This window comes from uncultured Allobosea sp. (assembly GCF_945956895.1).
Classification (GTDB): domain Bacteria; phylum Pseudomonadota; class Alphaproteobacteria; order Rhizobiales; family Beijerinckiaceae; genus Allobosea.
The window spans coordinates 1-56,537 of record NZ_CAMFJF010000018.1; the positions used below are offsets into that span (position 1 = coordinate 1).

Sequence of the window (56,537 nt, forward strand, 5' to 3'; positions counted from 1 at the left end):
CGCCGAAGTGCCGATGGTGATGCTCTATAACGGCATCGTCGGCGGCGCGATGGGCAACAAGACCCAGGGCTATGTCTCGACGCTGAGCTCGCTCCCCCGCGCCTGGGAAGTCAGCCTCGGCCAGTAGCGGCCGCAACCTCGCCTTCGCGACTTCCGCCAGCGCGGCATGCCCTACGGGGCATGCCCTGACGACACGATAACGAGGGAACGGGAATGATCCGTATTTCGACCGCCACCCTGGCGCTCGTACTGCTGGGCGGCGCGGCACAGGCACAGACCATCAATGTCGCGCTGAATGCCGACATCCGCTCGACCAATCCGGGCGTCAAGCTGCCCTCCAAGGTCTGGGACAATCGCGAGGCCGAAGCTCTCATCGAGAAGGCGACGCTGGTCAGTGACGAAGCCGAGCGCCGCAAGATCTTCGACCGGCTCCATGTGATGATGCTGGCCGATGCGCCGCTGATCTTCCTCTACAATCAGGTCGATACGGCCGTCGTCTCGAAGCGCCTTCAGGGTTTCGCGCCCTGGGTTGCCTCGAAGCCCCGCCTCTGGGAGGTCTCCGTCGCCAAGTGAGGCGGTAGCCTTCAGCTCGGCTCGACCGGAGCCGGGCCGACGGGCGCGCCCTTGATGATATGGGTCGCGATCAGGGTCGCCAGCCGCTCCGCGTCGCGCGCCTTCAGGGCCGCCATCATCTCGTAATGCTCGCGATCGCTCTTCTGGAGCAGTTCATGCGAGCTCCACACCGTGATCTGCGAGCCGCGCCCGCGGTCCCGCAGGCCCCAGATCATCTCCTCCAGCACGGCATTGCCGCAGAAGGAGTACATGAATTGATGGAAGGCGCGGTTGATCTCGCTCTGCTCGGTCCGGCTGCCGGTCGTGACCGCGGCGGAGAATTGCGCCGCCAGCGCATCCAGCCGCGCGATCGCAGCGTCGTCGATTTGCGCGACGATGCCTTCGGCCGTGGCCCGCTCCAGAATGATGCGCGTCGCGAGGATCTCCTCATAGGTCTTCAGATCGACCTCGGCGACACGGTAACCCCGGTTCGGGACATGCTCGATCGTCTTGCGCACGGCGAGTTCGTCGAGCGCACTGCGCACGTCGAACCGCGTCGCCTGAAAACGCTCCTCGAGGTCGATCTGGCGCAGCCATTCGCCCGGCCGGAATGCGCGCAAACGGATCGCCTGGGCGATCTCGTTGGCGAGCACGGCACGCCGCGTGTTCGTGTTCTTGCGTTTCCGCTCCGTCATGAGGGGCTCTCTAGCAGGATTCGCGCGTCGCGACAGAAGTTGGTTGCGAAGCGAACCATAACATGCAACAAAATTGGCGCCAATAATTTCGCCAGAGGAGACGGGCAGTGAGCGCCGTGGCAGAACAGACCGGCAAGCCGGAGAACGAAGCGGCCGCGCGCGCCAAGGCGCTCTACGAATACGGCCCGACCTCGATCTATTCGTCGAAGCACGATCCGCGCTTCCCCTATTGCCTCTATGTCCCGCCGACTCTGGGCCAGGGCGGCGAGAAGCCGGAACTGATCGTCGCGATGCACGGCACCGGCCGCGGCTTCACCGGCTATCGCGACGCCTTCTCGGCCTTCGCCCGCTGGAACAACTGCATCATCCTGGCACCGCTCTTCCCGATCGGCGTGATGGGCGACGGCTATCGCGACGGTTTCAAGTACATGCGCGAGGGCAATCTCCGTTACGACCACATCCTGCTCGCCATCGTCGAGGAGGTCTCCGAGCGCTACGGCATCGCCTTCGACCGCTTCGGCCTGTTCGGCTATTCCGGCGGCGGGCACTTCGCCCATCGCTTCCTGATGCTCCAGCCGCAAAAGCTCTGGGGCGTCTCGATCGGCGCGCCGGGCTCGGTCACCCTGCTCGACCCCAGCCGGGACTGGTGGGTCGGCACGCGCAACTTCGCCGAGCTCTTCGGCCAGGAGCTCGACATCCCCGCGATGCAGAAGGTCTCCGTGCAGATGGTCGTCGGCGCCGCCGATCTTGAGACCTGGGAGATCACCCACAAGCCGGGCGGCCGCAACTGGATGCCGGACGCCAACCATGCCGGCACCAATCGGCCGGAGCGGCTGGCCAGCCTGCGCGACAATTTCGCCGCGCGCGGCATCGCCGCCCGCTTCGACCTCGTGCCGAACACGCCGCATGACGGCGTCAAGGTCGTGCCGGTCGTCGAGGATTTCTTCGCCGGCGAGATCAGCCGGATTCGCGCCGCCCGCAAGGCCGGCTGAACGGTCAAGAACAACAGGGGAAACACGATGAAGCGCTTCCTTGTCTCCGCAGCCGCGCTCGCCCTTTCGGCTGGCGCCTTGCAGGCCCAGACGCTGACGGCGGTGCTCAACGCCGATATCCGCTCGACCAATCCCGGCGTGAACCGCGACGGCAACACCGATGCCGTCGTGATGCACATGGTCGAGGGCCTCGTCGGCTATGCCGAGGACGGCTCGGTCGGCCCGCTACTGGCCGAGAAGGTCGAGATCTCGCCCGACGGCAAGGCCTACACCTTCCGCCTGCGCAAGGGCGTGAAGTTCCACAACGGTGCGGCCATGACCTCGGCCGACGTGCTGTGGAGCTGGAACCGCTACATGGACCCGAAGACCGACTGGCGTTGCCTGTCCGATTTCGACGGGCGCAACGGCCTCAAGGTCGTCACGGCCACGGCCCCGGATGCCGATAGCTTCGTCATGGAGATCAATGAGCCGAACGGGCTCTTCCTCGACTCGCTCGCCCGCGCCGATTGCGGCGGCACCGCCGTCATCCACAAGGACTCGGTCAAGGCCGATGGCAGCTGGGACAAGCCGATCGGCACCGGCCCCTTCATGCTCGGCGACTGGAAGCGTAGCCAATCGGTCCAGCTCCTCGCCTTCGACCAGTATGTCTCGCCCAAGGGCGACAAGCGCGACGGCTATATCGGCTCGAAGCGTCCGCTGGTGAAGGAAGTGCGCTTCATGGTCATCCCCGATGCGGCGACGGTGAAGGCCGGCCTTCTCGCGGGCTCGCTCGACATGGCGCTGATGCCGGAATCGGACGTTCCCGACCTGAAGAACGCGCCTAACCTCGCGCTGGCCATCGCGCCGAACCCGGTCCGGCACAGCCTGATCATCCAGACGCGCGATCCGGTGATGAAGAACCAGGCCCTGCGCCAGGCGATCGCCGCCGCGATCGATTTCCCCGAGCTCGTGGCCAATGTCTCGAACGGCCTCGGCAAGCCCAACAACTCGCCGGTCTACACGACCTCGAAATATTACGGCGAGGCCGAGAAGCAGGGCTTCAAATACGACCCCGCCGCGGCCAAGGCGCTGCTGCAAAAGGCTGGCTACAAGGGCGAGAAGATCACGATCCTCGCCAACAAGCGCTCCTCGGTGCCGAGCTTCAACACCGCCGTCATCGCCCAGGCGATGATGCAGGCGGCCGGCATCAATGCCGAGATCGAGGTGCTGGAATGGGCGACGCAGCTCGATCGCTACAACAAGGGCAATTACCAGATGCAGGCCTTCTCCTATTCGAGCCGCTTCGACCCTGCGCTCGGCTATGAGCAGATCTCCGGCCCGAAGGACAAGCAGCCCCGCAAGATCTGGGAGGATTCCGAGGCGCTGGCCCTGATCCAGAAGTCGATGGTGATCACCGACACGGCCGAGCGCCAGAAGATCTTCGACGACCTGAACAAGCGCTTCATCGAGCAGGTCCCGACCATCTTCACCCATAACGACCTCGATATCATCGCCCACAACAAGCGCGTGAGTGGTGTGACCCCGTGGGCCTCGCAGCTGCGGGTCTGGGAAGTGAGCGTCTCGAAGTAAGGCGGTTGCCGGCCCTGCTGTGAAGCGGGGCCGGTTTTGAGGCTTGGGAGGGCCTTCGATGTTTCGCTTTGCGCTGACGCGGATCGTCATGGCGCTGCCGACGCTGCTGATCGTGGCGGTGTCGGTCTTCGTGCTGATCCGCCTGATTCCCGGTGACCCCGCCCAGTTGATGCTGGGGGATCTCGCGACGCCGGCGAGCCTCGCCGACCTCAGGGCGCGGCTGGGGCTCGACCAGTCGCTACCGGTTCAGTTCGGCATCTGGATCGGCAATGTCGTGAGTGGCGATTTCGGCCAGTCGATCTCGTCGCAGCAGGCGGTTCTGCCCTTGATCCTGCAGCGCTTCTGGGTCTCCGCCCAGATCGTTCTGGTCGCGGTGCTGCTGGCGAGCTGCGTCGCGGTACCGGCCGGCGTCATCGCCGCCTGGAAACAGGATTCGGCGCTGGATCTTGGCCTCGTCGCCACCGCGACGCTGCTGCTCTCGATCCCGACTTTCTGGCTGGGTCTCCTGCTCCTGCTGTTCTTCGGGCTCAAGCTCGAATGGCTGCCGGTGGTCGGCTATGTCTCGATCGCGGAGAACCCGTGGGCCGGCATCCTCTATCTGGTCATGCCGATCATGACGCTGTTCCTGCACGAGATCGGCGTGATCCTGCGCATGGCGCGCGCCTCGACGCTGGAGGTGCTCCGGCTCGACTACATCACCCATGCCCGCGCCAAGGGCCTGTCGGAAGGCGCGGTGCTCTGGCGCCATGCCTTCAAGAACGCCTTCGGCCCGACCTGGACCCTGATCGGCCTCGTGCTCGGCAACCTGCTCGGCGGCATCGCGGTGGTCGAAACGGTCTTCACCATCCCCGGTCTCGGACGCCTGCTCGTCGATGCGATCTTCGCGCGCGACTACCCGGTCATCCAGGGCTGCATGCTCTTCGTCGCCTTCACCTATGTGCTGGTGAACCTCGTCATCGACCTCTGCTACCCGGTCTTCGATCCAAGGGTGACGGCCCAATGAACGGTGACGGCGCAATGAGCAGCGACAGCACCCTGAGCACCGGCGGCACCGTGAAGAAGGCCCGCCGCATGAAGCTCCCCGCCCCCAATGCGATCGTCGGCGGCACGCTGATCGGCATCCTGCTCGCGACAGCCTGCATCGGCGCGCTCTGGACGCCCTATGATCCGCTCAAACTCTCCTTCCGCGAGAAGCTTGCGGCACCCTCGGCACTGCACTGGCTCGGCACCGACGAGTTCGGCCGCGACGTGCTTTCGCGCCTGATGGCAGGCGCCGCGACCTCGGTCTGGATCTCGATCCTGACGGTGACGCTCGCCGTCGTCATGGGCACCACGATCGGCCTGTTCTCCGGCTATATGCGCGGCTGGACCGACCGCATCATCATGGCCTTCAACGATGCGCTGCTGGCCTTCCCCGGCATCCTGCTGGCGCTCGGCCTGCTCGCGGTGGTCGGCGCCAACAAATACGGCATCATCGTCGCGCTGGGCATCGCCTATACGCCGTCGGTCGCCCGCGTCGTGCGCGGCACGGTGCTCTCGCTGCGCGAGCGCGAGTTCATCGCCGCCTCGCGCGTGATGGGCAACTCCGAGAGCTTCACCATGGCCCGCCACATCCTGCCGAACTGCATCGCGCCATTGACCGTGCTGGCGACCTCGATGTTCGGCTATGTGCTGCTGGCCGAGAGCGCGCTCTCCTTCCTCGGCCTCGGCGTGCCGCCGCCGGCCCCGACCTGGGGCAACATGCTGGCGGGTTCCAGGCCCTATATCGGCCAGGCCGTCTGGCTCGGCATCTTCCCGGGCCTGTGCATCTCGCTGACGCTGCTCGGCATCAACCTGCTCGGCGACGCCGTGCGCGACCGGCTCGACCCGCGGATGAGGGGCTCGCGATGACCAAAACAGCGCCTCTTCTCGATGTCTCCGGCCTGACGCTGAAGATCGGCGGCTCCGGCCGGACCGTGGTCAACGACGTCTCCTTCCAGGTCTTCCCGGGCGAGATCGTCGGCATCGTCGGCGAGTCGGGCTCGGGCAAGACGCTCGCGGCCCGCGCCGTGATGGGCTTCATCCCGCCAGCGGTCAGGCAGGACGGCGGCACGATCCGCTTCGACGGCCAGGACGTGATGGCGATGTCGGGCAAGGACCTGCGCACCATGCGTGGCTCCAAGGTCGGCATGGTCTTCCAGGAGCCGATGACCTCGCTCAACCCCTCGATGCTGATCGGGCGCCAGCTCGACGAGGGACTGGCGCTGCACCGCAAGCTCGACGCTCCCGCCCGGCGGGCGCTGATCCTCGACATGCTGAAAAGCGTGGGCTTGCGCGATCCGGAAGGCGCGCTCACCGCCTATCCGCACCAGTTCTCCGGCGGCATGCGCCAGCGCATCATGCTGGCCTCGGTGATGCTGCTGAAGCCGGCCCTGCTGCTCGCCGACGAGCCGACCACCGCGCTCGACGCCGTCGTCCAGCGCGACGTCATGGAGCTGATGGTCGAGCTGACGAAGGCCAACGACACCGCGGTGCTGCTGATCTCGCATGATCTCGGCATGGTCGCGCGCTATTGCAGCCGCATCGTCGTGATGTGCCAGGGCGACGTGGTCGAGCAGGGCCAAAGCGAGGACATCCTCGCCCGGCCGCGGCACCCCTATACCCGCAAGCTGCTCTCGGCGATGCCGCATCGCCTGCCGGCGCGGCTCGTGCCGGAGGCAAAGACGCCGATCGTCGCGGTGCGCGACCTCGTCGTCGAATACCCCGGCCGGCAGGGCTTCTTCCGCAAGGGTGAGGCGAAGCGCGCCCTGCACGGCATCAGCCTCGACGTTCAGCCCGGCGAGGTCGTCGCGGTGGTCGGTGGCTCGGGCTCGGGCAAGACCACGCTCGGCCAGTCGATCGCGGGCCTTGTCAAGCCGGCCGGCGGCGAGATCCGCTTCAACGGCAAGCCGATCGCCAGGAGCGAGACGGCCTATTGGGACTACCGCCTGAACTGCCAGATGGTCTTCCAGGACCCCTACTCCTCGCTCGACCCGCGCATGACGGTTCAGCAGCTCGTGGCCGAGCCGCTCAGACTCGTCCCCGACATGAGCCCAGCGGACCGTAAGGCGCGCGTCGCCGAGGTACTGACCGAGGTGGGCTTAGGCGACGGCTTCGCCGAGCGCTATCCGCACGAGCTCTCGGGCGGCCAGCGCCAGCGCATCGCGATTGCGCGCGCCATCGTGCGCCGGCCGAGCTTCGTCATCGCCGACGAGCCGGTCTCGGCACTCGACGTCACGGTCCGGGCGCAGGTGCTCGAGCTCTTCGACGAACTGCAGAAGAAGCACGGCTTCTCCTGCCTGTTCATCAGCCACGATCTCGGCGTGGTCGAGCAGGTCGCCGACCGCGTCATCGTCATGCAAGACGGCAAGATCGTCGAGGAAGGCCACCGCGACGACATCTTCGACAACCCGCAACACCCCTACACCCAGAAGCTCCTCGCCGCCGTCCCAGGCCTCGAAAGCACTGGAGAAGGTGGGGTGAGATTGTTCTGGAGACGCGCCGAAAACGACAAGGCCATCACCGGCTGAAGGCCGGAGGATTTTGCACGGAACCACCGCGTCATCCCGGACAAGCTGCGTAGCAGCGTCGATCCGGGATCCATCGCAGAGCTCAGGAGCCTTACGATGGATCCCGGGTCAAGCCCGGGATGACGGCGCGTTTCAGCATAAAATCAGCGCGAACTGAGCCCGAAGCAAATCGGCCCGGAGCCCATCCTCGGTGGCAGCACCGTCGACGGTTTCCGGGCCTTTCCTTCGCTCCGCCGTGGGGGCGGAACGAAGGAAGCGAGGACGCTACGCGTCAGCGCTTGCGCTTGGCGCCGACCAGTTCGTCCCATTTGCGGAAGGCGACGACCATCTTGTCGGGCTTGAGCGGCAGCTCGATCGGGTTCTTGGCGATGAGATCGGCATATTCCGGCCGGCCGAACTCCGCGATCACCTCCTGGCTGCGCTTCGGCGCCAGCGAGAGCGGCACGTCCTTCACCGCCGGGCCCGGATAGAGATAGCCCTCGTCATAGGAATAGGCCTGCATCTTCGGCGTCAGCACATGCGCCATGATGTCGAGCACGACGGCGAGGCGATCGTTCGGGATGCCCTTCGGCACGCACATGAAGAACGCGTCCGAGACCCAGTGGAAGCCCTTCAAGGTCTGGATCTTGGCTTCCTTCGGCACGATGCCGAGCGCGCGCGGATTGATGTCCCAGCCCGTGGTCGAGATGATGATGTCGCGCGAACCGTCGCCAAATTCCTTCATCGTCGCACCGGTGCCGGCCGGGTAATACTCGATATACTCGCCGATCGCCTGCAGATAGGCCCAGGTCTTGTCCCAGCCATTGACCGGATCCTGCGGGTCCTTGTCGCCGAGGAGATAGGGCAGGCCCATCATGAAGGTGCGGCCCGGACCGGAATTGGTCGGGCGCGCATACATGAACTTGTTGGGATTGGCCTTGGCCCAGGCGAGCAGTTCCTCGGCCGTGGTCGGCACCTGCTTGACGCGCGCCGGCATGTATTCGAGCAGCGGGCCGGACGGGTAGTAGTTCACCACCGTACCGAAGCCGGCGCCCTGAACCTTATGCAGGTTGAGCGCCGCCGGCTCGTAATTCTCCTCGATCTTCGGGAATTTCTCAGCGAAATCCGGGAAGATCTTGAGCCAGAGATTCTGCTCCAGGCCAGCGGCGAGCCCGTCCGAGCCGGTCAGAACGAGGTCGAGATCGGCGCGGCCGGCATCCTGCTGCGCTTTGATCTTGCTCGCCAATTCCGGCGCCGGCGCCTTCACATAGGTGATGCGCGAGACGAGCTTGGGATTGTTCGCGCGGTAGTCGTCGAAGGCCTGCTGCATCAGGGCGAGCGCACCGCCGACATCGATGATGTTGATGCCGACCGGCGCCGAAGGCAGCGCCGGCACGGCGGCCAGCGCGCTGCCCCCGCCAAGTGTCAGTGCGCCGAGCCCGCCCAGGACGGTGCGGCGGTCCACGCCTTTCGAAAATTCGCTCATGCTTCTCCCCTTTTCGTTGGTTGATGACGTCTTCTGGCTGCCGCGCCAGCGGCGAAATCGCGGCTTTCATTGCCGATGCTGACGCTGCGAACTCGCAGCTCCGGCGACCACTCGATCGCGCTCTCCGGCAAGGTGATGCCGGCTCGGGCCAGCGCATCGGCGATGCAGGCAAGCGCATGGCTCGAGGCCATCGCGACCGCTTCGGCAGGCGTGGCGATGCCCCAGGCCACGACATTGCGCACGGCATCGTCGAGCTTCAGCGCCGAACCCGCCAGCGAGACGCCGCCGGGCTGGCGCACCGAGCCGTCGGCAGCGAGATCGACCGGCATGCCGGCGAAGCTGTAGCGGCCAAGCTGAGCCCCCGCGGCAACCACCGCGTCGGTGACAAGGATCGAGCGCGCAAAGCCCTTGGCCCGGATCAGGCTCTTCAAGGCCTTCGGATGGATATGGATGCCGTCGGCGATGAAGCCCGCCATCAGCCTGTCTTCGGCGAGCTGCGCGAAGAGCGGGTTGACCAGCTTGTGCAATTGCTGCGGCAGGCCGTTGCCGAGATGGGTCGAGAGCGTCGCCCCGGCATCGGCAGCCGCCTCGACGACCGCGAAATCGGCGGCAGAGTGGCCGATGGCGACGACCTTGCCCATGCGGGCAAGCTGGCCCGCAAGCGCGACGCCCCCTTCGACCTCCGGCGCCAGCGTCACCATCAGGATCGGCCGCGACAGCAATGTTTCCAGATGCGTCACGAGATCGGCCGTTGCCGCCGTCATCGCTTCCGGCGGATGGCAGCCGGCATAGCCGCTCGAGGGGTTCAGGAACGGCCCTTCGAGATGATAGCCCGGGCACATCAATGGCCCGAGCCGGCTGCCGCTCACAGCGGCGTCCAGCGCCCGGAACCGCGCTTCCAGCTCATGCGGATGGGCGGTGATGATCGTCGGCAGGCAGGTGGTCACGCCCGTCGCCAGCATCGCCTCCAGCGCCCGGTCGAGCTCGGCTGCAGTGATCGTACCGGAGTTGAAATCCACCCCGGCGAAGCCGTTCACCTGCAGGTCGACGAGGCCGGGCGTGCGCATCCTCAAGCTTTCCGGCTCAGCAGGGAGGCTGCCGGCGGATCGATGAACAGCACGGTCCGCTTGTGCGTCTGCAGGATCGAGGCGGGGCTGAGATTGCTGACCGGCCCTTCCAGCGCGGCCTTGGTCGCCGCAGCCTTGCGCGTGTCGGAGACGGAAAGGACGATCAGTTCGCTCTTCAGGATCTGGCGGATGCTCATCGAGATCGCCTGCTTCGGCACGGCGTCGAAGCTCGGGAACCAGCCCTCGCCGAACTGCTGCTGGCGGCAAGCATCATCGAGATTGACGACGAGATAAGGCTCCTCGGTCTCGAAATCGGCCGGAGGATCGTTGAAGGCGAGATGGCAGTTCTCGCCGAAGCCTGCGAAGCAGACCGCGATGCGCTTGCCGGCGATCTGCTGGTTGAGCTGCTTCACCGTCGCCATCGGATCGCCCTCACCATCGACCGGAATGAAGGTCGGCGCATTCTTCAGCGGCGCCATGAAGCGCTCGCGCAGATAGCGGCGGAAGCTCGCCGGATGGCTCTCGGACAGGCCGACATATTCGTCGAGATGGAAAGCCGTGACCTTCGACCAGTCGATGCCCTCGGTCGCCACGAGATGATTCAGCATCTCGAACTGGCTGGCACCGGTCGCCACGATGATCGTCGCGGTGCCGTTGCGGGCGATCTCGTCGCGGATCGCCTGCGCACCGAGCGCCGCCGCCTGCCGGCCGAGTTCGTCCTTGTCGGAGGCGACATGCATCTCGATCATCGAATTTTGAACCTTTTACGCCAGAAATTTTCCGATATTCTGGAACCGAGCTTATGAAGCTTCGCCTGAAACGCAATGATTAATTTTGAACGCAACTGTTCCGAATAGAGCCCGCCTTGTCCCTGCTGACGCTCGACGAAACCCGCCTCGCGCTCGCTCATGAGCGCGACAGCGCCCGGATCTACCGGCTGATCCTCAATGGCGAGGTCCATTCCCGCACCGATATCGGCCGCATCCTGCAATTGCGCTCGACCAGCGTCTCCCGCGTGGTCGGCGATCTCATCGCGCGACGCCTCGTCATCGAAGCGGTTGGCGAGGCGAGCGGACGCGGGCGGCCGCCGGCGATCCTGATCGCCCATACCCGCCGCATCGGCGCCTCCGTGATCTATGTCTCCAGCCAGTCGCTCTCCGGCGCATTGGTCGATCTCAACGGCCATCTCGTCGCCGAGCGCCGCCGCGCCATCGCGGCCGATGCCGACAATGCCGCAATCGCCGCCGCGATGGCCGAATTGGCGCGCGATCTCCTCGACGCGATGCCGCCGGGCATGAGCCATGCCGGCACCGCCGTCTCACTCTCCGGCCTGATCGACCTGAAGCGAGGCCAGTGGCTGCTGGCCTCGCGCTGGCCGCGCATGCGCGGGCTCGACATCGCCTCGGTACTCGAGCCCGTGGCAGGGCCGGTCACGATCTGCCGCAATCTCGATGCCGAATTGCGCGCCCGTGCCGCCCGCGAGCCCGAGAACTTTGCAGGCGGGACGATCCTGCTGCACTGGGGCTGGGGCGTCGGCCTGGCCTATGCGGTCGATGGCGAGCCCTTCGCGCCGACCGGCTCCTTCGGCGAGATCGGCCATTGGCGGCTCGCGGCGCTGAACGGGCGCCGCTGCGGCTGCGGCAACACCGCCTGCCTCGAAACCGGCGCCGCGCTCTGGTCTCTGCTGCCGGCCCTGCGCCGGCACTGGCCCGATCTCGACCAGGACGAGGTGCGCCTTGCCTGGCAGCTCGCCGGCCTCGACCTCTTGGCCCTGCCTGACATTGAGATGGCGGCGAGAGTGCTAGCCCGTGCACTGGCCAATGCCTGCCGCATGCTCTTTCCCGCCCGCATAGCGGTGAGCGGGCCTTTCTCCGCCAATCCGCAGCTATGGGCCCGGTTCAATACGCTGTTCCGGGCAGAGGGGACCATGGACGGCTTCGCCGTGCCCGACCTTGCCGGCGTGCCCGCCAGTCACCTCTATGAAATCCATGGTGCAGCGGCGCCTTTGCTCAGCCGCGCGACCGAGGCGCTGCTGCTTGGGCAGGCCTGATCCCGCCCGCCTTCCATGCCGCGGCGCGGTGCCCGCCATGCCCTTGAATACGCTGGCGCACCGAAAAGTGGTGCACTAGTATCCCAGGTAAATGCTCCGGATGCCGTCCACGACATCGCAAATAGAGAGCTCAACCCAGGGAGAGATCATGAACCACCCGACACGTCGCACCGTCATGGCCGGAGCGGCCGGCCTCGCCGCGTTGAATGCCGGCGGAGCGCTGGCCCAGAGCGCGCCCGTCGCGCTCAACATCATCGATGTCGCCGGCAATCTTCAGCTGACCCAGGCGGCAATCGAGAAATTCGCCAGGGACAATCCGAAGCTGATCTCGCGCCTGAATTTCTCGCGCGCGCCCTCGCCGGAACTGCCGGCCAAGCTCAAGGCCCAGCAGCAGGCCAACCGCGTCGATATCGACCTCGTGCTGACCGGCCCCGGCGCCATGTCGGACGGCATCCAGCAGGGGCTCTGGGTCGATGTCTGGAAGTCCCATGCCAGGGACCTGCCGAAGCCGGAGGAGGTCTATCACGAGCAGGCGCTGATGATGCAGCGCAATTTCGGCCAGAACGAAGGCGTCGCGGTGGTCTATTCGCCGTCCGGCCCGCTCTTCGAATATGCGCCCGAGCGGCTCAAGACCGTGCCGAAGACCGCCGCGGAGCTGCTCGCCTATGTCAAGCAGAACCCGAAGCGCTTCACCTATGCGCGGCCCGTCAATTCCGGCCCCGGCTGGACCTGGCTGCAGGGCCTGCCCTACATCCTCGGCGATGCCGACCCGACCGACCCGATGAAGGGCTGGGACAAGACCTGGGCCTATCTCAAGGAGCTCGGCACCGGCGTCGACTACTATCCGGGCGGCACCGCCGCGACGATGAAGGAGCTCGGCGAAGGCACCCGCGACGTCATCGTCTCGACGCTCGGCTGGGACATCAACCCGCGCGTCCTCGGCATCGTCCCGAAGAAAGCCAAGGTCTTCGTCCTCGCGAACACGCACTGGATTCCCGACACCCAGTTCATGTGCATTCCCAAGGGCGTCCCGGCCGACAAGCTGCCGGCGCTGGTTGCACTGATGGCTTATATGCTGAAGCCGGAAGCCCAGGCCGTGACCTATGACAAGGGCTATTTCTATCCGGGCCCGGCGATCAAGGGCGTGACGCTGGCCATGGCGCCGCAGGAAAGCCGCGACGTGCTCGCCGAATACGGCCGGCCGGAATATGACGGGCTGATCACCAGCCTGCCGACCCGCCCGCCGCTGACGCCCGAACGTCTCGTCGCCGCCTTCCGGCGCTGGGATCAGGAAATCGGCGTCGGCCACGGGGCGCCGCAATAGCCATGCGCTTCGCCGCCATCGGCCTCGAACACCGCCATATCCATCATATGGTCGGTGGTCTCCTCGAAGCCGGCGCGACCTGCGTCGGCTTCGATCCCACAACCAGCGACGAGCGCGTTCTCGCCGGCTTCCGCGAACGCTTCCCCGCTCTGCCGGAAAGCACCGCCGACCGGTTGATCGACGATCCCGCGATCGACCTGATCGTCTGCGCCGCGATACCGGCGGAACGCGCCGCCATCGCCATTCGCGCCATGCGGTCCGGCAAGGACGTGATGGTCGACAAGCCCGGCGTCATCGATTTCGACCAGCTCGCCGCCGTCGAGCAGACGGTCGCCGAGACCGGGCGCATCTTCTCGATCTGCTTCTCCGAACGCTTCACCGTGCCGGCAACGATCATAGCCGGCAAACTGATCGCAGACGGCGCCATCGGCCGCGTCGTGCAGACGCTCGGCATGGGGCCGCACCGGCTCAATCGCGCCATCCGGCCGGACTGGTTCTTCGACAAGCGCCATTATGGCGGCATCCTCACCGATATCGCCTCGCACCAGATCGATCAGTTCCTGCATTTCACCGGCTCCGACGATGCGGAAATCGTCGCCTCGGGCGTCGGTCATTTCGGCGGGGCGGACCTGTCCGATTTCGAGGATTTCGGCGAGGTCCTGCTGCGCAGCGACAAGGCCGGCGGCTATATCCGCGTCGACTGGTTCACCGCCGACGGCCTGCCGACCTGGGGCGACGGACGCCTGACCATCCTCGGCACCGAAGGCACGATCGAGTTGCGCAAATATGTCGACATCGCCGGCCGCCCCGGCACCGACCATGTCTTCCTGGTCGACAAGGCCGGCACCCGCCATATCGATGCTTCCAACGAACCGCTGACCTATTTCCAAAATCTGGTCGCCGATATCGGCGCCCGTAGCGAAATCGCGATGAGCCAGCGCCACGCCTTCACCGTCTGCCGGCTCGCGCTGGCAGCGCAGGCGAAAGCGGCGTGGCTGCCGCTACGGTCACAAGGAACCTGAACGATGTCATCCCGGGCGACCGAAGGGAGACCCGGGATCCATTCCGGAGCGCCGCCAATGGAGGTTCAGGCATGGATCCCGGATCAGCGCGGCTTCGCCGCTTGTCCGGGATGACGACCGTGGGACGAGTTGAAGAAGGGGATCGCCCGTCATGATACGCAAGCTCGGCATCGCCGTGATCGGGCTCGGCCCCGCTTCCCTGCCGCATTCGAAAAGCCTGCTCGACCTCGCCGATCGCGCCGAAACGCGCTGGGCCGTGAGCCGCACGCCCGATCGCGCCAGGGCCTATGCCGCGCAATTCCCCTTCCCGACCACGACCGATCTCGACGCCGTACTGAGCGATCCCGCAGTGGATGCCTGCATCGTGCTGACGCCGCCGTCGAGCCATTTCGACGTCTCGGCGCGCTGCCTTCAAGCCGGCAAACATGTTCTCGTCGAGAAGCCATTGGAACTGACCAGCGAGCGCGGCCAGCGCCTCGTCGATACTGCTCGCCGGACTGGCAAGACCTTCGGTGTGACCCTGCAGCACCGCTTCCGTCCGGCGAGCCTGCGCCTGAAAGCCGCCCTGCAATCGGGCGAGCTCGGCACGATCGAAGCCGCCTTCCTCTCCGTGCCCTGGTGGCGCCCGCAGAGCTATTACGACGAGCCCGGCCGCGGCACGCTCGCTCGCGACGGCGGCGGCGTGCTGCTGACGCAGGCGATCCATTCGCTCGACCTCTTCCGATCGCTCGTCGGGGTTTCCAAGGTCGTGGCGGCACAGGCCCGCACCACCGCACTCCATCGCATGGAGACTGAGGATTACGTCTCCGCTCTGCTGGAGACCGGCACTGGCGCCCCCGCCACGCTGGTGACGACCACCGCCGCCTATCCCGGCTATCCCGAACGCATCGAGATCACCGGCACGAAAGGGTTCGCCGCGCTGATCGGCGGGCGGCTGCGGCTCGCCTTCCTCGACGGGCGCGAGGAGATCGTCGAGGCCGAGGGCTCGACCGGCAGCGGCGCCAATATCATGGACTTCCCGCATGACGCCCACCGCGCCGTCATCGCCGATTTCCTCGATGCGATCGCTGAGGGCCGCGACCCCGTCGTCACCGGCGAGGAGGCGCTCGCCTCGCAACGGCTGGTCGACGACATCCTGGAGGCTGCGCGGCCGACATGACGCCATCGGTTTCTTGACTTGGTGACGATTTGCGGTGTGTTTCCGATGATGAAACGCCGTCATTCCGGGCTTGACCCGGAACCCATCCCAGAGCGCCCAGCCCTGTGATGGATTCCGGATCGGCGCCGCGAGTTTATCCTTGGGCCGACCGAAGGTCGGACCCGAGGGCGGCTTGCCCGGAATGACGCGTATGTTGCGATCCAGATGTCCCCGATAAACGTCGTCCTCGCCTGCGATCTCGGCGGCAGCAGCTTCCGCGCCGCGCTGATCGACAATCGCGGAACGACATTGGCCGAGCATGCCGTTCCCGGCCCTGCCCTGCACGACCATCTCGACCGCTCGGAAGTGACGGCGCTGGCCTGGTGGACGCAGTTGCTCGAAGCCGCCGCCAGGCTCGCCGAACAGGCGCCGGAGCTGTTCGCGAGCATCCAGGGCATCGCGATCTGCGGCGTCACACGCACGCAGGTCTTCCTCGGCCGGGACGGTCAGGAACTGCGCCCCGCGATGACCTGGAAAGATGCGCGCTCGGATGGCATCGCCTCTCGCCTGCGCGAGACGCTGGCCGATCATTCCGAGGCCTCCCGCATCAACGCCTTCCACCCGCTCGCGCGTCTCGCCTGGCTGGCCGATACCGAACCGGAGAACGCCCGCGCGCTGGCCTGCGTGCTGGAACCCAAGGATTACCTGAACTTCCGCCTGACCGGCCGGCAGGCGAGCGATCCCGTCTCCCTCGCGCGATTGATCGCGTGCACTGAAAACGTCGGCGGCCGCTCGGGATTTGATGCCATCGGCCTGCCGCCAAGCGTGATCCCCGCGATCATCGAACCCGCCGAGATCGTCGCCCCCGTCCGCGCCAGCCTGCCCGCGCCCTTCGACCAGTTCGCCGGCATCCCCGTCTTCTGCGGCTGCAACGATACCTGGGCGGCTGTCGCAGGGCTCGGCGCCCTTCGACCGGGCTATGCCTACAACATCTCCGGCACGACCGAGGTGCTCGGCGTGCTCGGCCCCGATCAGGCGGAAGCCGAAGGGCTCATCTCCGTCGATTGGCGCGGCCTCTGGCATCTCGGCGGCCCCAGCCAGAACGGCGCCGACACCGCCGCCTGGCTCGCCGGCCTGCTCGGCGGCAACGGTCCCATCGGCGAGACGATCGAGCGCCTTCTTGCCGGCCCGCGCCATCCGCAGCCGGTGCTCTTCCTGCCCTATCTGCAGGGCGAGCGCGTGCCCTATTGGGACCCGAACCTGCGCGGCGCCTTCATCGGGCTCGGCCGCCAACATGGCCCGACCGACCTCGCCTATGCCGTGCTCGAAGGCGTCGCCTGCCAGAACCGCCTTGTGCTGGAGCGCGCGGAAGGCGCGCTCGGCACTCGCGTCGACGAAATCCGCTTCGGCGGCGGCGCCGCGGCCAATCCGGTCTGGGCACAGGTGAAGGCCGATATCTGCGGCCGCCCGATCGCGGTTGGCACAGCCAAGGAGCCCGGCCTGCTCGGCGCGGCGATCATCGCCTGGACGGGCCTTGGCCGCTTCGCCTCGCTCGCAGCCGCGCAGGACGCCCTTGTGAGCATCGCCAGCCGCTACGAGCCCGACCCGGCGCGGCGCCCCGCCTATAACGCGCTCTATGCCCTCTATCGGCAGAGCGAGGCAGCCCTCGCCCCCATCTCGGCCGATCTCGTCGCGCTGGCGCAGAACACGGGCGCGTGGCCCGGCCTCGCCAACCCGGCAAGCGCAACGTAAAGGACTGATCATGCCGACGATTCGAAGCAGAGCGCCGGCGCGCATGATCGTGAAGAAGGGAAGTTGAGCTTGGGCCGCATCGACCCGCGCGAATTGATCGGACGCTACGGCACGGCGCTCGCCGGCCTCGCACTGATCCTGTTCTTCCTGATCTTCGCGCCAAACTTCGCCAGCACGATGAACATCATCAACGTGCTCAAGGACACGAGCTTCCTCGCCATCCTCGCGCTCGGCTTCGCGCTCGCCTTCACCGTCTCAGAGCTCGATCTCTCCGTCGCGGAGATGGCGAGCCTCGCGGCGGTCGTCTGCGGCTGGCTGGTCCATGCGCAATATCCGCCGGCCGTCGCGGTATCGGCTGCGATTGGCGTCGGCATCGTGCTGGGCACGCTGAATGGCTATGGCGTCACCGTACTGCGCATCCCCTCGCTGATCATGACGCTCGGCACCGCCGCGATCGCCAAGGGCTTCGCCTTCATGATCACGCAGGGCGTCGCCTTCGTCGGGCGCTGGCCGGTCGGCTTCACCGGGCTCGCCCGCGGCTATTCGTTCGGCATCCCCAATCTCGTGCTCTGGATGGCGGGCGCCACGCTCTTCGCTTACGGGCTCGTCAAATGGACGCGAACCGGCGCGCATATGGTCGCGACCGGCGAGGCGGATGAGGCGGCGCGGCTTGCCGGCATCGCCACCGCCCGGATGAAGCGCATCGGCCTCCTGCTTTCGGGCGTCTTCGCCGGCCTCATGGCCATGCTGCTCGCCGCCAACCTGTCCTCGGCCGCACCGAACATGGCGGGCGACTACCTGCTCTATGCCATCGCCGCCGTGCTGCTCGGCATGACCATGTTCGAGCCCGGCAAGCCCAACATCCCCGGCACGGTCTTTGCTGCGTTGGTGCTCAAGGTGCTCGGCAACGGCTTGGTGCTGATGGGCGCGCCCTATTACATCCAGGACATCGTGCTCGGCGCGATCATCATCGGCTCGGTCGCCTTCTCGGCCAGCGCGATGAAGAAGGCGGCGTTCAAGGTCTGATTTCGACAACGACAAGCAGAATGAGGGGAGTGGGTTTCATGTTCGGTTTCAGGAAAATGCTGGTCGCTGCTGCGGCGCTCGTCGCGCTCGGTCAGTCGGCCGGCGCGTTCGAGGTCGGCATCATCGGCTTCCAGTTCACCTCGGAGACGCATGCGCGTGTCGCCAATGCCGCTGCTGCCGCCGCCAAGGCCAAGGGCTGGAACGTCACGCTGCTGAATTCGGAAGGCGCGCTGCCGAAGCATGCCGAGCAGTTCGACGCGCTGATCGCCAAGAAGGTCGATGCCATCATCATCGCCATGGGCAAGCCGGTCGAGGCCGACGCCCAGTTCAAGGCGGCGAAGGACGCCAAGATCCCCGTGGTCACCGTGCAGTCGGGTTCGAGCCCGCATGCGCTCTTCGACATCCAGACCAACGAGTACAAGGTCGGCGCCGATGCCGCGCTCTACCTGCTCGGCCAGCTCGGCTACCAGGGCAACATCGTCTCGGCCCGCTTCGACCTCAACGTCGCCTCGCGCATCCGTGGCCGCCTGCTCGACGCCGTCCTCGCCGAGAACCAGGCAGTGAAGGAGCTCGGCAAGTTCTCGATGGCCCGCACCCAGAGCTGGCGCGACGATGTCCGCGCCGGCATGCAGGCGCTGCTGCTGCAGAACCAGGGCAAGATCAACGGCATCTGGGCCTCCTTCGACGGCCAGGCCTATATCATCGACGACCTGCTGCAGGCGCAGGGCGTGAAGAAGGGTCAGATCCCGCTGGTCTCGGTCGATGGCGGCAAGGAGAGCTACGAGCGCATCGCCGACCCGAACTCGACCTTCATGGCGACCGTCGCCGTGCCCTTCGACGAGATGGGCAAGCAGGCGGTCGATGCCATCCAGGCGATCGTCGTCGACAAGAAGCCGAAGGAGAGCATCACGTCGGGCCCCTATCTCTTCACGGAAGCCGAGCTGGTCGACAAGAACAACGTCCAGCAGTTCCTGAAGAAGTGAGGCTCTTTCCCTTCTCCCCTTGCGGGAGAAGGTGGCTCGGCGAAGCCGAGACGGATGAGGGGACGCGCTGCAATTTCCGGTTTGCGCCTTGCAAAGGCTGCATCGGAAACGTCGAGAGACCCCTCACCCCAGCCCTCTCCCGCAAGGGGAGAGGGGGCAGGTCGCGCCAAGCTGGCCCACTGAGAAGCCTTGAACCATGACCTCTTCCACCCCCCTCCTCTCGCTGCGCGGCATCGGCAAGGCCTATGGCCCGGTCGTCGCCGTGCGCGATGTCGATCTCGACATCTTCAAGGGCGAGGTCGTGGCGCTCTGCGGCGACAACGGCGCCGGCAAGTCGAGCCTGATCAAGGTGATCTCCGGCGCCGAGGAAGCGACGAGCGGCACGATCAGCCTGCGCGGCAAGCCGGTCACCTTCGCCTCGCCGCATGACGCGCTGGCGAACGGCGTCGCGACGATCTACCAGGACCTCGCGCTGGCGCCGCGCCTCTCCATCGCCCAGAATGTCTTCATGGGCTCGGAATTGACCAAGCCCGTGCTGCTGCCCTTCCTGCGTATCCTCGACAAGAAGAAGATGATCGCGGAATCGCAGCGCTATCTCTCTCAGCTCTCCGCCGCGGTCACCGACATGACGCGGCCCGTCGAGCGCCTCTCCGGCGGCCAGCGTCAGGCGGTCGCGATCTCGCGCGCACTGCGCTGGAACGCCGAGATCATCATCATGGACGAACCCACCGCCGCGCTCGGCGTCAAGGAAAGCGCGCTCGTCCTCGATCTCATCCGCAAGCTCAAGGCGGACGGACGCACCGTCATCCTGATCAGCCACAACATGCGCGACGTGGTGGCGCTGGCCGACCGTGTCGTGATCATGGGCGCCGGCCGCAAATATGTGGACCGGCCGCTTGGAAACCTCACCGCCGACGACATCGCCCACATGATCATGGCCGGCAACGCCAAGGCGGCCTGAGATGCGCTTTCTCCCATTTTCAGCCCTCATCCTGAGGAGCGGGCATGGCCCGCGTCTCGAAGGATGCTTCAGCAGGCTCCGGAGCGATCTGGAACATCCTTCGAGACGCCGCTACGCGGCTCCTCAGGATGAGGGCTGAGGGTATGGAAACGAAGATGCGCGAAGCCACCATCATCGATACCGATCCCGGCCAGGACGACGCCGTCGCCCTGCTCCTCGCCTTCGCCAGCGCCGAGCGGATCGATCTCAGGGCGATCACCACGGTCGCCGGCAATGTCCCGGTCGCGCAGACCACCGCGAATGCCTTGCGCATCCGCGATCTCGCCGGCCGTGACGATATTCCCGTCCATCGCGGTGCCGAGGGTCCGCTGGTCTTCGCTCTCGAAACCGCGGAATTCGTCTGCGGTCCCGATGGACTCGCCGGCGCAGAACTGCCCCAGCCGAGGGGCGAGGCTGCACCGGGTCATGCCGTGCAGGCGGTCATCGATATCTGCCGGGCAGCGCCTGCGGACGGCATCACGCTTTGCCCGCTCGGGCCTCTGACCAATCTCGCCCTCGCCTTCCGGCTGGCGCCCGACATCCTGCCGAAGGTCAGGCGCATCGTGCTGATGGGCGGGGCCATCGGCCTCGGCAACATCACGCCTGCGGCGGAGTTCAACACCTATGTCGACCCGCATGCCGCAGCGGTCGTGTTCGGTTGCGGCCGGCCGATCGTCATGTTCGGCCTCGGCGTCACGCTCCAGGCCATCGCCAGCCACGATCAGGTCGCCCGCATCGGCGCGCTCGGCAACGCGGCGGGCAAGGCCGTGCACGGCATGCTGACGCGCCCGCGTCCCGGCGGGCTCGGCTCGAACGGCCATCCGATGCACGACCCTTGCGTCATTGCCTTCCTGCTCTGGCCGGAGCTGTTCGAAGGCCGCGACTGCTTCGTCGCAGTCGAGACCGGCGACGGCCCCTTGCGCGGGCGCACCACAATCGACTGGAACGGCCGCCTCAAGCGCGTGCCCAACGCCCATGTCGTTTCATCCGTGAAGGCCCACGACCTGTTCGAGCGGATGATCGAACGCCTCGCCACGCTGCCCTGAGAGACCAGATCATGCCGCATTTCGTCGAAGCGCTGCAGCAGGAAGCGGCGGAAGCCATCGCGCAGATGCAGGAGGTTGCCTTGCGCGCCCGCCACGCCCATGCCCGTGCCGAACTGATGCGCCACATGCTGACCACGGCCCGCAAGGTCAAGGACAAGCCGAAGGCCGAGGCTGTCGAAACCGTCGTGCGCGAATGGATGGATGCCTGGAATCTGGGTCGCAGCGACTGGCCGCATATCGCGCGCGAGATGGAGAGCTTCACCGAAACCTTCCACGACTACGCCAATGATCCGAGCGATGCCCATGATGAGCGTCTACGCGAAGCCTGCGCGGCGCTCGACGCCGTCCTGGAGCAGGAGGGAACCTCGATCTCCGACCAGATGGCCTTCCGCTCGCAATGCGCCCATGGCTGGTGGGAACAGGTGAAACCCGTCCCGGCCGACCTGCCCGGCCGCAAGCCGCGCCCGTCCGTGCCGGCGCTTGAATCCGGCAAAGCATTCTGGGAAGCCGGCTGCGCCGACTTCTGCCGCTGAGGCGCCTTTTCCCGCCATCCCACAATCGCGAGCGTCATCCCGGGCTTGCCCCGGGATCCATCGCAGAACGCAGCGCCCTCCGATGGATTCCGGATCGGCGCCGCTTCGCGACTTGTCCGGAATGACGACGCGGTTCAGCGGTAGCGCGGCAAGCCGCTACGGCAGCTGCTGGTTCTCGAAAAAGCCGTCCAGCGGGATCTGGGTCGTCTTCTCGAAATCGTCCATCGCATCGAGCAGGCGCCGGCGGTAGTTCAACAGCGCCAGCAGCAATTGCGCGGCGTCGCGCGACAGCCCGTAGCGCGCCCAGCTCTCGGAAGTCACTCGTTCCAGCCCGATCTGGTCGCCGAAAGCCTCGACCGTGGCGAAGCCGAGGCCTTGCACCACCTCAAGCAACTCTTCAGCCGACATGCGCGGCTTCACGACATGGGAATGCACCCGCTCCAGCATGAGGCGGATGTCGGAGGGCCGGAACTGCAGGGAGTTGCGCGCGAACTGCTCGAAATTATTGGCCATGGCGTGTCTCCCCTTCGGCTCCCTTTGTCGCCGGTTTTGCGCCGCCGGCCAGCAAGGCCTCGGCAGCGCCTTCATCCGTGATCAGCACCTTCGCTGCGCTCGCCCGCAAGGCGGCGCGGATCGCATGTTCCTTATGGGCGCCGCCGGCCGCGATCGCGACGAGGCCGATGCCCCTGAGATCGGCCGGGCTCACCGCCATGATACGCCGGTTGACCGGATGGTCCACCAGCTCGCCCTCGGCATCGATGAAATGGCAGACGAGGTCGCCGACCGCTCCGGCCTTCTTGAGGCCCGCCAGATCCGATTGCGGCAGCAAGCCCTCGCGGAACAGCGTTGAATCCGGCACGATATCGCCGACGCTGACCAGCGCGATATCGGCCGCACGCGCCCGGTCTAGCAGGTCCCGCAAGCTCGGCTCGCGCCAGAGCGCGTCGCGGATCTCGGCATTCGAGACGAAGACCGGCGCGGTCAACTGGAAGCAGTCGGCCCCGAACATGTCGGCGACGCGGCGCGCCACCGCCGAGGGGTTGATGCTGCGCGAGTGGGTGAGGCCGCCGAGCAGCGAGACGACGGACATCGCCTCGACCTGGCGCGGCTGCATGCCCCGCAGCGCCAGATGCAGGGTCTGCCCCCAGCCGACGGCCAGTGACATGTTGTCGGTGAGCTTGTCCGAGAGCCAGAGGCCGGCGGCATAGCCGACGAGCGCCGAGACGCTGGCCGCATCGCGCGCCGCCGGCACCACCACCGCCTCCTTCAGGCCGAAGGCGGTGACAAGCCCGCGTTCAAGCCCCGCCTGCCGGGCCGAGCGCGCATCGATCCTGATCTTGACCAGCCCTTCGGAACGCGCTGCCGCCAGCATGCGGATCACCTTGATCCGGCTCAGCCCCAGCGCCTCGGCGATCTGTTCCTGGGTCAAGCCCTCGACGTAATAGAGCCAGGCGGCGCGGACCTTCGCCTCCGCCACCGGCATCTCGCCCTGGATCAGTCCTGCTCCGAATGCGTCTTCCACGAGCGCTCCCTGTCGCGCCGTCTCGGGCGCTTGCGCCAGCATCACCGCATCGCGCCGTCCAAGGCAACCCGTTTGAACATCTGTGCGCTTGACAGGACGAATGACATGTTCTTTTGTTCCTATATAAGAACATATGTCCTAGGGAGAGAGTGACGATGGCCGCGATCCAGCCGCAGCCGCCTTTGGGCGCGCCCGTCGCCGGCCTGTCCCTGGCCGAGGCCCTCGAATTGCGCGCCAAGGCCGGCAGGCCGGTCCGCGTCGGCCTGATCGGCGCCGGCCAGATGGGCACCGATATCGTCGTCCAGATCTCGCAGATGACCGGCATCGAGATCGCCGCCGTCGCCGATATCGCGCCGGATCGCGTTTCGGAGGCCGCCGCGCTCGCCGGGCGCAAGGGCGAGGTCGACAATGTCTCTGACGAGGCCGGGCTCGACGCCAGCAGGCGCAAGGGCCGCATTGCCGCCACGACCTCGCTCGACCTGATCTGCCGCTCGTCCCATGTCGACGTCATCATCGACGCCACCGGCAACCCGGAAGCCGGCTCGCGCGTCGCGCTGACCGCCATCGCCGCGCGCAAGCATATCGTGATGATGAATGTCGAGGCCGACATCACCATTGGCTCCTATCTCGCGGTCGAGGCCGCCAAGGCCGGCGTGGTCTACACGCTCGGCGCCGGCGACGAACCCGCCGCCGCGATGGAGCTGATCAATTTCGTCCGCGCCATGGGCTATCCCGTTGTCGCCGCCGGCAAGGGCAAGAACAACCCGTTCCGGATCGACGCCGTGCCGGCCGACTATGTCGAAGAAGCCACGCGCCGGAACATGAACCCGCGCATGCTCGTCGAGTTCGTCGACGGGTCGAAGACGATGGTCGAGATGGTCGCCATCGCCAATGCCTGCGGCTTCGTGCCCGATATCCCCGGCATGCACGGCCCCGCCGCGCCGAAGGACGAGTTGCAGACCTATTTCTGCCCGAAGGAAGAGGGCGGCCTGCTCTCCCGGACGGGCGTCGTCGACTTCTCCGTTGCCAAGGGCGTCGCGCCCGGTGTCTTCGCCATCGCGGAGATGCGCCATCCCCGCGTCCGTGAGCGCATGAGCGACCTGCATCTCGGCCCCGGCCCCTATTATTCCTTCTTCCGGCCCTATCATCTGACCAGTCTGGAAGTACCGCTCTCGGCCGCCGCCGCCGTGATCTTCAACCAGAGCCATATGCGCCCGCTGCCGGTGCCGACCTCCGAGGTCGGCTGCGTCGCCAAGCGCGATCTCGCGGCCGGCGAGACGCTCGATGCCATCGGCGAATACGGCTATCGCGGCTTCGCCCTTTCCCGCGCCGATGCGCAGGCGCGCAAGGCCCTGCCGATCGGCCTCGCCCAGGGCGCGACCATGACGCAGCCCGTCCGCAAGGGCGAACTCATCACGCTGGCCGACGCCACGCCCGACGAGCGGCTGAAGATCGTCGAGGTGCGCCGCGCGCAGGACGCGATGATCGCCGCGCTGACCTCCGGAGCCCAGGCATGAGTGCCGATCAGAAGCCGAACCAGCGGCCGGAACTCGCCGCGCTCGACGATGCGACGGTGGCGCAGGCGCTGACCCGCATGCACCTGATCCGCAAGTTCGAGGAGGCGGCCGAGGCGAGCTACATGCGCGGCCTGATCCACGGCACGATGCATCTCTCGATCGGGCAGGAAGCCAGCGCCGTCGGCACGACGCTGCCGCTCGAAGCCCATGACTACATCCTCTCGACCCATCGCGGCCATGGCCACTGCATCGCGCGCGGCGCCGAGCCGAAGCTGATGTTCGCCGAGTTCTTCGGCAAGGAGACCGGCTATTGCAAGGGCCGCGGCGGCTCGATGCATATCGCCGATGTCGAAGGCGGCAATCTCGGCGCCAACGGCATCGTCGGCGGCGGCCTGCCGATCGCGGTCGGCGTCGGCATGAGCATCAAGGCGCAGAAGAACGGCCGGGTCTGCATGGTCTTCTTCGGCGACGGCGCCTCGAACGAGGGCGCCTTCCACGAGGCGCTGAACATGGCCTCGATCTGGAAGCTGCCGGTCGTCTTCGTCTGCGAGAACAACAAATACGGCATGTCGATGGATATCGGCCGCGCCATGGCGGTGCCGAACGTCGCCGACCGCGCGGCGGCCTACGGCATGCCCGGCCATAGCCTCGACGGCAACGACCTCGCCGGCGTCGCAGCCGTGGCGAAGGTCGCGATCGCGCGGGCCCGCTCCGGGGAAGGCCCCTCGCTGATCGAGTGCAAGACCTATCGCTGGCGCGGCCATTCCAAGAGCGACCGCAATCTCTACCGCTCCAAGGAGGAGATCGAGGAATGGCGCAACCAGGACCCGATCCGGCGGCTCGAGGACGAGCTCAAGGCGCATGACCGCTTCGATGCGGCCGCGCTGATGAAGCTCGAAGAGGACGCCCAGCGCGACATCGACGCCGCCGTCGAATTCGCCCGCGCCTGCCCGGACCCCGATCCGAAAGACCTGACCCGTGACGTCTATGCCCTCTGACACGCTCGAAGCCGTGAGCGAGATCCGCGAGCTGTCCTATGCCGAGGCCGTGCGCGAGGCACTCGGTCAGGCGATGGAAGCCGACGAGCGCGTCTTCCTCTTCGGCGAGGATGTCGGCGTCTATGGCGGCGCCTTTGGCGTCTCCGGCGATCTCGTCCATCGCTTCGGCACGGACCGCGTGATCGACACCCCGATCAGCGAGCTCGGCATCGCCGGTGCGGCAGTCGGTGCCGCGATCACCGGCATGCGTCCGGTGCTGGAAATCCAGTTCTCGGATTTCGTTACGCTCGCGATGGAGCAGCTCGTTAATCAGGCGGCCAAGATCCGCTTCATGTTCGGCGGCAAGGCGAGCGTGCCGATGGTCGTGCGTCTGCCCGGCGGCTCCGGTACGGGTGCCGCCGCCCAGCACAGCCAGAGCCTCGAAGCCTGGTTCGCCCATGTCCCGGGGCTGAAAGTCCTGCAGCCGAGCACACCGCATGACGCCAAGGGCATGCTGCTCGCGGCGATCGACGATCCCAACCCCGTCCTGATCTTCGAGCACAAGCTGCTCTACAAGACCAAGGGCCATGTCCCGGCGGAAGCCTACCGCGTCCCGATCGGCAAGGCCGCGATCCGCCGCGAAGGCACGGATGTCACCATCGTCGGCTCCTCGATCATGGCCCGCAAGGCGGAAGCGGCGGCCGAGCGTCTGGCCGCAGACGGCATCTCGGCCGAGGTGATCGACCTGCGCTCGATCCGCCCGATCGACTTCACCACCATCGCCGAGAGCGTGCGCAGGACGCATCGCCTGCTGGTCGTCTACGAAGGCGTGAAGACCATGGGCATCGGCGCCGAGATTTCGGCGATGATCGCCGAGAGCGAGGTCTTCGACTTCCTGGATGCGCCGATCATCCGGCTCGGCGGCGCCGATGCGCCGATCCCCTACAACCCGGTTCTGGAGAAGGCGGCCGTCCCGCAGGAGGACGACATCGTCACCGCCGCCGCCAATCTCGTCCGCCGCGGGGAAGCCTGATGCCTGTCGAGGTCATCCTTCCCAAGGTCGACATGGACATGGAGACGGGCACGATCGAGGCCTGGCATGTCAAGGAAGGCGACCAGGTCCGCCAGGGCGACACCATCTTCGAGATCGGCACCAACAAGGCCGTGATGGAGGTCGAGGCGCCCGCCACCGGGGCGATCCGGAACATCAAGGCCGAGACCGGCGTGCCGATCTCGGTTGGCACAGCCGTTGCGTGGATCTACCTCGACGGCGAGGCCGCCACCGCGCCGTCGAAGCCGGCAGCCGCTGCGGCTACCGTGGCGGCTGCCACATCCCTTCCCAAAGCCGAGGCGCCGATCGCTCTGGCGATTGCGGTGCCGCCCACGGCAGCGGGCCTGCGCGCGACCCCACTTGCCCGCCGCATCGCCCGCCAGAACGCGCTCGACCTCAAGACCGTGATCGGGACCGGCCCACGCGGGCGCATCGGCGAAGCCGACGTGAAGCGCCATCTGGAGCAGCGGCCGCGCTGCGCCCCGGCGCAGGAGACGCGCCCTGCGCCGGCCGCATCAGCAAATGCGTCCGAAGGCCGGCTGCAGCCCTTCTCGGCGATCCGCCGCATCGTCGCGAGCCGGCTCTCCGAGAGCATGCGTACCGCCCCGCATTTCTATCTGACATCCGAGATCGAAATGAGCGCCGCACGCGATCTGCTCGGCCGCCTCGCCAAGCGTCACGAGCGCATCGGCGCGCCCAAGCCCAGCCTGACCGTGCTGATCGCCCGCGTCGCCGCCCGCATCCTGCGCGACCACCCGGTCATCAACGCCTCGGCCGAGGGCGAGGCGACGCGCTTCCACGAGCGCATCGATATCGGCATCGCCATGGAGCGCGATGGCGACCTCGTGGTGCCCGTGCTGCGCGATGCCGGCGGCATGGACATGCCCGCCATGACACGCGAATTCGCCCGGTTGCGCGATGGGATGGCGAAGCGCACGTTGACCCCGGCCGAGCTTGGCGGCGGCACCTTCACCATCTCCAATCTCGGCATGTACGGCGTCGACTCATTCACCGCGATCATCAACCCGCCACAAGGCGCGATCCTTGCGGTCGGCCGCACCGTCGACAAGCCGGTCGGGCGCGACGGCCAGATCGTGCTCAGGCCGATGGCGAACTTCACGCTGTCCTCGGATCACCGCATCGTCGACGGTGTTGCGGCGGCTCGTTTCATGGCCGATCTGCGCGAGGCTCTTGAAAATCCCGAGCTGCTTCTGTGAAGGAAGGTGCTGCCGGTCGACGCATCGCGGATGGCCGGCACAAGCTGATCTGACATCACGATCTGACACGAAGATCGACCGGCGCATTTGGCGTAAAGGTCGACATCGCGACAACGGAGGAGACGAAACCATGACCCTGACACGACGCCGCTTCGCCGGACGCGGATTGATGATGACCGCAGCGGCCACCCTGCTTGCCGCTGCCCCCGCCTTCGCGCAGGCGCCCTCGGGCAAGCTCGTGCTCTACACCTCGCAGCCCGAGAAGGACGCGGCCCAGACCACGGCCGCCTTCAAGAAGGCCTATCCCAATATCGAGGTCGACATCTTCCGCTCCGGCACGACCGAGGTGATGGGCAAGCTCGCCGCCGAGATTTCGGCCGGCCAGCCCGGCGCCGATGTCCTCCTGATCGCCGACGCCGCGAGCATGGAGATCCTGAAAGGCCAGAAGCAGCTCCTCGCCTATCCCGGCGCCAAGACCGATGGCTTCCAGCCCGGCTCCTTCGACACCGACAAGACCTATTTCGGCTCGAAGCTGATCACCACCGGCATCGCCTACAACACCGGCGCCAAGGAGAAGCCGACCTCCTGGACCGATCTCGACAAGCCCGCCTACAAGGGCCAGATCTCGATGCCGAGCCCGCTCTATTCGGGCGCAGCCGCGATCATGCTCTCGACCATGACGGCGCGTCCCGATCTCGGCTGGAAGCTGTTCGAGGGGCTCAAGGCCAACGAGGCCGTCGCGGTGCGTGGCAATGGCGCCGTCCTGAAGTCCGTCGCAAGCGGCGAGAAGTCCTACGGCGTTCTGGTCGACTTCATGGCCTACAACGCCAAGAAGCAGGGCTCACCGATCGATTTCGTCTTCCCGAAGGAAGGCGCGCCGGCCGTGACCGAACCCGTCGCGATCGTGAAGACCACGAAGAACGAGGCGGCCGCCAAGGCCTTCGTCGACTTCATTCTCTCCGATGACGGCCAGAAGCTCGCGCTCGCCATGGGCTATATCCCGGCGAAGCCCAGCATCGGCTCGCCGTCCTGGTTGCCGGCAGGCACCAAGATCAACGTCATGACCTCCGATATCGCGGCCGTGGTCAAGGCGACCGAGGCCGACAAGGCCCGCTTCGCCACGATGTTCGGCAACTGAGCCAGGGCCGCGTGCGCATGTCCCTCGCCGATCCCGCGACGCTGCGCACGCGCGTCGAGGAGACGGGCCTCCTCTGGGGGCTCGTCGGCCTCGTCGCGCTCTTGTCGCTATTGCCGATCGGGCGCCTGATTGTCGAGGGCCTTGCCCCCGGCGGCCAGCTCTCGGCGACGGCACTCGGCAAGGTCATGGCGAGTCCGGCGACCTGGACGGCGACCTGGAACAGCCTCACCACCGCCATCGCCGGCACGATCCTCGCCACGCTGATCGGCGGCACGGTCGCGCTATTGGCGACACTGACCGACATCCGCGCCCGTAACGCCTTCACCTTCTGCTTCGTCCTGCCGCTGATGATCGCGCCGCAGGTCACCGCCCTCGCCTGGCTCCAGCTCTTCGGCCCGTCCAGCACGCTGCTCAAGCTGATCGGCATGGCGCCGCCGCTCGGCAGCCGCAACCCGCTCTATTCGCGCGAAGGCATCATCCTGCTGCTCGGCCTGCAATATGCCCCGCTGGTCTTCCTGACCCTGCGCGCAGGCCTGCGCGCCCTGCCGAAGGAGCTGATCGAGGCCGGCCTCGCCGCAGGCGCGAGCCCGCTCACCGTTCTGCGCACCGTCGTCCTGCCGCTGATGACGCCGCCGCTCGTCGCCGGCATCGCGCTCTGCTTCGTCTCCAGCCTGGGCAATTTCGGCATTCCCGCCTTCCTCGGCATTCCCGGCAATTTCCTCGTCCTGCCGACGCTGATCTACCAGCGCCTCGCGGGTCTCGGCCCCGGCGTGCTCTCCGAGGTCGCGATCCTCTCCCTGCTGATCGGCCTGATCGCGATGGCCGGCATCCTCCTGCAGGACCTGATGCTGCGCCGGCGCGACTTCCGGATCACCACGACCTCGAGCGCAGCGCGCCCTTTCGAACTCGGCCGCTGGCGTCGCCCGGTCGAGCTCGGGCTGTGGGCCTTCGCGATCCTCGTGCTCGCCATGCCCTTCCTCGGCTTGCTCTCGACCTCGCTGATCCCCGCCTTCGGTGTGCCGCTCAACGCCAGGACCGCAACGCTCGCCAACTACGCCTATGTGTTGTTCGAGCACGCCGCCTCGAAGCGCGCCTTCGTCAATTCCTTCCTGATGTCGGCGGGCGCAGCGACCCTGATCGTCCTGATCTGCGTGCCGCTCGGCTATTTTATCGTCTGGAAGAAGTCGCGCGCCCTGCGCCTGCTCAACCTTGCCGCCGAACTGCCCTATGCGATGCCCGGCGTCGTGCTCGCCATCGCCGCGATCCTGCTCTTCCTCAAGCCGCTGCCGGTGCTGAACGTCTCGCTCTACAACACGATCTGGATCATCGTCTTCGCCTATCTCGCCCGCTTCCTCGTATTGGGCCTGCGCCCCGTCATCAGCGGCTATCTCCAGATCGACCGCACGCTGGAGGAGGCCGCCCAGATCGCGGGCGCCGGCCTGCCGCGACGGCTCGTCACGATCATCTTCCCGCTGGTCGCGCCGGCTGCCGTCGCGGGCGCGCTCCTGGTCTTCCTCACGGCCTTCAACGAGCTCACAGTCTCGGCCCTGCTCTGGTCTTCCGGGGCCGAGACGCTCGGCGTCGTCGTCTTCTCCTTCGAGCAGGGCGGCGATTCCACCTATGCCTCGGCGCTGGCCGCCGTGACCGTCGTCGTCACCGTCGGCCTGATGGCGTCCACCACCCTCTTCGCCCAGAGATTGCCCCAGGGAGTCCTGCCGTGGCGCGACTGACCATCGACCGGGCGCAGAAGCGCTTCGGCTCCTATCTCGCGCTCGACGACGTCTCGATCGCTGTCGAGGACGGCGAATTCCTGGCCGTGCTCGGCCCCTCCGGCTGCGGCAAGACCACGCTGCTGCGCCAGATCGCCGGCTTCGACAAGCTCGACGGCGGCCAGATCCGCATCGGCGACCGGCTGGTCTCCTCGGCGCAGACCCATATCCCGCCGGAGCATCGCAAGCTCGGCATCGTCTTCCAGTCCTATGCGCTCTGGCCGCATATGACCGTGGCGGAGAACGTCGCCTATGGCCTGACCGTCGCCGGCGTGCGCGACCCCGAACGGGGCAAGCGCGTCGCCGCCGCGCTCGACCTCGTCGGACTGAACGGCTTCGCCGAGCGGAGGCCGGGCCTGCTCTCCGGCGGCCAGCGCCAGCGCGTCGCGCTCGCCCGCTGCCTCGTCACCGAGCCCTCTCTCGTGCTGCTCGACGAGCCGCTCGCCAATCTCGACGTCCATCTGCGCGCCTCGATGGAGGAGGAATTCGCTCGCTTCCACGAGCGCACCGGCACGACCATGGTCTACATCACCCATGACCAGGCCGAGGCCATGGCGCTGGCCGACCGCATCGCCGTCATGGATCGCGGCCGCCTGCTCCAGCTCGCCACGCCCTCGCTGCTCTATCGCGAGCCCGCCAACGTGACCGTCGCCGGCTTCATCGGCGAAGGCATGGTGCTGCCGGCGACGGTCCTGTCCGCCCCGCAGGCGGGCCATTGCAAGGTCAGCGTGCTCGGTGTCGAGGCCGTCGTGCGCTGCCGGCCCGATCAAGCCGTCACCGGGCAGGCAAAGCTCTGCCTGCGCGCTCGCGACATCGGCATCGCCGCAACCGGGCAGGACGGCCTCTCCGCCACGGTCGAGCGCCTGTCCTATCAAGGCGGCTTCTTCCGCATGGAGGCTCGCCCCGCCAACAATCAGGACGTCGTCCTGCATCTCGACGCGGCCGAGCCGGCTCCGGCCCAGGCCGGCGAAGCCATCCGCATCGCCATCACCGACGGCTGGATCATCCCGGAGAGCATCTCCCTGGACAAGGCTGCGTGAGACCGGCGGCATGAGACTGAGAATTCACGGCGGGATCGGCGAGAAGGGCCGGACCTGCATCGCCGTCGAGCATGACCGGACACGGCTCCTGCTCGATGTCGGAGTCGACACCAGCGCCTCCGGAGCCGGCTATCATCCGGCGATCACGCGGACCGAACTCGAACGCATCGACGCGATCATCGTCACGCACGCGCATGAAGACCATGTCGCGGCGCTGGGCTGGTGCCTCGCCAACGGCTTCTCCGGCCGCATCCTGATGACCGCTGAATCCGCGGGCGAAACCGACGCGACGCTGGCCGCCTACGCAACGCCGGAGGAACGGAAACTCGCCAGGCAAGCCTCGGTCGAGATCATCACGCACGGCACGGATTTCGCCATCGGCCCGATCGCGATCCGCACCGGCCGCAGCGGCCATGTCGTCGGCGGCATCTGGTGCCATCTGAGCGCAGGCGGCCGCAAGCTCGGCTATTGCGGCGATGTGGTGCCGGATAGCCCGGTCTTCGCCATGGACCCGCTGCCGCCCTGCGACCTGTTGCTGGTCGATGCCTCCTATGGCCCAGACCGCATCCCTGCCGTCGAGCGCGGCACCGCGATCAAGCGCTGGCTCGCGGCCCATCCGCGGGGTGCCGTCCTGCCGACGCCGCTCTCCGGCCGCTCGGTCGAGCTGATCGGGTTGATCGACACGCCGATCGCCATTCACCCCTCGATGCGCGAGGCGCTGGCCCAGCAGATCGCGGCCACCACCTGGCTGAAGCCCGGCGTCGCCGATATCCTCTCGGCCCGCTTCGCCGAGGCGCTGCTCTGGGAGGAGGGACAACCACTCCCCGCCGCAGCCCTGCTCGTCGATGACGGCATGGGGCTCGCCGGCCCTTCCAGGGCCACGCTCGCCCAAGCCCGCCACGAACGTCATCCGGTCCTGCTGACCGGCGGCATCCCCAAGGGCAGCCCGGCCGATCACATGCTGACCGCAGGCGAAGCCGAATGGCTGCGCTTCCCGACTCATCCGACGCTGCCTGAGAATATCGCGATCGCGGCAGCGAGTGGTGCCAGCCGCATCCTCGCCCATTCCTGCGATGCCACGACCGCAGCCTTGCTGGCCAACGACATCCCCGGACTGATTACCGGCCTCAAACCGGGCGACACCATCGAGATCTGAAGCATTTTCAAGCGAAGTGGGTACCGGTTCGCGTGAAGAAATGCGGGAAAGCAGAAGTCTGACCATGCGCATCCTCATCGCCAATGACGACGGCATCGACGCTCCCGGCATCGCCCTTCTGCGCCGCGCGGCTGCCCTTGTCGCCTCCGATATCTGGATCGTCGCGCCCGAGCGGAAATGGACGGCCGCCAGCCACCACCTCTCCTTCGACAAGGAGCTGACGCTCAGCCGGCGCGAGAAACAGGTCTATGCGCTGAACGGCACGCCGGCCGATTGCGTCGTCGCGGCTATGACCGTGTTGTTCCGCGACGGCAGGCAGCCCGACCTCGTGCTCTCCGGCGTCAATGACGGGCGCAATGCCGCCGAGGACGCCGCCTATTCCGGCACGCTCTCGATCGCCCGCGAGGCGAGCTTCTGGAACCTGCCCGCCATCGGCTTCTCGCGCACCAAGGGCGGGACTTCCGAGGAGCACGACGTGGCAGCGCTCGCCGCCCTGATCGAAAATCTCTGGCGGGCACGCACGCGATGGACCCGCGAGGGCACATTCCTGAGCATCAATCTGCCGACGGAATTGCCGGCCGAAGCGGGTCTTGCTGGCATCGGCCGCGACAAGATCGCGGGCGCGGCGGATATCGTGTCGGAAGATAATGAACGCATCGTCTGGCGCATCCGGCGCGGGCGTCCGCATACCAGCCGTCCCGGCGACGAGAACAGCCTGATCGATTCAGGCCGCATCGCCATCGTCCGCCATTGCTGGAGCGATGGTGCGCCGCTGGATGCGGGATTTGCCGGGGAGTTGAATGCAGCGCTGAAGCAGCCGGCCGGATAGAGCGTATTCATTTTGCTCTGAACCACACCGTCATCCTGGGCTCGCCCCGGGATCCATCGGAGGGCTCCGGCGCTTTACGATGGATCCCGGATCTACGCGGCTTCGCCGCTTGTCCGGGATGACGGCTTGGTTCCACGGCCAAGTCGGCATGCTCAGCCTTCCAGAAACTGCATCCGGTGCAAACGGGCATAAGCGCCGTCGCGCGCCAACAATTCGTCGTGACTGCCGGTCTCGACGACCTTGCCCTCGTCCATGACCACGATCAGATCGGCCTCGCGGATGGTCGAGAGCCGGTGCGCGATGACGATGGTCGTGCGCCCCTTCATCAGCGTCGCCAGCGCCTGCTGGACCAGCCTCTCGGACTCGGTGTCGAGCGCACTGGTCGCCTCGTCGAGCAGCAGGATCGGCGCGTTCTTCAGGATGGCGCGCGCAATCGCGATGCGCTGGCGCTCGCCGCCGGAGAGCTTGTGGCCGCGCTCGCCGACCGAGGCATCGTAGCCACCCGGCATCGCCATGATGAAATCATGCGCGGCAGCCGCCTTCGCCGCCGCGACGATCTCCTCCTCCGCGGCGTCAGGCCGGCCGAAGGCAATATTCGCGCGCACGCTGTCGTCGAACAGCACGACATCCTGGCTGACGACGCCGACCTGTCGGCGCAGGCTCGTCAGCGTGACATGGCGCAGGTCCTGCCCGTCGATCTCGATGCGGCCCTCGTTCGGGTCGTAGAGGCGCGGCACGAGCGCGAGCAGCGTCGATTTGCCCGAGCCTGAACGCCCGACCAGCGCCATGGTCTTCCCGCCCTGCGCGACGAGGTCGATGCCTTCCAGCGCGCGCTGGTCCTCGCGATAGCGGAAGCGCAGATGGCGGAAGGCGACCTCGCCGGCCGTGACCGCAAGGGGCTTCGCCTCCGGCCGGTCAAGCACCTTCGGCTTCTCGTCCATCAGCGCGTAGTAGCGTTTCAATGACGCGCCGGCCTCCTGGACGATGGCGTTGAGATTGCCGAGCGAACGCATCGGCTGGGCCGCGAGCAGCAGCGCCGAGACATAGCCGGTGAAATCGCCGACCGTCGAATTGCCGGCGGTGATGCGCACGCCGATGGCGGCGAGCACGCCCGCTACCGCGATGCCGCCGCCGACCTCGAGCAGCGGGTCGAGCCGCCCGCGCGCATTGGCCGCCTTCATCTTCAGCGCCCGGATCGCCTCGAAGGCGTTGGCGGCGCGGCCCTTCAGATAGGGTTCGAGCCGATCGGTCTTGGCGACGCGGGCGCCCTGCAGGCTCTCGGTGACGAGATTGGCCATCAGGCCGGTCTGCTCCTGCTGGGAACTGGCCATCCGCCTGAGCTTGCGGCCGATTTTGCCGATCGGGTGTGCGATCACCGGCGCGATCAGCAGCACCACCAGCGTCATCTGCCAGTCGATCCAGATCAGCGCGCCCACCAAAGCGATGGCGGTGACCACGTCGCGGATGGCGATATTGACGATGCGGGTCAGCGCTTCCTTGACGAAGGTGAAGTCTGTGGTGAAGCGCTGTGTGAGCGAGGCTGGGTTCTCACGCTGAAGCTGGGCGAGGTCCGCATCGATCAGATGGCCGTAGAGCGCCGTCTGCATGTCCGCCTCGATGCGGCTGACGACATTGTTGGTCATCACCGTCTGGGCGAGCAGCGAGAAGCCCTTGATCGCGGTCACGATCACGACGACGGTCGCGACCGCGTTGATGACGCCGATCTCATAGCCGATCGATTTCGAGACCAGCCGCTCCATGCGCCGGACGAAGCCGGTTGATTCGGCCGCCAACGGGTCGGCGAAGGCGTCGAACGCCGCCTTGATCAGCAGCGGATAAAAACTCGTCGTCGCCGCGATGACCACGACGAGGCCGAGAATCATCAGCATCTGCGGGAGATAGGACCTGATCTGCTCGCGCCAGACACGGGCAAAGAGCGCAAGTGTATCGTCGGTGACGCGGCCGATCTTCATGCCGGGGGCCTATCATGGCCGCCCCGCAAGCGCCACTGGCGCATGCCCGGGCTCGAAAGGGGGGCCTTGCTACGGACACGAAGCTGTCTTCCCATGGCCACAACCGACTCAGGAGACTTCATGCCGCTTTCCCCGCCGGCCCAGCCCGGCCAGAGCTTCGCCGAGATTGAAACCCCCGCCCTCGTGCTCGATCTCGACGCGTTCGAGCGCAATCTCGTCGCCATGGCTGCCTTCAGCCAGGCCCATGGCATCCGGCTCCGGCCCCATGCCAAGTCGCATAAGAGCCCGGAGATCGCGCTGCGCCAGATCGCCCATGGCGCGGTCGGGCAATGCTGCCAGAAGGTGGGCGAAGCAGAAGTTCTGGTGGCCGGCGGCGTCGGCGATGTGCTGGTCACCAACGAGATCGTCGGCGCGGCCAAGCTCGATCGTCTCGCCCGCCTTGCCCGTTCGGCGAAGATCGGTCTCTGCGTCGACCATCCCGACGGCGTGCACGAGGCAGCGGAGGCCGCAGCCCGCAACGACGTGACGCTTGATGTCTATGTCGAGATCGATGTCGGCGGCCGGCGCTGCGGCGTAGCGCCCGGAGAGGGCGCCGTCCGATTGGCCGAGGCCATCGCACGCTCGAACACGCTGCGTTTCGCTGGAATCCACGCCTATCACGGCTCCGCCCAGCACATGCGCTCGATCGACGAGCGCCGCGAGGCGATCGAGCGTGCAGGCCTCGCCGCCCGCAACACGGTCGAGCGCCTCGCCCATGCCGGTTTGAAATGTGAAGTCGTCACTGGCGCCGGCACCGGCACCCACGAGCTGGAGACCCAGTCCGGCATCTGGAACGAGATCCAGCCCGGCTCCTACATCTTCATGGACGCCGACTACGCCCGCAACCGCCAGGCGGACGGCACGCCCTTCCGCAGCTTCGAGCACGCGCTCTTCGTCCTCGCCGGCGTGATGAGCAAGCCGGTGCCGGACCGCGCCATCGTCGATGCCGGCCACAAGGCGGCTGCGGTCGATTCCGGCATGCCCGTGCCCTTCCGCCGCGAGGGTGTGATCTACACGAAACCCTCGGACGAGCACGGCGTCCTGACCGGCGACCCGGTTGCGGTGCCGCATCGCGGCGACCGCCTGCTGCTGATCCCCGGCCATTGCGACCCGACGGTCAATCTGCACGACTGGTATGTCTGCGTCCGCGGCCTGCACGGGCCGGACGCCCATGTCGAGGCGCTCTGGCCGGTCGCCGCCCGCGGTGCACTGACCTGAACAGGGCACGCTCGCTGAGCTCTTCCTGAGACTGGCTGGATTTCCGCTGAGGCGACTTTGCCTCAGGCGTTTCGGAAAAGAGCTGGAAAACGCGCGGTCATCCCGGGCGTAGCGAAGCACAGACCCGGGGTCCATTCCGGAACGGTCAGGCGTGAATCCCGGATCGGCGCCGCTGACGCGGCTTGTCCGGGACGACGCAGTGGTTCCGAGCAGAAGCTGGAAGCCTCAGGGCCGCCAGCCGGTCTCCTGGACCGGAGCGTTCTCGCGCTCCTCCTCGCGGCGGGCTTCCTCGACCACCGCGAAAAGCGCGCGCAGCGCCGCATCGACGCCCTCGCCCGAGGCAGACGAGAGAATGATCGGCATGCGCTTGGCCGCCCGCTTCAGGCGCGCGACCTGCTCCTTGAGCACCTCCGGCGTCAGTGCATCGACCTTGGAGAGCGCAACGATCTCAGGCTTCTCGGCCAGCCCCTCGCCATAGGCCTCCAGCTCCTCGCGCACGGTCTTGTAGGCTTTGCCGGCATGCTCGCTGGTGCCCTCGACCAGATGCAGCAGGACGCGGCAGCGCTCGATATGGCCGAGGAAACGGTCGCCGAGGCCGTGGCCTTCATGCGCGCCCTCGATCAGGCCGGGGATATCGGCGAGCACCATCTCGCGCCCGTCGACGCGCACGACGCCGAGGCCGGGATGCAGGGTCGTGAAGGGATAATCCGCGATCTTGGGCTTCGCCGCCGTGACGGTGGCGAGGAAGGTCGACTTGCCGGCATTGGGCAGGCCGACAAGGCCGGCATCGGCGATCAGCTTCAGCCTGAGCCAGACCCAGCGCTCCTCGCCCGGCAGGCCGGGATTGGCATGGCGCGGCGCCTGGTTGGTCGCGGTCTTGAAATAGGCGTTGCCGAAGCCGCCATTGCCGCCCTTGCACAGCACGAAGCGCTGGCCGGGCTCGGTCAGGTCGGCGACCTTGGTCTCGCCGTCCTCGTCGAGGATCTCGGTGCCCGGCGGCACCTTCAGCACGATCGCCGGCGAATTCGCGCCATGGCGGTCCTTGCCCATGCCGTGCTCGCCGGTCTTCGCCTTGAAATGCTGCTGGAAGCGGAAATCGATCAGCGTGTTCAGGCCCTGCACGCATTCGACGACGATATCGCCGCCGCGCCCGCCGTCGCCGCCATTGGGCCCGCCGAACTCGATGAATTTTTCGCGGCGGAAGGAGACGCAGCCGGCGCCACCGTCACCCGCCTTCACATAGATCTTGGCCTGGTCGAGGAATTTCATGCTGTTTCACTAGTGATGAGCGGAGGAAAGGGCAATGGACCGGATCACGCCGCCTGCCGGAAAGCGCTCATCTCCTCGCGGAGCGCATCGGCGAAACGCTGCGCCGCCAGCCCCGGCCGCGGCGCCATGATCAGCCCGACCGTCAATTCGAACAGCGGCGGCAGCCCCTCGGCCGCACCGAGCCGGCGCAGCGAGGGCGGCACGGCGCTTTCGGTGATCGCGGTGACGCAGAAGCCGCCTCCCACCGCCGAGAGTACGCCGGAGGTATGCGAGCAGGAGAAGACCAGCCGATACGCCTTGCCGGCGCTGTTCAGCGCCCCGAGGACGCGCGAGCGCGCCCGGCAGCCCTCGGAGAACAGGGCGAGCGGCAGCGTCTCCTGCAATTCCGGACGATGGCCGCGCGCCGCGACCCAGATCATCGGCTCGCGCCTGAGCACCTCGCCCATCGGCCGGCTCGGGTCCTGCGAGACCACGGCGAGATCGAGATCGCCGGCCTTGAGCGCAGGCTCGATCCGCTTCGAGAGATCGCAATGCACCTCGAGCTCGACCTTGGGATGCTCCACCGCGAAGCGCGCGATCAGAGGCCTGAGATAGGCGTCCATATAGTCGTCGGGCACGCCGATGCGCAGGCGCCCCGTCGGCGTCTCGCCAGCAAGATCGGCCAGCGCCTCGCGCTCGACCGCGAGCAGGCGCCGCGCATGCGCGATCAGGCGCTCGCCCGCATCCGTCGGCGTCACGCCGCGGCGCGAGCGCTCCAGCAGCTTGTGGCCGAGCTGGTTCTCCAGATCCTGGATACGCACCGAGATCGCCGATTGGGTCCGACCGAGCCGGGCGCTCGCCGCGGTGAAGCCGCCGGTTTCCGCAACGGCCACCAGCATGCCGAGCGCGGCGAGGTCGAAATGAGCGGTCATGCCGTGCCTCCTTGGGGCGTGCTCGATCGATTTTAAGAATAGTTAAGTCAGAATAATCCGTTTTTCCGATTGAAGGAAGCGGCCTATATCACCGACCGAACGAAGCCGGGCAGACCGCGCCGTCGCGGCCGAAGCTGGCCTCACCATTTATCAGAAGACCCCATATCTGCTCCTGCCATTCCTCTCCGGCCCGCATCGCCCGCGCTGGCGATGTTCATCGCGCTGCTCACCGGCGCGACCTGCACCGGCTTTTCCGGCATCTTCGTGCGCCTCGCCGATGTCGGCCCCGCCGCAGCCGGTTTCTGGCGCATGCTCTTCGCCGTGCCGGTGCTGGTCGCCTGGACCGCGCTGGAGCAGCGCAAGCTCACGACCGGCAAGATCGGTTCGGCAATCTCTCGGCGGCTGGCTTCTGCTCGGCGACAAGCCCTCGCTGCGCATTCTCGGCGCGCTGATGCTGGCGGTCGCGGGCGCCATCCTGCTGGTTCTCCCGAAGTTCATTGGCGCCGGACAGATCACCGGCAATCTCTTCGGCGACGGCCTCGCCTTCGGTGCCGCCCTGTCCTATGCCGCCTATATCCTGGCGGTGCGCCGCGCCCGCGACCGCTCCGGTGCCGGCTATGTCAGCCTCGTCTCCAGCGTCATCAGATTCCAGACGATCACCTTGGCCATCGCATCCTCCTGATAGGTCCGGTCAAAACCAGTTTTGATTTGCAATCAGTTGCTGGTTAACGAAACCGATCCTATATTGCAATCGGTTTTGGAGACGAGCATGCGCGAGACCGGCCGTTCGGGCTGTCCGATCAATCTGACGCTGGAAATCCTGGGCGATCGCTGGAGCCTGATCGTGCTCCGCGACATCATGTTCGGCAACCGCCGGCATTTTCGCGAATTGCTGGCGAAATCGGACGAGGGCATCGCCTCGAACATCCTCGCCGACCGCCTGAAGCGCCTCGTGGAGAAGGGCCTGCTCTCGCGCCGCGACGACGCCAGCCACAAGCAGAAGGCGATCTACAGCCTGACCGAGATGGGCATCGCGCTCGTCCCGGTCTTCGCCGCAATGGGCGAATGGGGCCGAAACTTCCTGCCGGTGACCGAGGAACTCTCGATCCGCGCCGAACTCTTGAGCGAAGGCGGCCCGGCGCTCTGGGAGCGCTTCATGCAGGAGCTGAGGCATCTCCATCTCGACGCAGCCCGGCCCGAGCAATCCGTGCTCGACGAGCTGACGCAAGCCTATCGGGACGCGCTGGCGCGGCGGGAAGCTGCGGCTGGGTGAGGGCCCGGTTAGCGACTATCCGTCGCCAGCAGTCTATGGAACCTATATCCATCGGCGCTTGAAAGAGCAGATCGATTCAGCAGGGTATCCCAATCTTCGCGCCGAGATTTCTGCATACAAGACAGCCATGGAAACTGGTCTCCAACCAATTCCGTATGGCTATGCCGCAAGGCTCAGAATCGATGCCGTCGAGTATCGTTCCGACGGTACGATGTGCATCTATGACTTCAAAACCGGTAAGGCAGGTCTGTCGGCGCCGCGCTCCTACGATCTCGGCGTGGCAGGCTATCTTTCGAAGCCGGGCTTCAACCGAGCAATCGTGATCGAAGTCAGACCGAGGCGGCAATGACGACGAAAAAGCAGATCCGGGGTCTTTTTCAGGCAATTGTAGAGCGGCATCCCGATCTGACGATCATCAAGGCCGAATACGGCGACAAGATCGTGCTGTGCCCGATCAATCACCTGATACGAGGCTTCTATATCCTCAGGAGCGCCTATGCCGATTACCCCGACCACTTTTGGTCTATCGGCTACACTTTCTACCCTCGTGGCTCTGCCCAAGGGGGAATTTGCGGCACGAATTTCGTCACGCCGAACATCAAGGAAATCTACTGGTCGCATCCGCGTCACCAAGAGGCCGTCATCGAGGTTGTCGAGGCTGAAATCCTGCCAATCCTGCGTTCTGTCGACGCGATCGAAAAACTACTCTCCTTGCACCACCCAATGGAAGAGAGATGGAATGCCTGGCTCAACTCGCCGCTTCACAAACTCCGACTTCATGCTGCTCTCGGAGATTTCCGAACAGCCGCCGAAGCTATTATGGAAATGAAAGCAAAAGGGCCGCATTATTTGCCGGCCTGGAGCGAGGAAAGCTTCAAGGAGTCGATCGAACAGCTCTGGCCTCTGATCGAAGCCGAGGACCGCGCTGGCATCGCCGCCCTCCTCCGCCAGTGGGAAGAGGAGTTCATCATTCGCAACGGCCTCGAAGCGATCTACGAACGCACGCCCTTCCCGCTCGAACTCCAGCCCTGATGCCTCACTCCGCCGCCATGCGCGGCGGAGCGGGCTTCGACATCGCTTCCGCCGTCGCGATCGCGGGTGCCGCGTGCTCCTCGATCGGCTCCCACTGGCTTTCGTCCTCGGCCTTGCCGAAGAAGCGGCCGAAGAGCCAGCCGGTCGCCCGCGAGAGATCGTCCATCACCATGTAGAAGGACGGCACGAAGACCAGCGAGAGCACGGTCGAGACGATCAGGCCGCCGATCACCGCGATCGCCATCGGCGCGCGGAACTCGCCGCCGTCGCCGACGCCATAGGCCGAGGGGAGCATGCCCGCCGCCATCGCGATCGTGGTCATCAGGATCGGCCGCGCGCGCTTGCGGCCGGCCTCGATCAGCGCCGTAAAGCGGTCCTTGCCGCGCCCGACCTCCTCGACCGCGAAATCGACCAGCATGATCGCGTTCTTGGTGACGATGCCCATCAGCATCAGCAGGCCGATATAGACCGGCATCGAGACGGCGTTATTGGTCGCGAGCAGCGCGATCACCACGCCGCCGAAGGAGAGCGGCAGCGAGAGCAGGATCGTGATCGGCTGGAAAACCGAGCCGAACAGCAGGATCAGCACCGCCAGCACCAGCATCAGGCCGGTGGTCATCGCGGTGATGAAGCCCTGCACGACCTCGCCCTGGATCTCGGCATCGCCGGTCGCGGCGATCCAGACGCCCGGAGGCAAGCCGACTTGCCTGACGATCTCCTGGAATGTGTCCTGGGCCGTGCCGAGCTCGAAGCCGCGCTTCAGGTCGGCGCCGATCTGCGCCCGGCGGACGCGGTCATAACGATCGATCGAACTCGGCCCCTCGCCGAAGCCGATATCGGCCACCGCCGTCATCGGGATCGAGACGCCGGTCGCATTGGTCACGCGGAGCGCCGCGATATTGCGCATGTCGGTGCGGGCGGTCTCGTCGAGCTGGACGCGGATCGGCACCAGCCGGTCGCCCGCGTTGAACTTGGCAAGGTTCGGCCCGACATCGCCGATCGTGGCGACGCGCACGGCTTCCGAGATCGCCTCGGGCGTGACGCCGAGATTGGCAGCCTCCTCCAGCTTCGGCGTGACCCGCAGCTCCGGGCGGCTCAGCGAGCCCGCGGTCGCGACATTGAGATAGCCGTCGACCCGGCGCATCCGCGCCTCGATCTTGGCGACGGCAGCATCGAGCGCCTCGCCGTCCTTGGACAGGATCGAGAAGGCCATCTCGCGCTCGCCGCGCTCGTTGACATACCAGGCGCGCACGTCCGGTACGCTCGCGAGCTTCTCGGCGATGGTGACCTTCAGTTCCTTCTGCCTGATGTCGCGCTCGGCCTTGGGCTTGAGCAGGATGAAGACCGCGGCGCGGCGCACCTCGCGCTGACCGGTCGGCGATGCACCGCCGAGCACGAAGACGTCGCGCACCTCGGGAATGGTCTTCAGGACATCGACGAGCTTGTCGGTGGTGACGCGGGTATCTTCCAGCGTCGAGCCGGGCGGCAGTTCCACCGAGGCGACGACGCGCGAGGTATCCTCGTCCGGGATGAAGCCGGTCGGCAGCATCTGCGTCGCCTGGATCGAACCGACCAGGAACATGAAGCCGACGATCAGCGTCGCATAGGCCGTATTGAACGGCATGGTGCGCCAGCGCCCGGTGCCATCGAAGCGCGGGAAGAACGGGATGCGGCGCTTCTTCAGCGTGCCCTTGAGCAGGCCGACATAGCCGCGCATGACGAGCCCGTCCTTGGGATCGGCATGATGGACCGGCTTCATCAGATAGGCCGCCATCATCGGCGTGATCAGGCGCGCCACGAGCAACGAGAATAGCACGGCGACCGCGACCGTCAGGCCGAACTGCCGGAAATACTGGCCGGCGACACCGCCCATGAAGGAGACCGGCGCGAAGATCGCGACGATGGTCAGCGTGATCGCGATGACCGCGAGCCCGATCTCGTCGGCAGCTTCCATTGCCGCGCGATAGGGCGATTTGCCCATCTTCATGTGCCGGACGATGTTCTCGATTTCGACGATGGCGTCGTCGACGAGGATGCCCGTCACCAGCGTGATGCCGAGCAGGCTGACGAGGTTGAGCGAGAAGCCCATCAGCTCCATCGCCCAGAAGGTGGGGATGGCGGAAAGCGGCAACGCGATTGCGGTGATCAACGTCGCCCGCCAGTTGCGCAGGAACAGGAAGACGACGATGACGGCGAGCGCCGCGCCCTCCAGCAGCGTCTCCATCGCCGCCTTGTAGTTGCCGTAGGTATAGGCGACGGCGTCGTCGATCGGCGTGAGCTTGATGTCCGGAAAGCGCTTGTTCAGCTCTCCCACGCGCTGCGACACGACATCCTTGACCGAGAGCTCGCTCGAGCCCTTCGAGCGGAACACCGCGAAGGTCACGACGGGGCTCTTGTTCAGCCGGCCGAAGGCGCGCGGCTCGGAATTGGAATCCTCGACACGGCCGAGTTCCTTCAGGCGCACCTCGCGCCCGCCGGACAGCGTGATCTTGGTCTCGGCCAAGTCCGCGACGGTCCGTGCGCCGGCGAGCGTGCGGATCGCCTGCTCCTGCCCGCCGACCTCGCCGCGCCCGCCGGCGAGATCGACATTGGTGGCGCGGATCTGGCGGTTGACTTCGCCGGCGGTGATGCCGAGCGCGAGCAGCCGGTCGGGATCGAGCGAGATGCGGATCTCGCGGTCGACGCCACCATAGCGCTCGACCCGGCCGACACCCTTCAGGCCCTGCAATTCGCGCGCGACGACATCGTCGACATGCCAGGAGAGCTGTTCCAGCGTCATGCCGGCCGAAGCCGCGCCATAGGTCAGGATCGACTGACCCTCGACATCGATGCGCTGGATGATCGGCTCGTCGATGGTGCGCGGCAGGTCGGCGCGGATCTTGGCGATCGCGTCCTTGACGTCGTTGACGGCCCGGTCGGTGTTCGTCTCCAGCCGGAACTCGATCAGCGTCAGCGACTGGCCGTCGGTCAGCGTCGAGGTGACGTGCTTGACGCCGGTGATATTGGCGACCGTGTCCTCGACGCGCTTGCTGACCTGGCTTTCGAGCTCGGCCGGCGCAGCGCCGGACTGCGTCACGGTGACCGAGACCAGCGGCACGTCGATATTCGGGAAGCGCGTCACCGGCAGCTTCGAGAAGGCAAGCAGCCCGAGCACGCAGAGCACGACGAAGAGCAGGATGGCCGGAACCGGCTTTCGGATCGACCAGGCTGAGAAATTGACGTTCATCGCCGCCGCCCGTCAGTTCGTCGCGACCGGCGTGATCACGTCGCCGTCGCGCACGAATGTGCCGGCGCGCGCCACCACCGTCTCGCCCGCGGAGATGCCGCTCGCGATCTCCGCGCGGCCATCGCCGACCAGCCCGAGCGTCACCGGCTTGGTCGTGACCTTGCCGTCCTTGACCGACTGAACCGTCGCGCCCGAGCGGCTATAGGTGATGGCCGAAAGCGGCAGGGTGACAGTGCGCTTGCGGCCGGTCTCGATGACGCCGCGCGCGAAGGAGCCGATGGCGACTGGCGGATTGCCGTCGAGCGCCACGAGGACGCGGCCGAGCCGCGACGCCTTGTCAACCTCCGGCATGATCAGGCGGATGCTACCGGCCAAGGCCTCCTTGGCGCCGGCTGGCGTGACCGCGACGGCCTGCCCGAGCTTGAGCCGAGGAAGCTCGACCTCCGCGACCTGCGTCTCCAGTTCGACCGCGCCATCGGCGATGATCCGGAACAACGGATCGCTCTGCGGCAACATGCTCGCCATCGCGCCGAGCCGGGCCGTGCGTCGGCTGATGGTGCCGGCGCGCGGCGCCTTGATCTCGGTGCGCGCCAGCTTGACGGCGATGTCCTTGCCTTGCGCCTGTGCCAGGGCGAGATCGGCACTGGCGATCGCCAGCGCCTGCCGGGCCGAATTCGCGCGCGCCTGTCCGGAGCGAGCAGCGGCGGCGCGCTGGTCGAACATCTCGACACTGGCATTGCCACTCTCGCGCAGCGCCTTGGTGCGGTCGAAAGCGTTGTTGGCCTGGACGAGATTGGCGTCGGCCTCGGCGATCTGGGCATTGGCCTGGGCGACCAACGCCTCAGCGCGGGCGATCTGCGCGTCGTTCTGCACCTTCTGGACATCGAGCGTCATGCGGTTCAGCCGGGCGAGAACCTGTCCGCGCGCGACCTTGTCGCCTTCCTGTGCCAGCAATTCGACGATCGAGAGCCCGTCGACCTCCGGCGCGACCAGGATCTCGTCGCGCGCGACGATCGAGCCGGAGACGACCACGCTCTGGACGATCTCGGTGGTCTGCGCCTGCGTCACCGTGACGGAAGGGCCAGCGGCCGCAGCCTGCTGCTTGGCCGTCTCGGCCCGCGCAGGCAGGGGCGCGGCCATCAGGCCGAGGGCGATCATCGCGGTAAGCGGAACGATCGAACGAAGAGGCATCGGAGAGGATCCTGTTGCGGCCATCAGGCCGGACGGCAACGGAAAAAACCTGGCGGAGGCAGAGATCACGGCTGCGTCTCCATTTCGGGCAGGAGCATGGTCTGCGCGAGCTGGCGCATGCCGGCGAAAAGCGTGTCGGCGGCGGCGGTGGTATCGAAATTCGGGTCCATCGCCCGCCGGCAGAAGAAGCCGTCCGCCATCATCGAGACCGCCATCAGGAAGCGGCCCTCGTCGAGCCGCGGCGGCAATTCACCATTGCTCTTGGCTTCGCTGATCGCGGCCGCCAGGCCTTGGATCACGGTGCCCTCGATATCCGCGCACATCCGCGCCATGCCGGGATTGCGCGCGGCTTCCGCCCAGATCTGCAGGGCGATGACAGCCTTTTCGCGCGGCTGCTGCACGAGATGCTTGCGGCCGAGCTCCTCGAGCTGGTCGAGCAACGAACCGTTCTTCGGACAGAGCTTGCCGAAATCCTCGGCGATCAGGCTGCGGTCGCGCTCGGTCATGCCCTCGATGATCGCGTCCTTCGACGAGAAATAGCGATAGAGATTGCCCGGGCTCATGCCGGCTTCAGCCGCGACATCCTGCATTGTCGCGGCATGGAAGCCGGCGCGCGCGAAGACGCGCTCGGCCGCATCGAGGATGCGGATATGACGCTCCGAGAGGGCGGATTCGGACGACGATGCGGGAACCACGGGCGGCATCGAAACTCGATATCATGAGAATGAACGTTCATTCTCATCTCAGATACGGCGACCGACGTCAAGCAAAACGCCTCTCGCAGCTATGGGCGGGGCGAGGATTGCCGGACCATTGCCGCATTCCGGCGCACAAATTGCTTGCTTCGTTCCGTCTGGAACCGCATGCTCGGAAGCGATCTGGCATGGCTTCGCGCGCCGTCTCTCCCAAACGTCCCGCGCGAGCGACCTTGAAGTCCGTGATGAACGACCACGCCTTCCCTTTGCGTCCGGCCCGCCGCACCCGCTCTCCCCTTACCACCCGCAAGCGGAGCACCGTACCCAAGCCGGTGCTGATCGTGCTGCATCAGGAGCATTCGACGCCTGGCCGCGTCGGCCGGCTGCTGCAGGCCCGCGGCCACGCGCTCGACATCCGCAAGCCGCGCTTCGGCGATGCTCTGCCCACGACCATGCGCGAGCATGCCGGCGCCGTGATCTTCGGCGGCCCGATGGGCGCCAACGATCCCGAGGATTTCATCAAGGTCGAGATCGACTGGATCGGGACCTGCCTGAAGGAGGATGCCGCCTTCCTCGGCATCTGCCTGGGCGCGCAGATGCTGGCGAAGCATATGGGCGCGCGCGTCTATACCCATGGCGAGGGCCGTGCCGAAGTCGGTTATTATCCGCTCGCGGTCACCGATGCCGGCCATTCCCATGCCGCCACAGTCGGCTTCAGCTGGCCCGGCACGGTCTATCAATGGCATCGCGACGGCTTCGACTGCCCGAACGGGGCGGAATGCCTTGCGACCGGCGGGGATTTTCCGGTCCAGGCCATCCGCACCGGTTCGAAGGCCTATGGCATCCAGTTTCACCCCGAAGTGACGCCGGCGATGATGTATCGCTGGTCGGTGCGCGGCTATGAGCGCACGTTGATGCCGGGCGCCCAGCTCGGCCACACCCATATCCCTGGCTGGTTCCAGCACGATCCGGCGATCCGGCTCTGGCTGGACGCCTTCCTCGACCATTGGCTGAAGGAGCCGGCTGAAGCCGGAAAGACATACCCTTGACCCGCACAGCTCTCGTTCTCGGCGCCGGCATGGTCGGCGTCTCCTGCGCGCTTGCGCTCCAGAAGCGCGGCATCGCGGTCACGCTGATCGACCGCAAGGAACCGGGCCGCGAAACCTCCTACGGCAATGCCGGCGTGCTCGCGACGTCCTCGCTCCTCCCGCTCAACAACCCCTCGCTCTACGCCAAGATCACAGGCTATCTCGGCAACCGCCATCCCGCGCTCAACCTGAGCTGGCACCGCGCCTTCAGCCGGCCAGGTTGGCTGCTGCGCTTCCTTTGGGAGGCCCGGCCCTCGCAGGCCAAGGCCCGCATCACCGCCTTGCAGGCGCTGACGGCGAGCACGGTCGAGCGCCACCGCGCCCTGATGGCCGAGGCCGGCGTCTCGCACCGCCTGCGCGAGACCGGCACGCTCAAGCTCTGGCGCAGCGAGGCCGGCCATGACGCCGCCCGCGCCGAGCATGATTTCCTGAAGAGCCACGGCATCGAGTCCCAAATTCTCGACCGACAAGGTATTTCCGGCATCGAGCCCAGCCTGAACCCGATCTTTCCGGCCGGGCTCCTGATCCCCTGCGTCGGCTCGGTCGATTCCCCCGGCGCCGTCACCGAAGCTTATGCCGCGCTCTTCGCTCAACGCGGCGGCAGGATCGAGCAGGAAGCGATCACCGGGCTTGCCCGCAACGGCAATGGCTGGCGCGCGAGCACCGCGTCGGGCAGCTTCGAGGCCGATCTCGCGGTCGTCGCGCTCGGCCCCTGGAGCGGCGACCTGCTAAAGCCGCTCGGAATCGATCCCAAGCTCGATGTCGAGCGCGGCTACCACCGCCATCTCAAGCCGGAATCCGGCACCGGCCTGTCGCGGCCGATCTACGATGTCGACGGCGCCTATTACATGGCGCCGATGGAGCAGGGTTTTCGCGTCACCAGCGGCGTCGACCTGTCCTTCCGCGACGCCCCCGACGAACACCGTCAGATCGACGGCGCCACCGCTGCGGCCCGCGAAGCCTTCCCGCTCGGCGAGGCCGTCGGCGAAACCTGGCGCGGCGCCCGGCCGACCTTGCCGGATTCCTTGCCGATGATCGGCGAGGCGCCCCGCAATCCCGGCCTCTGGCTCGCCTTCGGCAACCAGCATATCGGCTTCTCGACCGGCCCGATCACCGGCGAGATGATCGCCGCGATGGTCTGCGGCGAGAAGCCGCCGATCGACCCGACGCCCTTCAGGCCGGGGCGCTATATCCGCTGATGGAGCGTGTCTTCCCGCACGCGCTGCGGCACGAAGTGCTGCTGCGCAGATGCGGGACCGTCCTCAGGAGAGGGCGCCCTTCAACGAAAAAGGCGCGCCCCAAACGAGAACGCGCCCTTATCGGAAAACGGTCCCGTGTCTGCGCAGCGGCATTGCATGCCGCAGCGCGCACGGGATGACGCGCGTCATCAGACCTGACGGGCGACCATCATCTTCTTGACCTCGGCGATCGCCTTGGCCGGGTTCAGGCCCTTCGGGCAGGCATTCGCGCAGTTCATGATGGTGTGGCAGCGATAGAGTCGGAAGGGATCTTCCAGATTGTCGAGCCGGTCGCCGGTCGCCTCGTCGCGGCTATCGATCAGCCAGCGATAGGCCTGCAGCAGCGCGGCCGGGCCGAGGTAGCGGTCGCCGTTCCACCAGTAGCTCGGGCAGGAAGTCGAGCAGCAGGCGCAGAGAATGCACTCGTAGAGCCCGTCGAGCTTCTCGCGGTCGTCCTTGGCCTGGCGCCATTCCTTCTCGGGAGCCGGCGTCGTGGTCTTCAGCCAGGGTTCGATCGAGGCATGCTGGGCGTAGAAGCGCGTCAGGTCCGGCACGAGGTCCTTGACCACGGGCATATGCGGCAGCGGGTAGATCGCGACCTTGCCCGCATTCTTGCCGGTGCCGCCGCACTCGTCGATGCCGGTGGTGCAGGCCAGACCGTTCTTGCCGTCCATGTTCATGGCGCAGGAACCGCAGATGCCTTCGCGGCAGGAACGGCGGAAGGTCAGCGTCGGGTCGACCTTGTTCTTGATCCAGATCAGCGCGTCGAGAACCATCGGCCCGCAATCGTCGCGATCGACATAATAGGTGTCGGTGCGCGGATTCTCGGTGTCGTCCGGGCTCCAGCGATAGACCTTGAACTCGGTCAGCTTCTTGGCGCCGGCCGGCTTCGGCCAGGCCTTGCCCTCGACGAGGCGGGAGTTCTTCGGAAGATTGAATTCAGCCATCGGAGTCCCTCAGTACACCCGTGCCTTGGGCTTGATGTACTCGATGTCGTTGGACATCGTGTAAGTGTGCACCGGCCGGTCATCGAGCGTGATCGTGCGCTTCTCGTCGTCGATCCAGGCGAGCGTGTGCTTCATCCAGTCCTTGTCGTCCCGGTTCGGATAGTCCTCGCGGGCATGGGCGCCGCGGCTTTCCGGACGGTTCAGCGCCGAGTCCATGGTGACGACCGCCTGGGTGATCAGGTTGTCGAATTCCAGGGTCTCGATCAGGTCGGAGTTCCAGATCAGCGAGCGGTCCTTGGTGCCGACATCGGTGATGCCGTTCCAGACCTCGTGGATGAGCTTGTGGCCCTCTTCGAGCGTGTCGCCCTCGCGATAGACGGCGCAGTTGTTCTGCATCGTCCGCTGCATCCGGTCGCGCAGCACCGCGGTCGGCGTGCCGCCAGAGGCGTTGCGGTACTTGTCGAGGCGGCTGAGCGCGAGGTCCGAAGAACCCTTCGGCAGTTCGGGCTGCTTCTCGCCCGCCGTCACCGTGTCGGCGCAGCGCAGGCCGGCCGCGCGGCCGAAGACCACGAGGTCGATCAGCGAGTTCGAGCCGAGGCGGTTGGCGCCGTGCACGGAGACGCAGGCCGCTTCGCCGATCGCCATCAGGCCGGGCACGACCGTATCCGGATCGCCGCCGACCTTGGTCAGCACTTCCCCGTGATAGTTCGTGGGGATGCCGCCCATGTTGTAGTGCACCGTCGGCAGCACCGGGATCGGCTCGCGGGTCACGTCGACGCCGGCGAAAATCTTGGCGCTCTCCGAGATGCCGGGCAGGCGCTCGTGCAGGATCTTCGGGTCGAGATGGTCGAGATGCAGGTAGATGTGGTCCTTGTCCTTGCCGACGCCGCGGCCAGCCCGGATCTCCATCGTCATCGAGCGCGAGACGACGTCGCGCGAAGCGAGGTCCTTGGCCGAAGGGGCATAGCGCTCCATGAAGCGCTCGCCCTCGGAATTGGTGAGATAGCCGCCCTCGCCGCGCGCGCCTTCGGTGATCAGGCAGCCCGAGCCGTAGATGCCGGTCGGATGGAACTGCACGAACTCCATGTCCTGCAACGGCAGGCCGGCGCGCAGCACCATGCCGCCGCCGTCGCCGGTACAGGTATGGGCCGAGGTCGCGGAGAAATAGGCGCGGCCATAGCCGCCGGTTGCCAGGATGGTCTGCTGCGAACGGAAGCGGTGCAGCGTGCCGTCATCGAGCTTGAGCGCGATCACGCCGCGGCAATGGCCATCCTCGTCCATGATCAGGTCGATGGCGAAATACTCGATGAAGAACTCGGTATTGTAACGCAGCGCCTGGCCATAGAGCGTGTGCAGCATGGCGTGGCCGGTGCGGTCGGCCGCGGCGCAGGTGCGCTGGGCCGGCGGGCCTTCGCCGAACTCGGTGGTCATGCCGCCGAAGGGGCGCTGGTAGATGCGGCCGTCCTCGGTGCGCGAGAAGGGCACGCCCCAGTGCTCGAGCTCGTAGACGGCGGCCGGCGCGTTGCGCACGAGATATTCGATGGCGTCCTGGTCGCCGAGCCAGTCCGACCCCTTCACGGTGTCGTACATGTGCCACTGCCAGGTGTCCTTGCCCATGTTGCCGAGCGAGGCGGCGACGCCGCCCTGGGCTGCGACAGTGTGCGAGCGGGTCGGGAACACCTTCGAGATGCAGGCCGTGCGCAGGCCGGCCTGCGAGCAGCCTACGGTTGCGCGAAGGCCGGCGCCGCCGGCGCCGACGACGACAACGTCGAAGGTGTGGTCGGTGATCGGATAGGCGGTGCCGGTATAGGCCGGGACCGGGCGGGATTTTGTGATCGCCATCGGATCAGCCTCCAAAAGACAGCTTCAGCACCGCGTAGACGCTGGCGGCACCAACGGCGATGGCGAAGAAGGTGTTGGCCATGACGGCGAGGACCTTGGCCCCCTCGCCATGGATGTAATCCTCGATGATGACCTGCATGCCGAGACGCATATGGATGCAGGCCGAGAGGATGAAGAGCAGCATCAGGATCGCGACGCAGGGGTTCGACAGAAGCGCGACCGCGGCCGGATAGGGCCGGCCGACCAGCGCGATGACGATACCGACGAAGATCACCGTCAGGATCAGGTTCGAGACGGCGGTGACGCGCTGCAGCCAGAAATGGCCGGTGCCGGACTTGGCGGAGCCGAGGCCGCGAACGCGGCCAAGCGGGGTGCGCATCGAGGAATTGGACAGCATGACGGGGCTCCTCAGCGCAGGACCAGGGCGACGATCCAGATCAGGACCGTCAGGCTCACCGAGGCAACGAGCGTGAACTTCGCCATGTTCATCCGGGTCTGCGGCTCATAGCCCTTGCCCATATCCCAGACGAAATGACGGAGGCCGCCGACCATGTGGTGGATCAGCGAGAAGCTGTAGAGGAAGAGCACGAGGCGGCCGAGGAAGGAGCCGGCGATGGCCTGTGCCGCATCGAAGGCAGCCGGGCCGGACGCGGCGGCGACCAGCCAGGCGGCGATCAGCACCGTGCCGAGATAGAGCCCCGTGCCGGTGACGCGATGGGCGACGGACATCGCCATCGTCCAGGACCAGCGATAGATTTGCAGGTGGGGCGAAAGCGGGCGAGCTGCGGGCTTGACCTCGGCCAATATCGTTCTCCGATCAAGCGGTCCCTCGACAAGGACGGACCCATTTGGGATCATTCTAGAGTGACTGGTTGTCTAACGAAACCGTTCCGGCGCTGCAATGCGGCAGGTGCATAACGAAGTTACAGATTCTGAAAATCGTCATTTTGTTACGAAAGCGTTAGCGCGACTCCCGTCCGACAATATCCGTCAGACCCACAGCCGTCATTGCGAGGAGCGAAGCGACGGAGCAATCCAGGAGGATTGGGCTGAACCGTTCAACCCAGTCCCCCTGGATTACTTCGCTGCGCTCGCAATGACGGAAGCTCGTCATCGCGGCAGCAGCGCCCAGTAGTCGAAATCGAGGATCACGCTCGGATCATACTGGTCCCCGGCCTTCAGCGGGTAGTCGGTGCAGGGCCGGTTCTTGGTCGCGACGAGTCGGAGGCGCAGCGCGCCGACATCGCTGCGGCCGGGAACCTCCGCGCTGCCCAGCACCTCGCTCCAGGCATAGACCGTGTCGCCGGCGAAGAGCGGCGCGACATGGCGCCCGCCATTGATCGCGGCGATATGGAAGGCGTTGCCGAGCCCGTTGAAAGAGAGCGCCCGCGCCAGGCTGATGACATGGCCGCCATAGATCAGGCGCTTGCCGAAGCGGGTCCCCTGCGCCGCATGGGCGTCGAAATGCACCCGCGCCGTGTTCTGGTAGAGCCGGGTCGCCAGCTGATGCTCCGCCTCCTCGACAGTCATGCCGTCGACATGGTCGATCCGCTCGCCCACGGCATAGTCGGCCCAACGGAAGCGCGAGCCGGCCAGCGCATCGTCGTAACCCGCAAGCTCGATCCGGGGGCAGCTCTCGCCGAGCTGTTCCGGCAGCACGGCCTTGGCCAGCTCCGGCACCTGCTCGGCATGGGCCGGCGTGCCGGGCTCGCGCTTGCGCACCAGAACCCAGCGCGCATAGCTCAGCACGATCTCGCCGTTCTGGTTGCGGCCGATCGAGCGGACATAGACGATGCCGGCATCCCCCGAGGAGGTCTGCTTCAGCCCGATCACCTCGGAGGTGGTCGAGAGCGTGTCGCCCGGATAGACCGGCCTCAGGAAGCGCCCGTCGGCATAGCCGAGATTGGCGACGGCATTCAGCGAGACATCCGGCACCGTCTTGCCGAAGACGATATGAAAGACCAACAGGTCGTCGATCGGCGCCGTGGGATAGCCGATCGCCGCCGCGAAGGCGTCCGAGGACTGCACGGCGAAACGCGAGCCGTAGAGCGCCGAATAGAGCGCCGCGTCGCCGGCCCGCACCGTGCGCGGCGTCGCATGGACGATGGTGTCGCCGAGCTGGAAATCCTCGAAGAAACGGCCGGAACTGGTCTTAGGGCTAGAGCCGGGCATGCATCGCCTCCTGATCGCAGGCAAGTTTGCGTTGCAATCAGGGGCCGCGTCCAGCCCCCGGAACTATGCCATATCGGCTAAGCAGTGCGTTTCCCTTCTCCCCTTGCGGGAGAAGGTGGCGCGAAGCGCCGGATGAGGGGTCGCACCGCCCTTTCGGACCAGCCTTGGCGAAAACCTCATCGGCAGCCTCGCGCGACCCCTCACCCTAACCCTCTCCCGCAAGGGGAGAGGGGACAGGCCGCGATCATCGCCCCTTCACCCCACGATCGCCGCCAGCTTCGTCAAATCGACATTGGCGCCGCAGACGAGAACGCCGAGCCGCTCGCCCTTGGCGGGCTTGTAGGCGCCGCAAAGCAACGCGCCCAAGGCTGCCGCCCCGCCCGGCTCGACCGCGAGGCGGAAATCGCGCCAGAGCAGCGCTTGCGCCTCCGTGATCGCCGCATCCGGCACGAGCGCGACGTGATCGACGCTGTCCTTGGTCACGTCATAGACGAGCTGGCCGACATTGCGGGCGCCCAGCGAATCCGCGGCGACCGAGGCGACCTTGACCTCGACCGGCCCATTCGCGTCGAACGCCGCCTGCAAGGCGCGCGAGCCCTCGGGCTCGACGCCGACGACCTTGACCTTGCTGCCAGCGAACCAGCTGGCGATGCCCGAGATCAGGCCGCCACCGCCGACCGCGACGAGCACGGTGTCGAGATCGGGCTCCTGGCCGTCCCATTCGCGGCCGAGCGTCCCCTGGCCTGTAATGGTCTCCGCAGCTGCGAAGGGATGGATCTTGAGCGCACCGGTCTCCGCGACGAAACGGTCGCAAGCGGCCTGGGCATCGTCATACTGGGCGCCGCCGACCACGACCTCAGCGCCGAAGCGCTTGATCGCCTCGATCTTAGCCGCGGGCGAGATCTCCGGCACGAAGATCGTCGCCTTCACGCCGCGCTTCATCGCGGCATAGGCCACCGCCGCGCCATGGTTGCCGCCGGATGCCGCGGAGACGCCGGCCACCAGCACCGGCAGCGAGAGCAGGTTGTTGAAGGCGCCGCGCGTCTTGAACGAGCCGGCGTGCTGCAGGCATTCGAGCTTGAGCGAGACATCCGCATCAGAGCCGAAAGCCCCGGTACCCAGCCGCATCACGGGCGTGACGCGGGCATGGCCGGCGATGCGCGCCGCCGCTTCCTCGATCATCGGACGGGTGACGGGGCGTGCGCTCATGACGATATCCTGACGAGGCTCGGAGGTTGGACGATAGGTCCAGATCGCAATCGGAAGCCCGTGGCTATCGCGTCCCGGCGGATCGGGGAAGGGGCGTCCACGCCCGGCGGCAATGTGCCGGGCGACGACCAGCGCCGCCAGCGCATCGAGAAGGTCGTCGGCCGCAGCCCCGCGCGGCGGCCGAGCATTGGCCGCCTCTGCCGGAATCCCGGCAGCGGTCAGCAGGCTGCGCCGCTCAGCCATGCCCTCCGGATTGACCACGCCCTTGATCTTCTTGGGGCGGAGCAGCGGTGCGCCGCGCATCGTGCGGAAGGCAAGTTCGGGATGAACCTCATGGACCCGCTCCCGCAGACCGGGCTCTGATCGCAGCAGACCATCGATCTCGCGAATCTTGGGAAACAGGTGAAAGCCCTGTTTCGAGACCTTCCGCGGCGGATCAGAGGCAGCGAGCGCCAGCGCGCAGGCTTCCCAATAGTCGGTCGCCTCGACCGCCCGGCGCGCGGGAATCGAGAAGACGGAAGATTGCCTGTCCCCAAGGAGAGCACGCACCGCCTGCTCCGGCCCACGTCCGGAACCCTGTATCCGATCCGGCAGGCCGATCGGCATGTCCACCGCAACGAGGTCCGGCACGATCTCGCCGGCGAACAGATCTGCGAAGCGTGGAACCACGCGGATGATCGGCGCTCCGCCCCCGTCATCGGACGCAATGGCGGCGATCCAGCCCCCCTTGCAGCCATCGACGCCAGCCACCCACGCCATCCCGCTTCCTCCGCCTTTCGCAGCGCTGGCATTGCATCTGCGTTGCTCTACTGTGCAGTGCAGCACCAAAGCATTTTCAAGCGAAGTGGACACCGATTCGCATGAAGAACCGAAGGTCCGCGCAGCGAATATGCGAGAGCTATAGCCGGCCCGTGTCAGGAGAGACGATGACCACGATACGCCCCCGCCGCAGCGCCCTTTATATGCCGGGCTCGAACGCCCGCGCACTGGAAAAGGCCCGCGAGATCGCGGCCGACGTCCTGATCCTCGACCTCGAGGATGCTGTCGCCCCCGATGCCAAGGCCACGGCGCGCGAGCAGGTTTGCGCCGCCGTGAAGGCGGGCGGCTATGGCAGGCGCGAGCTGGTGATCCGCGTCAACGGAGTCGGCACGCCCTGGTTCGCGGAGGATCTCGCCGCCGCCTCCGAGGCGAAGCCACAAGCGATCCTGATCCCGAAAGTCTCCTCGCCGGAAACGC

General features: G+C 66.6%; 52 protein-coding genes (1 of these 52 running past the window's edge). 33 read left to right on the top strand and 19 right to left on the bottom strand.

What is annotated here, in order from left to right; genetic code table 11:
* The first annotated feature begins 213 nt into the window (after positions 1-213).
* The gene (locus tag Q0Q02_RS12415; RefSeq protein WP_293809816.1) at positions 214-573 is read left to right on the top strand and encodes a hypothetical protein; all 360 of its coding nucleotides are present in this window, start codon (positions 214-216) and stop codon (positions 571-573) included.
* A gap of 11 nt (positions 574-584) precedes the next feature.
* Here the strand turns inward: Q0Q02_RS12415 and Q0Q02_RS12420 are convergent, their stop codons facing one another.
* Positions 585-1,247: a GntR family transcriptional regulator gene (locus tag Q0Q02_RS12420; protein ID WP_293809818.1), complete on the bottom strand. Its 663-nt coding sequence runs from the start codon at positions 1,245-1,247 to the stop codon at positions 585-587.
* Between the two features lie 107 nt (positions 1,248-1,354).
* Here Q0Q02_RS12420 and Q0Q02_RS12425 point away from each other — a divergent pair, with 107 nt between their 5' ends.
* From Q0Q02_RS12425 to Q0Q02_RS12445, 5 genes are all read left to right on the top strand, one after another.
* On the top strand, positions 1,355-2,239 hold the full coding sequence (locus tag Q0Q02_RS12425) for an alpha/beta hydrolase (RefSeq protein ID WP_293809819.1): 885 nt from the start codon (positions 1,355-1,357) through the stop codon (positions 2,237-2,239).
* Between the two features lie 27 nt (positions 2,240-2,266).
* Positions 2,267-3,808 carry an ABC transporter substrate-binding protein gene (locus Q0Q02_RS12430; protein WP_293809820.1) on the top strand — a complete coding sequence of 514 codons (1,542 nt, stop codon included), beginning with the start codon at positions 2,267-2,269 and terminating at the stop codon, positions 3,806-3,808.
* A 58-nt stretch (positions 3,809-3,866) separates the two neighbouring features.
* Entirely contained in the window at positions 3,867-4,811 is a 945-nt protein-coding gene (locus Q0Q02_RS12435) for an ABC transporter permease (RefSeq protein WP_293809822.1), read from the top strand.
* A gap of 68 nt (positions 4,812-4,879) precedes the next feature.
* Positions 4,880-5,698, top strand: coding sequence for an ABC transporter permease (locus Q0Q02_RS12440; protein ID WP_293809918.1), 819 nt, complete (start codon positions 4,880-4,882; stop codon positions 5,696-5,698).
* Positions 5,695-7,356 carry an ABC transporter ATP-binding protein gene (locus Q0Q02_RS12445; RefSeq protein ID WP_293809823.1) on the top strand — a complete coding sequence of 554 codons (1,662 nt, stop codon included), beginning with the start codon at positions 5,695-5,697 and terminating at the stop codon, positions 7,354-7,356. Before Q0Q02_RS12440 ends, Q0Q02_RS12445 begins: the two co-directional genes overlap by 4 nt.
* A 271-nt stretch (positions 7,357-7,627) precedes the next feature.
* Here the strand turns inward: Q0Q02_RS12445 and Q0Q02_RS12450 are convergent, their stop codons facing one another.
* Genes Q0Q02_RS12450 through Q0Q02_RS12460 form a run of 3 tightly spaced genes read right to left on the bottom strand, consistent with a single transcriptional unit; the run spans position 7,628 to position 10,637 of the window.
* Positions 7,628-8,821, bottom strand: a complete 1,194-nt coding sequence (locus tag Q0Q02_RS12450; protein WP_293809824.1) for an extracellular solute-binding protein — start codon at positions 8,819-8,821, stop codon at positions 7,628-7,630.
* Positions 8,818-9,888, bottom strand: a complete 1,071-nt coding sequence (locus tag Q0Q02_RS12455; protein WP_293809826.1) for an amidohydrolase family protein — start codon at positions 9,886-9,888, stop codon at positions 8,818-8,820. The genes Q0Q02_RS12450 and Q0Q02_RS12455 overlap by 4 nt, the downstream gene beginning before the upstream one ends.
* Before the next feature lie 2 nt (positions 9,889-9,890).
* Positions 9,891-10,637, bottom strand: coding sequence for a 6-phosphogluconolactonase (locus tag Q0Q02_RS12460; RefSeq protein WP_293809828.1), 747 nt, complete (start codon positions 10,635-10,637; stop codon positions 9,891-9,893).
* A 116-nt stretch (positions 10,638-10,753) separates the two neighbouring features.
* On the opposite strand from Q0Q02_RS12460, the gene Q0Q02_RS12465 reads away from it, so the two are divergent.
* The 10 genes from Q0Q02_RS12465 (at position 10,754) to Q0Q02_RS12510 (ending at position 21,762) form a co-directional block, all read left to right on the top strand.
* The gene (locus Q0Q02_RS12465) at positions 10,754-11,938 is read left to right on the top strand and encodes an ROK family protein (RefSeq protein WP_293809830.1); all 1,185 of its coding nucleotides are present in this window, start codon (positions 10,754-10,756) and stop codon (positions 11,936-11,938) included.
* A 148-nt stretch (positions 11,939-12,086) separates the two neighbouring features.
* Positions 12,087-13,262, top strand: coding sequence for an extracellular solute-binding protein (locus Q0Q02_RS12470; protein ID WP_293809832.1), 1,176 nt, complete (start codon positions 12,087-12,089; stop codon positions 13,260-13,262).
* A gap of 2 nt (positions 13,263-13,264) precedes the next feature.
* A complete protein-coding gene (locus Q0Q02_RS12475) occupies positions 13,265-14,284 on the top strand; it encodes a Gfo/Idh/MocA family oxidoreductase (RefSeq protein WP_293809834.1) in 1,020 nt (339 codons plus the stop codon).
* Positions 14,285-14,438: 154 nt separating this feature from the next.
* Positions 14,439-15,443: a Gfo/Idh/MocA family oxidoreductase gene (locus Q0Q02_RS12480; protein ID WP_293809919.1), complete on the top strand. Its 1,005-nt coding sequence runs from the start codon at positions 14,439-14,441 to the stop codon at positions 15,441-15,443.
* Between the two features lie 204 nt (positions 15,444-15,647).
* The gene (locus tag Q0Q02_RS12485; RefSeq protein WP_293809835.1) at positions 15,648-17,174 is read left to right on the top strand and encodes an FGGY-family carbohydrate kinase; all 1,527 of its coding nucleotides are present in this window, start codon (positions 15,648-15,650) and stop codon (positions 17,172-17,174) included.
* Positions 17,175-17,243: 69 nt separating this feature from the next.
* Entirely contained in the window at positions 17,244-18,200 is a 957-nt protein-coding gene (locus Q0Q02_RS12490; protein ID WP_293809836.1) for an ABC transporter permease, read from the top strand.
* Between the two features lie 38 nt (positions 18,201-18,238).
* Positions 18,239-19,183 (top strand): substrate-binding domain-containing protein, encoded by a 945-nt coding sequence (locus tag Q0Q02_RS12495; protein ID WP_293809837.1) that lies wholly within the window; start codon positions 18,239-18,241, stop codon positions 19,181-19,183.
* 196 nt (positions 19,184-19,379) lie between these two features.
* The gene (locus Q0Q02_RS12500; RefSeq protein WP_293809839.1) at positions 19,380-20,144 is read left to right on the top strand and encodes an ATP-binding cassette domain-containing protein; all 765 of its coding nucleotides are present in this window, start codon (positions 19,380-19,382) and stop codon (positions 20,142-20,144) included.
* Between the two features lie 155 nt (positions 20,145-20,299).
* Positions 20,300-21,229 (top strand): nucleoside hydrolase, encoded by a 930-nt coding sequence (locus Q0Q02_RS12505; RefSeq protein ID WP_293809841.1) that lies wholly within the window; start codon positions 20,300-20,302, stop codon positions 21,227-21,229.
* A gap of 11 nt (positions 21,230-21,240) precedes the next feature.
* Positions 21,241-21,762 (top strand): hypothetical protein, encoded by a 522-nt coding sequence (locus Q0Q02_RS12510; protein WP_293809843.1) that lies wholly within the window; start codon positions 21,241-21,243, stop codon positions 21,760-21,762.
* 156 nt (positions 21,763-21,918) lie between these two features.
* Here the strand turns inward: Q0Q02_RS12510 and Q0Q02_RS12515 are convergent, their stop codons facing one another.
* Positions 21,919-22,275 (bottom strand): hypothetical protein, encoded by a 357-nt coding sequence (locus Q0Q02_RS12515; RefSeq protein WP_293809845.1) that lies wholly within the window; start codon positions 22,273-22,275, stop codon positions 21,919-21,921.
* Positions 22,265-23,284 (bottom strand): sugar-binding transcriptional regulator, encoded by a 1,020-nt coding sequence (locus Q0Q02_RS12520; RefSeq protein ID WP_293809847.1) that lies wholly within the window; start codon positions 23,282-23,284, stop codon positions 22,265-22,267. Before Q0Q02_RS12520 ends, Q0Q02_RS12515 begins: the two co-directional genes overlap by 11 nt.
* Before the next feature lie 155 nt (positions 23,285-23,439).
* Between Q0Q02_RS12520 and Q0Q02_RS12525 the strand changes: the two genes are divergently transcribed.
* The 9 genes from Q0Q02_RS12525 to surE all read left to right on the top strand — a co-directional run bounded on the left by Q0Q02_RS12525 (position 23,440) and on the right by surE (position 33,978).
* Entirely contained in the window at positions 23,440-24,801 is a 1,362-nt protein-coding gene (locus Q0Q02_RS12525; protein WP_293809849.1) for an SAF domain-containing protein, read from the top strand.
* A complete protein-coding gene (locus tag Q0Q02_RS12530) occupies positions 24,798-25,799 on the top strand; it encodes a thiamine pyrophosphate-dependent dehydrogenase E1 component subunit alpha (protein ID WP_293809851.1) in 1,002 nt (333 codons plus the stop codon). Before Q0Q02_RS12525 ends, Q0Q02_RS12530 begins: the two co-directional genes overlap by 4 nt.
* Positions 25,789-26,811, top strand: coding sequence for an alpha-ketoacid dehydrogenase subunit beta (locus Q0Q02_RS12535; RefSeq protein WP_293809921.1), 1,023 nt, complete (start codon positions 25,789-25,791; stop codon positions 26,809-26,811). Before Q0Q02_RS12530 ends, Q0Q02_RS12535 begins: the two co-directional genes overlap by 11 nt.
* On the top strand, positions 26,811-28,046 hold the full coding sequence (locus Q0Q02_RS12540) for a dihydrolipoamide acetyltransferase family protein (RefSeq protein WP_293809852.1): 1,236 nt from the start codon (positions 26,811-26,813) through the stop codon (positions 28,044-28,046). Before Q0Q02_RS12535 ends, Q0Q02_RS12540 begins: the two co-directional genes overlap by 1 nt.
* Positions 28,047-28,215: 169 nt before the next feature.
* Positions 28,216-29,184 carry an ABC transporter substrate-binding protein gene (locus Q0Q02_RS12545; protein WP_293809923.1) on the top strand — a complete coding sequence of 323 codons (969 nt, stop codon included), beginning with the start codon at positions 28,216-28,218 and terminating at the stop codon, positions 29,182-29,184.
* Between the two features lie 17 nt (positions 29,185-29,201).
* Positions 29,202-30,914, top strand: coding sequence for an iron ABC transporter permease (locus Q0Q02_RS12550; protein ID WP_293809925.1), 1,713 nt, complete (start codon positions 29,202-29,204; stop codon positions 30,912-30,914).
* On the top strand, positions 30,902-31,993 hold the full coding sequence (locus tag Q0Q02_RS12555; RefSeq protein ID WP_293809854.1) for an ABC transporter ATP-binding protein: 1,092 nt from the start codon (positions 30,902-30,904) through the stop codon (positions 31,991-31,993). Before Q0Q02_RS12550 ends, Q0Q02_RS12555 begins: the two co-directional genes overlap by 13 nt.
* Before the next feature lie 10 nt (positions 31,994-32,003).
* Positions 32,004-33,149, top strand: coding sequence for an MBL fold metallo-hydrolase (locus tag Q0Q02_RS12560; RefSeq protein WP_293809856.1), 1,146 nt, complete (start codon positions 32,004-32,006; stop codon positions 33,147-33,149).
* A gap of 64 nt (positions 33,150-33,213) precedes the next feature.
* On the top strand, positions 33,214-33,978 hold the full coding sequence (gene surE, locus Q0Q02_RS12565; RefSeq protein ID WP_293809858.1) for a 5'/3'-nucleotidase SurE: 765 nt from the start codon (positions 33,214-33,216) through the stop codon (positions 33,976-33,978).
* Between the two features lie 152 nt (positions 33,979-34,130).
* On the opposite strand, the gene Q0Q02_RS12570 is transcribed toward surE, so the two are convergent.
* Positions 34,131-35,951, bottom strand: a complete 1,821-nt coding sequence (locus Q0Q02_RS12570; RefSeq protein ID WP_293809860.1) for an ABC transporter ATP-binding protein — start codon at positions 35,949-35,951, stop codon at positions 34,131-34,133.
* A 120-nt stretch (positions 35,952-36,071) separates the two neighbouring features.
* On the opposite strand from Q0Q02_RS12570, the gene Q0Q02_RS12575 reads away from it, so the two are divergent.
* Positions 36,072-37,208: a DSD1 family PLP-dependent enzyme gene (locus Q0Q02_RS12575; RefSeq protein WP_293809862.1), complete on the top strand. Its 1,137-nt coding sequence runs from the start codon at positions 36,072-36,074 to the stop codon at positions 37,206-37,208.
* Positions 37,209-37,433: 225 nt separating this feature from the next.
* Here the strand turns inward: Q0Q02_RS12575 and obgE are convergent, their stop codons facing one another.
* From obgE to Q0Q02_RS12590, 3 genes are all read right to left on the bottom strand, one after another.
* Entirely contained in the window at positions 37,434-38,477 is a 1,044-nt protein-coding gene (gene obgE / locus Q0Q02_RS12580) for a GTPase ObgE (protein WP_293809864.1), read from the bottom strand.
* A 44-nt stretch (positions 38,478-38,521) separates the two neighbouring features.
* Positions 38,522-39,388, bottom strand: coding sequence for a LysR family transcriptional regulator (locus Q0Q02_RS12585; RefSeq protein WP_293809866.1), 867 nt, complete (start codon positions 39,386-39,388; stop codon positions 38,522-38,524).
* Positions 39,389-39,528: 140 nt separating this feature from the next.
* Positions 39,529-39,699 (bottom strand): hypothetical protein, encoded by a 171-nt coding sequence (locus Q0Q02_RS12590; RefSeq protein ID WP_293809868.1) that lies wholly within the window; start codon positions 39,697-39,699, stop codon positions 39,529-39,531.
* A gap of 140 nt (positions 39,700-39,839) precedes the next feature.
* Here Q0Q02_RS12590 and Q0Q02_RS12595 point away from each other — a divergent pair, with 140 nt between their 5' ends.
* The 4 genes from Q0Q02_RS12595 to Q0Q02_RS12610 all read left to right on the top strand — a co-directional run bounded on the left by Q0Q02_RS12595 (position 39,840) and on the right by Q0Q02_RS12610 (position 41,693).
* Positions 39,840-40,070 carry a hypothetical protein gene (locus Q0Q02_RS12595; RefSeq protein WP_293809870.1) on the top strand — a complete coding sequence of 77 codons (231 nt, stop codon included), beginning with the start codon at positions 39,840-39,842 and terminating at the stop codon, positions 40,068-40,070.
* A gap of 87 nt (positions 40,071-40,157) precedes the next feature.
* Complete coding sequence (locus Q0Q02_RS12600; protein ID WP_293809872.1) at positions 40,158-40,661, top strand: helix-turn-helix domain-containing protein; 504 nt, start codon at positions 40,158-40,160, stop codon at positions 40,659-40,661.
* Between the two features lie 58 nt (positions 40,662-40,719).
* Positions 40,720-41,010: a hypothetical protein gene (locus Q0Q02_RS12605; RefSeq protein WP_293809874.1), complete on the top strand. Its 291-nt coding sequence runs from the start codon at positions 40,720-40,722 to the stop codon at positions 41,008-41,010.
* Positions 41,007-41,693, top strand: a complete 687-nt coding sequence (locus tag Q0Q02_RS12610) for a hypothetical protein (protein WP_293809876.1) — start codon at positions 41,007-41,009, stop codon at positions 41,691-41,693. The genes Q0Q02_RS12605 and Q0Q02_RS12610 overlap by 4 nt, the downstream gene beginning before the upstream one ends.
* Positions 41,694-41,697: 4 nt before the next feature.
* On the opposite strand, the gene Q0Q02_RS12615 is transcribed toward Q0Q02_RS12610, so the two are convergent.
* From Q0Q02_RS12615 to Q0Q02_RS12625, 3 genes are all read right to left on the bottom strand, one after another.
* Entirely contained in the window at positions 41,698-44,919 is a 3,222-nt protein-coding gene (locus tag Q0Q02_RS12615) for an efflux RND transporter permease subunit (protein ID WP_293809877.1), read from the bottom strand.
* A gap of 12 nt (positions 44,920-44,931) precedes the next feature.
* On the bottom strand, positions 44,932-46,110 hold the full coding sequence (locus Q0Q02_RS12620) for an efflux RND transporter periplasmic adaptor subunit (RefSeq protein WP_293809878.1): 1,179 nt from the start codon (positions 46,108-46,110) through the stop codon (positions 44,932-44,934).
* A gap of 65 nt (positions 46,111-46,175) precedes the next feature.
* Entirely contained in the window at positions 46,176-46,814 is a 639-nt protein-coding gene (locus tag Q0Q02_RS12625; protein ID WP_293809879.1) for a TetR/AcrR family transcriptional regulator, read from the bottom strand.
* A 236-nt stretch (positions 46,815-47,050) separates the two neighbouring features.
* Here Q0Q02_RS12625 and Q0Q02_RS12630 point away from each other — a divergent pair, with 236 nt between their 5' ends.
* Both Q0Q02_RS12630 and Q0Q02_RS12635 read left to right on the top strand, forming a co-directional pair.
* Entirely contained in the window at positions 47,051-47,854 is an 804-nt protein-coding gene (locus Q0Q02_RS12630; RefSeq protein WP_293809881.1) for a glutamine amidotransferase, read from the top strand.
* Positions 47,851-49,092, top strand: a complete 1,242-nt coding sequence (locus Q0Q02_RS12635; RefSeq protein WP_293809883.1) for an FAD-dependent oxidoreductase — start codon at positions 47,851-47,853, stop codon at positions 49,090-49,092. Before Q0Q02_RS12630 ends, Q0Q02_RS12635 begins: the two co-directional genes overlap by 4 nt.
* Positions 49,093-49,280: 188 nt before the next feature.
* On the opposite strand, the gene Q0Q02_RS12640 is transcribed toward Q0Q02_RS12635, so the two are convergent.
* The 6 genes from Q0Q02_RS12640 to Q0Q02_RS23810 form a co-directional block, all read right to left on the bottom strand.
* Positions 49,281-50,078 carry a succinate dehydrogenase iron-sulfur subunit gene (locus Q0Q02_RS12640; RefSeq protein ID WP_293809885.1) on the bottom strand — a complete coding sequence of 266 codons (798 nt, stop codon included), beginning with the start codon at positions 50,076-50,078 and terminating at the stop codon, positions 49,281-49,283.
* Between the two features lie 9 nt (positions 50,079-50,087).
* Positions 50,088-51,920 carry a succinate dehydrogenase flavoprotein subunit gene (gene sdhA, locus Q0Q02_RS12645; protein WP_293809887.1) on the bottom strand — a complete coding sequence of 611 codons (1,833 nt, stop codon included), beginning with the start codon at positions 51,918-51,920 and terminating at the stop codon, positions 50,088-50,090.
* Positions 51,921-51,924: 4 nt separating this feature from the next.
* Positions 51,925-52,317, bottom strand: coding sequence for a succinate dehydrogenase, hydrophobic membrane anchor protein (gene sdhD, locus Q0Q02_RS12650; protein WP_293809889.1), 393 nt, complete (start codon positions 52,315-52,317; stop codon positions 51,925-51,927).
* An 11-nt stretch (positions 52,318-52,328) separates the two neighbouring features.
* Positions 52,329-52,727: a succinate dehydrogenase, cytochrome b556 subunit gene (sdhC, locus tag Q0Q02_RS12655; RefSeq protein WP_293809927.1), complete on the bottom strand. Its 399-nt coding sequence runs from the start codon at positions 52,725-52,727 to the stop codon at positions 52,329-52,331.
* A 303-nt stretch (positions 52,728-53,030) separates the two neighbouring features.
* On the bottom strand, positions 53,031-54,092 hold the full coding sequence (locus tag Q0Q02_RS12660) for a MaoC family dehydratase (RefSeq protein ID WP_293809891.1): 1,062 nt from the start codon (positions 54,090-54,092) through the stop codon (positions 53,031-53,033).
* Between the two features lie 255 nt (positions 54,093-54,347).
* Positions 54,348-56,060, bottom strand: a complete 1,713-nt coding sequence (locus tag Q0Q02_RS23810) for a serine/threonine dehydratase (protein ID WP_367275031.1) — start codon at positions 56,058-56,060, stop codon at positions 54,348-54,350.
* A gap of 167 nt (positions 56,061-56,227) precedes the next feature.
* On the opposite strand from Q0Q02_RS23810, the gene Q0Q02_RS12675 reads away from it, so the two are divergent.
* Positions 56,228-56,537 carry the 5' end (the start) of a CoA ester lyase gene (locus Q0Q02_RS12675; protein ID WP_293809893.1) on the top strand. 566 nt of this gene lie beyond the right edge of the window, so the window shows 310 of its 876 coding nt (coding positions 1-310); the start codon lies at positions 56,228-56,230; its stop codon lies beyond the right edge, outside the window.

What these genes read in the sequence shown, in the direction of transcription:
- Q0Q02_RS12415 (WP_293809816.1), top strand. Translation starts at nt 214, where the DNA reads ATGATCCGTATTTCGACCGCCACCCTGGCGCTCGTACTGCTGGGCGGC.
- Q0Q02_RS12595 (WP_293809870.1), top strand. Translation starts at nt 39,840, where the DNA reads ATGCTGGCGGTCGCGGGCGCCATCCTGCTGGTTCTCCCGAAGTTCATT.
- Q0Q02_RS12545 (WP_293809923.1), top strand. Translation starts at nt 28,216, where the DNA reads ATGATGACCGCAGCGGCCACCCTGCTTGCCGCTGCCCCCGCCTTCGCG.
- Q0Q02_RS12530 (WP_293809851.1), top strand. Translation starts at nt 24,798, where the DNA reads ATGAGTGCCGATCAGAAGCCGAACCAGCGGCCGGAACTCGCCGCGCTC.
- Q0Q02_RS12485 (WP_293809835.1), top strand. Translation starts at nt 15,648, where the DNA reads ATGTCCCCGATAAACGTCGTCCTCGCCTGCGATCTCGGCGGCAGCAGC.
- Q0Q02_RS12470 (WP_293809832.1), top strand. Translation starts at nt 12,087, where the DNA reads ATGAACCACCCGACACGTCGCACCGTCATGGCCGGAGCGGCCGGCCTC.
- Q0Q02_RS12560 (WP_293809856.1), top strand. Translation starts at nt 32,004, where the DNA reads ATGAGACTGAGAATTCACGGCGGGATCGGCGAGAAGGGCCGGACCTGC.
- Q0Q02_RS12510 (WP_293809843.1), top strand. Translation starts at nt 21,241, where the DNA reads ATGCCGCATTTCGTCGAAGCGCTGCAGCAGGAAGCGGCGGAAGCCATC.
- Q0Q02_RS12610 (WP_293809876.1), top strand. Translation starts at nt 41,007, where the DNA reads ATGACGACGAAAAAGCAGATCCGGGGTCTTTTTCAGGCAATTGTAGAG.
- Q0Q02_RS12570 (WP_293809860.1), bottom strand. Translation starts at nt 35,951, where the DNA reads ATGAAGATCGGCCGCGTCACCGACGATACACTTGCGCTCTTTGCCCGT.
- Q0Q02_RS12460 (WP_293809828.1), bottom strand. Translation starts at nt 10,637, where the DNA reads ATGATCGAGATGCATGTCGCCTCCGACAAGGACGAACTCGGCCGGCAG.
- Q0Q02_RS12445 (WP_293809823.1), top strand. Translation starts at nt 5,695, where the DNA reads ATGACCAAAACAGCGCCTCTTCTCGATGTCTCCGGCCTGACGCTGAAG.
- Q0Q02_RS12625 (WP_293809879.1), bottom strand. Translation starts at nt 46,814, where the DNA reads ATGCCGCCCGTGGTTCCCGCATCGTCGTCCGAATCCGCCCTCTCGGAG.
- Q0Q02_RS12505 (WP_293809841.1), top strand. Translation starts at nt 20,300, where the DNA reads ATGCGCGAAGCCACCATCATCGATACCGATCCCGGCCAGGACGACGCC.
- Q0Q02_RS12420 (WP_293809818.1), bottom strand. Translation starts at nt 1,247, where the DNA reads ATGACGGAGCGGAAACGCAAGAACACGAACACGCGGCGTGCCGTGCTC.
- obgE (WP_293809864.1), bottom strand. Translation starts at nt 38,477, where the DNA reads ATGAAATTCCTCGACCAGGCCAAGATCTATGTGAAGGCGGGTGACGGT.
- Q0Q02_RS12475 (WP_293809834.1), top strand. Translation starts at nt 13,265, where the DNA reads ATGCGCTTCGCCGCCATCGGCCTCGAACACCGCCATATCCATCATATG.
- surE (WP_293809858.1), top strand. Translation starts at nt 33,214, where the DNA reads ATGCGCATCCTCATCGCCAATGACGACGGCATCGACGCTCCCGGCATC.
- Q0Q02_RS12550 (WP_293809925.1), top strand. Translation starts at nt 29,202, where the DNA reads ATGTCCCTCGCCGATCCCGCGACGCTGCGCACGCGCGTCGAGGAGACG.
- Q0Q02_RS12575 (WP_293809862.1), top strand. Translation starts at nt 36,072, where the DNA reads ATGCCGCTTTCCCCGCCGGCCCAGCCCGGCCAGAGCTTCGCCGAGATT.
- Q0Q02_RS12640 (WP_293809885.1), bottom strand. Translation starts at nt 50,078, where the DNA reads ATGGCTGAATTCAATCTTCCGAAGAACTCCCGCCTCGTCGAGGGCAAG.
- Q0Q02_RS12495 (WP_293809837.1), top strand. Translation starts at nt 18,239, where the DNA reads ATGTTCGGTTTCAGGAAAATGCTGGTCGCTGCTGCGGCGCTCGTCGCG.
- Q0Q02_RS12615 (WP_293809877.1), bottom strand. Translation starts at nt 44,919, where the DNA reads ATGAACGTCAATTTCTCAGCCTGGTCGATCCGAAAGCCGGTTCCGGCC.
- Q0Q02_RS12540 (WP_293809852.1), top strand. Translation starts at nt 26,811, where the DNA reads ATGCCTGTCGAGGTCATCCTTCCCAAGGTCGACATGGACATGGAGACG.
- Q0Q02_RS12500 (WP_293809839.1), top strand. Translation starts at nt 19,380, where the DNA reads ATGACCTCTTCCACCCCCCTCCTCTCGCTGCGCGGCATCGGCAAGGCC.
- Q0Q02_RS12600 (WP_293809872.1), top strand. Translation starts at nt 40,158, where the DNA reads ATGCGCGAGACCGGCCGTTCGGGCTGTCCGATCAATCTGACGCTGGAA.
- Q0Q02_RS12620 (WP_293809878.1), bottom strand. Translation starts at nt 46,110, where the DNA reads ATGCCTCTTCGTTCGATCGTTCCGCTTACCGCGATGATCGCCCTCGGC.
- Q0Q02_RS23810 (WP_367275031.1), bottom strand. Translation starts at nt 56,060, where the DNA reads ATGGCGTGGGTGGCTGGCGTCGATGGCTGCAAGGGGGGCTGGATCGCC.
- Q0Q02_RS12535 (WP_293809921.1), top strand. Translation starts at nt 25,789, where the DNA reads ATGCCCTCTGACACGCTCGAAGCCGTGAGCGAGATCCGCGAGCTGTCC.
- Q0Q02_RS12435 (WP_293809822.1), top strand. Translation starts at nt 3,867, where the DNA reads ATGTTTCGCTTTGCGCTGACGCGGATCGTCATGGCGCTGCCGACGCTG.
- Q0Q02_RS12590 (WP_293809868.1), bottom strand. Translation starts at nt 39,699, where the DNA reads ATGCGCCAGAAACCGGCTGCGGCGGGGCCGACATCGGCGAGGCGCACG.
- Q0Q02_RS12440 (WP_293809918.1), top strand. Translation starts at nt 4,880, where the DNA reads ATGAAGCTCCCCGCCCCCAATGCGATCGTCGGCGGCACGCTGATCGGC.
- Q0Q02_RS12630 (WP_293809881.1), top strand. Translation starts at nt 47,051, where the DNA reads ATGAACGACCACGCCTTCCCTTTGCGTCCGGCCCGCCGCACCCGCTCT.
- Q0Q02_RS12515 (WP_293809845.1), bottom strand. Translation starts at nt 22,275, where the DNA reads ATGGCCAATAATTTCGAGCAGTTCGCGCGCAACTCCCTGCAGTTCCGG.
- sdhA (WP_293809887.1), bottom strand. Translation starts at nt 51,920, where the DNA reads ATGGCGATCACAAAATCCCGCCCGGTCCCGGCCTATACCGGCACCGCC.
- Q0Q02_RS12660 (WP_293809891.1), bottom strand. Translation starts at nt 54,092, where the DNA reads ATGCCCGGCTCTAGCCCTAAGACCAGTTCCGGCCGTTTCTTCGAGGAT.
- Q0Q02_RS12585 (WP_293809866.1), bottom strand. Translation starts at nt 39,388, where the DNA reads ATGACCGCTCATTTCGACCTCGCCGCGCTCGGCATGCTGGTGGCCGTT.
- Q0Q02_RS12450 (WP_293809824.1), bottom strand. Translation starts at nt 8,821, where the DNA reads ATGAGCGAATTTTCGAAAGGCGTGGACCGCCGCACCGTCCTGGGCGGG.
- Q0Q02_RS12455 (WP_293809826.1), bottom strand. Translation starts at nt 9,888, where the DNA reads ATGCGCACGCCCGGCCTCGTCGACCTGCAGGTGAACGGCTTCGCCGGG.
- Q0Q02_RS12525 (WP_293809849.1), top strand. Translation starts at nt 23,440, where the DNA reads ATGGCCGCGATCCAGCCGCAGCCGCCTTTGGGCGCGCCCGTCGCCGGC.
- Q0Q02_RS12430 (WP_293809820.1), top strand. Translation starts at nt 2,267, where the DNA reads ATGAAGCGCTTCCTTGTCTCCGCAGCCGCGCTCGCCCTTTCGGCTGGC.
- sdhD (WP_293809889.1), bottom strand. Translation starts at nt 52,317, where the DNA reads ATGCTGTCCAATTCCTCGATGCGCACCCCGCTTGGCCGCGTTCGCGGC.